Annotated in this window: 58 protein-coding genes and 2 pseudogenes (1 of these 60 cut by a window edge); 50 read left to right on the forward strand and 10 right to left on the reverse strand. The window is 46.5% G+C overall.

Annotation, left to right across the window (positions count from 1 at the left end; translation table 11 throughout):
- The 31 genes and pseudogenes from AC58QD_RS20010 to AC58QD_RS20160 form a co-directional block, all read left to right on the forward strand.
- Window positions 1-195 carry the end of a DinB family protein gene (locus tag AC58QD_RS20010; protein ID WP_497336512.1) on the forward strand. Its footprint begins 294 nt before the window's first position, so only the last 195 of its 489 coding nucleotides appear in the window; the start codon falls outside the window, past its left edge; the stop codon is at window positions 193-195.
- A 130-nt stretch (window positions 196-325) separates the two neighbouring features.
- Window positions 326-625 (forward strand): hypothetical protein, encoded by a 300-nt coding sequence (locus tag AC58QD_RS20015; protein ID WP_497336514.1) that lies wholly within the window; start codon window positions 326-328, stop codon window positions 623-625.
- A gap of 320 nt (window positions 626-945) precedes the next feature.
- A complete protein-coding gene (locus tag AC58QD_RS20020; protein WP_497336516.1) occupies window positions 946-1,725 on the forward strand; it encodes an alpha/beta fold hydrolase in 780 nt (259 codons plus the stop codon).
- 116 nt (window positions 1,726-1,841) lie between these two features.
- Entirely contained in the window at window positions 1,842-2,264 is a 423-nt protein-coding gene (locus AC58QD_RS20025; protein ID WP_497336518.1) for a GNAT family N-acetyltransferase, read from the forward strand.
- A gap of 330 nt (window positions 2,265-2,594) precedes the next feature.
- Complete coding sequence (locus AC58QD_RS20030) at window positions 2,595-3,080, forward strand: GyrI-like domain-containing protein (RefSeq protein ID WP_497336520.1); 486 nt, start codon at window positions 2,595-2,597, stop codon at window positions 3,078-3,080.
- 185 nt (window positions 3,081-3,265) lie between these two features.
- Window positions 3,266-4,339: a phosphotransferase enzyme family protein gene (locus tag AC58QD_RS20035; RefSeq protein WP_497336522.1), complete on the forward strand. Its 1,074-nt coding sequence runs from the start codon at window positions 3,266-3,268 to the stop codon at window positions 4,337-4,339.
- Window positions 4,340-4,510: 171 nt separating this feature from the next.
- Window positions 4,511-6,058 (forward strand): DUF5050 domain-containing protein, encoded by a 1,548-nt coding sequence (locus AC58QD_RS20040; RefSeq protein WP_497336524.1) that lies wholly within the window; start codon window positions 4,511-4,513, stop codon window positions 6,056-6,058.
- Window positions 6,059-6,365: 307 nt separating this feature from the next.
- Entirely contained in the window at window positions 6,366-7,100 is a 735-nt protein-coding gene (locus tag AC58QD_RS20045) for an MBL fold metallo-hydrolase (protein ID WP_497336526.1), read from the forward strand.
- A gap of 52 nt (window positions 7,101-7,152) precedes the next feature.
- Entirely contained in the window at window positions 7,153-8,052 is a 900-nt protein-coding gene (locus AC58QD_RS20050; protein WP_497336528.1) for a GNAT family N-acetyltransferase, read from the forward strand.
- Between the two features lie 378 nt (window positions 8,053-8,430).
- Window positions 8,431-9,021: a hypothetical protein gene (locus AC58QD_RS20055; protein ID WP_497336530.1), complete on the forward strand. Its 591-nt coding sequence runs from the start codon at window positions 8,431-8,433 to the stop codon at window positions 9,019-9,021.
- 298 nt (window positions 9,022-9,319) lie between these two features.
- The gene (locus tag AC58QD_RS20060) at window positions 9,320-9,592 is read left to right on the forward strand and encodes a hypothetical protein (protein ID WP_497336532.1); all 273 of its coding nucleotides are present in this window, start codon (window positions 9,320-9,322) and stop codon (window positions 9,590-9,592) included.
- 322 nt (window positions 9,593-9,914) lie between these two features.
- Window positions 9,915-10,520, forward strand: coding sequence for a histidine phosphatase family protein (locus AC58QD_RS20065; RefSeq protein ID WP_497336534.1), 606 nt, complete (start codon window positions 9,915-9,917; stop codon window positions 10,518-10,520).
- Between the two features lie 399 nt (window positions 10,521-10,919).
- Window positions 10,920-11,372 carry a pentapeptide repeat-containing protein gene (locus AC58QD_RS20070; RefSeq protein ID WP_497336536.1) on the forward strand — a complete coding sequence of 151 codons (453 nt, stop codon included), beginning with the start codon at window positions 10,920-10,922 and terminating at the stop codon, window positions 11,370-11,372.
- Window positions 11,373-11,455: 83 nt separating this feature from the next.
- Window positions 11,456-12,601, forward strand: coding sequence for a serine hydrolase domain-containing protein (locus AC58QD_RS20075; RefSeq protein WP_497336538.1), 1,146 nt, complete (start codon window positions 11,456-11,458; stop codon window positions 12,599-12,601).
- A 326-nt stretch (window positions 12,602-12,927) separates the two neighbouring features.
- The gene (locus AC58QD_RS20080) at window positions 12,928-13,716 is read left to right on the forward strand and encodes an SDR family NAD(P)-dependent oxidoreductase (RefSeq protein WP_497336540.1); all 789 of its coding nucleotides are present in this window, start codon (window positions 12,928-12,930) and stop codon (window positions 13,714-13,716) included.
- A gap of 102 nt (window positions 13,717-13,818) precedes the next feature.
- Window positions 13,819-14,028, forward strand: a pseudogene (locus tag AC58QD_RS20085) (IS3 family transposase); the annotation flags it as partial.
- Between the two features lie 240 nt (window positions 14,029-14,268).
- The gene (locus AC58QD_RS20090) at window positions 14,269-14,490 is read left to right on the forward strand and encodes a helix-hairpin-helix domain-containing protein (protein WP_497336542.1); all 222 of its coding nucleotides are present in this window, start codon (window positions 14,269-14,271) and stop codon (window positions 14,488-14,490) included.
- A gap of 70 nt (window positions 14,491-14,560) precedes the next feature.
- Window positions 14,561-15,094, forward strand: coding sequence for a GNAT family N-acetyltransferase (locus tag AC58QD_RS20095; RefSeq protein ID WP_497336544.1), 534 nt, complete (start codon window positions 14,561-14,563; stop codon window positions 15,092-15,094).
- A 5-nt stretch (window positions 15,095-15,099) separates the two neighbouring features.
- Entirely contained in the window at window positions 15,100-15,522 is a 423-nt protein-coding gene (locus tag AC58QD_RS20100) for a VOC family protein (RefSeq protein WP_497336546.1), read from the forward strand.
- Between the two features lie 28 nt (window positions 15,523-15,550).
- A complete protein-coding gene (locus AC58QD_RS20105) occupies window positions 15,551-16,108 on the forward strand; it encodes an RBBP9/YdeN family alpha/beta hydrolase (protein ID WP_497336548.1) in 558 nt (185 codons plus the stop codon).
- Window positions 16,109-16,318: 210 nt separating this feature from the next.
- Window positions 16,319-17,245 (forward strand): phosphotransferase family protein, encoded by a 927-nt coding sequence (locus tag AC58QD_RS20110; protein WP_497336550.1) that lies wholly within the window; start codon window positions 16,319-16,321, stop codon window positions 17,243-17,245.
- 192 nt (window positions 17,246-17,437) lie between these two features.
- The gene (locus AC58QD_RS20115) at window positions 17,438-18,349 is read left to right on the forward strand and encodes a phosphotransferase family protein (protein ID WP_497336552.1); all 912 of its coding nucleotides are present in this window, start codon (window positions 17,438-17,440) and stop codon (window positions 18,347-18,349) included.
- A gap of 78 nt (window positions 18,350-18,427) precedes the next feature.
- Window positions 18,428-18,892 (forward strand): GNAT family N-acetyltransferase, encoded by a 465-nt coding sequence (locus AC58QD_RS20120; protein WP_497336554.1) that lies wholly within the window; start codon window positions 18,428-18,430, stop codon window positions 18,890-18,892.
- A gap of 84 nt (window positions 18,893-18,976) precedes the next feature.
- Window positions 18,977-19,552, forward strand: coding sequence for a C39 family peptidase (locus AC58QD_RS20125; protein WP_497336736.1), 576 nt, complete (start codon window positions 18,977-18,979; stop codon window positions 19,550-19,552).
- 389 nt (window positions 19,553-19,941) lie between these two features.
- Window positions 19,942-20,589 carry a phytoene desaturase family protein gene (locus tag AC58QD_RS20130; protein WP_497336556.1) on the forward strand — a complete coding sequence of 216 codons (648 nt, stop codon included), beginning with the start codon at window positions 19,942-19,944 and terminating at the stop codon, window positions 20,587-20,589.
- A gap of 76 nt (window positions 20,590-20,665) precedes the next feature.
- Entirely contained in the window at window positions 20,666-21,493 is an 828-nt protein-coding gene (locus AC58QD_RS20135; RefSeq protein WP_497336558.1) for an AraC family transcriptional regulator, read from the forward strand.
- 354 nt (window positions 21,494-21,847) lie between these two features.
- Complete coding sequence (locus AC58QD_RS20140) at window positions 21,848-22,219, forward strand: hypothetical protein (protein ID WP_497336560.1); 372 nt, start codon at window positions 21,848-21,850, stop codon at window positions 22,217-22,219.
- A gap of 14 nt (window positions 22,220-22,233) precedes the next feature.
- Window positions 22,234-22,710, forward strand: a complete 477-nt coding sequence (locus AC58QD_RS20145) for a glycosyl hydrolase family 28-related protein (protein WP_497336562.1) — start codon at window positions 22,234-22,236, stop codon at window positions 22,708-22,710.
- Window positions 22,711-22,739: 29 nt separating this feature from the next.
- Window positions 22,740-24,302, forward strand: a complete 1,563-nt coding sequence (locus AC58QD_RS20150) for a glycosyl hydrolase family 28-related protein (protein ID WP_497336564.1) — start codon at window positions 22,740-22,742, stop codon at window positions 24,300-24,302.
- A gap of 58 nt (window positions 24,303-24,360) precedes the next feature.
- On the forward strand, window positions 24,361-28,947 hold the full coding sequence (locus tag AC58QD_RS20155; RefSeq protein WP_497336566.1) for an S-layer homology domain-containing protein: 4,587 nt from the start codon (window positions 24,361-24,363) through the stop codon (window positions 28,945-28,947).
- Between the two features lie 59 nt (window positions 28,948-29,006).
- Entirely contained in the window at window positions 29,007-30,656 is a 1,650-nt protein-coding gene (locus AC58QD_RS20160; RefSeq protein WP_497336568.1) for a hypothetical protein, read from the forward strand.
- Window positions 30,657-30,808: 152 nt separating this feature from the next.
- On the opposite strand, the gene AC58QD_RS20165 is transcribed toward AC58QD_RS20160, so the two are convergent.
- The 7 genes from AC58QD_RS20165 to AC58QD_RS20195 form a co-directional block, all read right to left on the reverse strand.
- A complete protein-coding gene (locus AC58QD_RS20165; protein ID WP_497336570.1) occupies window positions 30,809-31,693 on the reverse strand; it encodes an AraC family transcriptional regulator in 885 nt (294 codons plus the stop codon).
- 49 nt (window positions 31,694-31,742) lie between these two features.
- On the reverse strand, window positions 31,743-32,609 hold the full coding sequence (locus AC58QD_RS20170; protein ID WP_497336572.1) for an amidohydrolase family protein: 867 nt from the start codon (window positions 32,607-32,609) through the stop codon (window positions 31,743-31,745).
- A gap of 4 nt (window positions 32,610-32,613) precedes the next feature.
- Window positions 32,614-33,453, reverse strand: a complete 840-nt coding sequence (locus AC58QD_RS20175) for a sugar phosphate isomerase/epimerase family protein (RefSeq protein WP_497336574.1) — start codon at window positions 33,451-33,453, stop codon at window positions 32,614-32,616.
- Window positions 33,450-34,433, reverse strand: a complete 984-nt coding sequence (locus AC58QD_RS20180; RefSeq protein WP_497336577.1) for a Gfo/Idh/MocA family protein — start codon at window positions 34,431-34,433, stop codon at window positions 33,450-33,452. Before AC58QD_RS20180 ends, AC58QD_RS20175 begins: the two co-directional genes overlap by 4 nt.
- Before the next feature lie 187 nt (window positions 34,434-34,620).
- Window positions 34,621-35,406, reverse strand: coding sequence for a helix-turn-helix domain-containing protein (locus AC58QD_RS20185; RefSeq protein ID WP_497336579.1), 786 nt, complete (start codon window positions 35,404-35,406; stop codon window positions 34,621-34,623).
- 43 nt (window positions 35,407-35,449) lie between these two features.
- Window positions 35,450-37,546 (reverse strand): hypothetical protein, encoded by a 2,097-nt coding sequence (locus tag AC58QD_RS20190; RefSeq protein WP_497336581.1) that lies wholly within the window; start codon window positions 37,544-37,546, stop codon window positions 35,450-35,452.
- Between the two features lie 162 nt (window positions 37,547-37,708).
- Window positions 37,709-37,936, reverse strand: coding sequence for a hypothetical protein (locus AC58QD_RS20195; RefSeq protein ID WP_497336583.1), 228 nt, complete (start codon window positions 37,934-37,936; stop codon window positions 37,709-37,711).
- Between the two features lie 230 nt (window positions 37,937-38,166).
- Between AC58QD_RS20195 and AC58QD_RS20200 the strand changes: the two genes are divergently transcribed.
- Entirely contained in the window at window positions 38,167-39,474 is a 1,308-nt protein-coding gene (locus AC58QD_RS20200) for an ABC transporter substrate-binding protein (RefSeq protein WP_497336585.1), read from the forward strand.
- A gap of 279 nt (window positions 39,475-39,753) precedes the next feature.
- Window positions 39,754-40,998, forward strand: a complete 1,245-nt coding sequence (locus AC58QD_RS20205) for a Gfo/Idh/MocA family protein (RefSeq protein WP_497336587.1) — start codon at window positions 39,754-39,756, stop codon at window positions 40,996-40,998.
- Between the two features lie 368 nt (window positions 40,999-41,366).
- Here AC58QD_RS20205 and AC58QD_RS20210 read toward each other — a convergent pair whose 3' ends face one another.
- Complete coding sequence (locus AC58QD_RS20210) at window positions 41,367-41,549, reverse strand: hypothetical protein (RefSeq protein WP_497336589.1); 183 nt, start codon at window positions 41,547-41,549, stop codon at window positions 41,367-41,369.
- Window positions 41,550-42,115: 566 nt separating this feature from the next.
- Here AC58QD_RS20210 and AC58QD_RS20215 point away from each other — a divergent pair.
- From AC58QD_RS20215 to AC58QD_RS20225, 3 genes are all read left to right on the forward strand, one after another.
- Window positions 42,116-42,292: a hypothetical protein gene (locus tag AC58QD_RS20215; protein WP_497336591.1), complete on the forward strand. Its 177-nt coding sequence runs from the start codon at window positions 42,116-42,118 to the stop codon at window positions 42,290-42,292.
- A 270-nt stretch (window positions 42,293-42,562) separates the two neighbouring features.
- Complete coding sequence (locus tag AC58QD_RS20220) at window positions 42,563-43,456, forward strand: AraC family transcriptional regulator (protein WP_497336593.1); 894 nt, start codon at window positions 42,563-42,565, stop codon at window positions 43,454-43,456.
- Window positions 43,457-43,638: 182 nt separating this feature from the next.
- Window positions 43,639-44,832, forward strand: a complete 1,194-nt coding sequence (locus tag AC58QD_RS20225; protein ID WP_497336595.1) for a DegT/DnrJ/EryC1/StrS family aminotransferase — start codon at window positions 43,639-43,641, stop codon at window positions 44,830-44,832.
- 87 nt (window positions 44,833-44,919) lie between these two features.
- Here the strand turns inward: AC58QD_RS20225 and AC58QD_RS20230 are convergent, their stop codons facing one another.
- On the reverse strand, window positions 44,920-46,206 hold the full coding sequence (locus tag AC58QD_RS20230; RefSeq protein ID WP_497336597.1) for a neutral/alkaline non-lysosomal ceramidase N-terminal domain-containing protein: 1,287 nt from the start codon (window positions 46,204-46,206) through the stop codon (window positions 44,920-44,922).
- A gap of 330 nt (window positions 46,207-46,536) precedes the next feature.
- On the opposite strand from AC58QD_RS20230, the gene AC58QD_RS20235 reads away from it, so the two are divergent.
- The 9 genes from AC58QD_RS20235 to AC58QD_RS20275 all read left to right on the forward strand — a co-directional run bounded on the left by AC58QD_RS20235 (window position 46,537) and on the right by AC58QD_RS20275 (window position 54,696).
- Entirely contained in the window at window positions 46,537-47,880 is a 1,344-nt protein-coding gene (locus tag AC58QD_RS20235) for an ABC transporter substrate-binding protein (RefSeq protein WP_497336599.1), read from the forward strand.
- A gap of 40 nt (window positions 47,881-47,920) precedes the next feature.
- Window positions 47,921-48,586: a GDSL-type esterase/lipase family protein gene (locus AC58QD_RS20240; protein ID WP_497336601.1), complete on the forward strand. Its 666-nt coding sequence runs from the start codon at window positions 47,921-47,923 to the stop codon at window positions 48,584-48,586.
- A 54-nt stretch (window positions 48,587-48,640) separates the two neighbouring features.
- Entirely contained in the window at window positions 48,641-49,702 is a 1,062-nt protein-coding gene (locus tag AC58QD_RS20245; RefSeq protein ID WP_497336603.1) for a Gfo/Idh/MocA family protein, read from the forward strand.
- A 129-nt stretch (window positions 49,703-49,831) separates the two neighbouring features.
- Window positions 49,832-51,598 (forward strand): glycosyl hydrolase family 28-related protein, encoded by a 1,767-nt coding sequence (locus AC58QD_RS20250; RefSeq protein WP_497336605.1) that lies wholly within the window; start codon window positions 49,832-49,834, stop codon window positions 51,596-51,598.
- 32 nt (window positions 51,599-51,630) lie between these two features.
- The gene (locus AC58QD_RS20255; protein ID WP_497336607.1) at window positions 51,631-52,704 is read left to right on the forward strand and encodes a Gfo/Idh/MocA family protein; all 1,074 of its coding nucleotides are present in this window, start codon (window positions 51,631-51,633) and stop codon (window positions 52,702-52,704) included.
- A gap of 280 nt (window positions 52,705-52,984) precedes the next feature.
- The gene (locus tag AC58QD_RS20260; RefSeq protein ID WP_497336609.1) at window positions 52,985-53,251 is read left to right on the forward strand and encodes a GrpB family protein; all 267 of its coding nucleotides are present in this window, start codon (window positions 52,985-52,987) and stop codon (window positions 53,249-53,251) included.
- 182 nt (window positions 53,252-53,433) lie between these two features.
- Window positions 53,434-53,793, forward strand: coding sequence for a hypothetical protein (locus AC58QD_RS20265; protein WP_497336611.1), 360 nt, complete (start codon window positions 53,434-53,436; stop codon window positions 53,791-53,793).
- A 102-nt stretch (window positions 53,794-53,895) separates the two neighbouring features.
- Complete coding sequence (locus tag AC58QD_RS20270) at window positions 53,896-54,279, forward strand: hypothetical protein (protein ID WP_497336612.1); 384 nt, start codon at window positions 53,896-53,898, stop codon at window positions 54,277-54,279.
- Between the two features lie 225 nt (window positions 54,280-54,504).
- On the forward strand, window positions 54,505-54,696 hold the full coding sequence (locus AC58QD_RS20275; RefSeq protein ID WP_497336738.1) for an HAD family hydrolase: 192 nt from the start codon (window positions 54,505-54,507) through the stop codon (window positions 54,694-54,696).
- A gap of 4 nt (window positions 54,697-54,700) precedes the next feature.
- Here the strand turns inward: AC58QD_RS20275 and AC58QD_RS20280 are convergent, their stop codons facing one another.
- On the reverse strand, window positions 54,701-55,603 hold the full coding sequence (locus tag AC58QD_RS20280) for a helix-turn-helix domain-containing protein (protein ID WP_497336614.1): 903 nt from the start codon (window positions 55,601-55,603) through the stop codon (window positions 54,701-54,703).
- 59 nt (window positions 55,604-55,662) lie between these two features.
- Here AC58QD_RS20280 and AC58QD_RS20285 point away from each other — a divergent pair.
- The 5 genes and pseudogenes from AC58QD_RS20285 to AC58QD_RS20305 form a co-directional block, all read left to right on the forward strand.
- Window positions 55,663-55,845, forward strand: a pseudogene (locus AC58QD_RS20285) (IS3 family transposase); the annotation flags it as partial.
- Window positions 55,846-55,981: 136 nt separating this feature from the next.
- Complete coding sequence (locus AC58QD_RS20290) at window positions 55,982-56,239, forward strand: AAA family ATPase (RefSeq protein WP_497336616.1); 258 nt, start codon at window positions 55,982-55,984, stop codon at window positions 56,237-56,239.
- 6 nt (window positions 56,240-56,245) lie between these two features.
- Window positions 56,246-56,752, forward strand: a complete 507-nt coding sequence (locus AC58QD_RS20295) for a hypothetical protein (RefSeq protein WP_497336618.1) — start codon at window positions 56,246-56,248, stop codon at window positions 56,750-56,752.
- Between the two features lie 148 nt (window positions 56,753-56,900).
- A complete protein-coding gene (locus AC58QD_RS20300) occupies window positions 56,901-57,104 on the forward strand; it encodes a hypothetical protein (protein WP_497336620.1) in 204 nt (67 codons plus the stop codon).
- A gap of 39 nt (window positions 57,105-57,143) precedes the next feature.
- Window positions 57,144-57,644 carry a shikimate kinase gene (locus tag AC58QD_RS20305; protein ID WP_497336622.1) on the forward strand — a complete coding sequence of 167 codons (501 nt, stop codon included), beginning with the start codon at window positions 57,144-57,146 and terminating at the stop codon, window positions 57,642-57,644.
- The last annotated feature ends 27 nt before the right edge of the window (window positions 57,645-57,671 follow it).

Raw genomic sequence — 57,671 nt, forward strand, 5'->3', positions numbered from 1 at the left:
AGGTTTTTGGACAAGTATGCCAGCAGCATGCTGGGGAGCATCGTGAATGATGTGAAGTGGCAGGCAGAGCCGTGGAGCACGACACCGCTGTGGTTGCTCACCCATACCGAGACGCATGAATTTCATCATAAGGGACAAATCGTGGCGATGACCCGGCTGCTCGGCTACGAACCGCCGAATACGGATCTGGATTAAAGTGGGGATAGGCTGCTGCGGCCTCTTTCTTCTCCTGCTTCTCAGGCAGTAATGATGAACAACAGGTTACATTAGAAGTTGCGTACAATAAGGACATAAAAGTTAACCAAAACGAGGGAGGCGGGAGATCGTGTCGAACTTGGACAATGAGAAAAAGGCTCTGGAAAAAGTGGAAACGGAGTTTGAAACGACCGAGGTCATAACGACAAATGTGTACAAGGTCAGCCCAGAGCAGAAAGAGAAGCTCGATCGTCTGGCAGAGGAGAGGCTCGAAAAGGCACGCGAGGAGGCAATACCGAAGATCCGCGAGCGGTACGAGCAGCGACGGGAAGAGATCCGGCAGCTACAGAGCAACCGAAGGCAGACGGCGGGGGAAAGCCCTCGGCGATCAAATGACGAATCAACCACTGAAAAAGAGGCTCCCCGTTAAAAAAGTTGGCGGAGGGGCCTCTTTTTTGTGTGTGAAATGGAGTTTTCGTTCGTAGTAGATTGTGGTATTTGGAAACAGCCTAACGCCATTAATATAACGGGTACCGATACTTGAGGAGTTAGCTGCATCACAGCTTCTCCATTTTTGTTATTGAACACAAAATATCTGACGAAGTTTTGAATATTAAACATAGCAATTCAAAAGAAGTTTCATATACTGAATTCGTTTATGCTTAGTAAGTGCCTAATTGCAGAAACTCCGAGGAAATTGTCGCCGACCTAGGTGTTTACATTACTCGATAAGGAAGAAGGAGGTATCCATTGAAAACGACCCAATCAAAAGACGGCACAACCTTAGCGTACGATGTCTACGATAGTGGGCCAGCGCTGATATACATAACGGGAGCGAGCTGCTTTCGCTCTTTTAAGCCGATCATACAAGATGCTAAAGTTTTTGCCACTGAATTCACTGTTTACAACTACGACCGCCGTGGACGCGGCGATAGTGGAAACACACTGCCATATTCTATGGAACGTGAAATCGAAGATATCGAAGCCATGATTAATGCAGCCGGCGGCACGGCGTATTTGTATGGCCATTCTTCGGGTGCCGTGCTGGCACTTGAGGCCTCACTGCGACTGGGCAGCAAAGTACAAAAGGTAGTTATGTATGATGCGCCATATGTACACGACGAGAAAGAAAAGGCCGAATACAAACAATTAAGCCATACAATACACAAACTTCTCGATAGCGGCAAAAACGCAGAAGCAATGAGCACTTTTTTGAAGGGTATTGGAATGCCAAAAGTATTTGTTTTGTTGTTGCCGTTATTTCCTGGCTGGAGAACTATGAAAGCACTTGCTCCAACCCTTGCTTATGATATTGCTCTAACTGAGGACATGCCACCTGTTGAACGTGCCACTCGAATTTCCGTACCAACGCAAATCATTGTTGGCGAAAAAAGCCCCGCAGCAATACATGATGTCGGCCGCCAACTAACGAGTGCAATTCCAAACGCAAAGTTCGCACAACTTGCAGGCCAGGACCATATGGTTAATGCAAAAAACCTGCTGCCATTGCTTTCGGACTTTTTTAAGTAATATTGTGGTTTCTGTATGCCCCTCAATAAAATCTGGAAGTCAACCATATATTACCCTGGCTGTCTTTGTTTTTGAACGTATTCATACTTATTTGATATTTGAAAGGAGTAACGCAAATGGAAGTATACATCAGACAGGTAGAGTTATCAGAGATCGATGATTTATTCAAGTTAGCAGAGAAGTTTGCAACTTCATTTACACCAAATAAAAAATTATTTACTGAGGCCATTAATAATTTATTATCTGATGAATCGGTTTTCATAAGAGTTGCAGAATGTGATAACGAATTAGTCGGATATTGTTTAGGTTTTGATCATTACACTTTTTATGCGAATGGCAGGGTATCATGGTTAGAAGAAATAATGGTAGATGAAACATACCGAAATCAAGGAATTGGAAAAAAGATTATGGAATATTTCGAAGAATGGACAAAATCAAGGGGATCAAAACTAATTGCACTAGCCACACGAAGAGCAGCGCCGTTTTATAAAGGACTTGGATATGAGGAATCAGCTGTTTATTTTAGGAAGTTATTGTAAGGAAGTAAAAGGATCTGAGGAATATACATATTGCAAGAGTCATATTGATTAAGTCCCTCGATAGTCATGAGAGCGATTCAAAATCATATTAGGATTCCGGAGATACCCTATGAATAAAACTAATGAGACTCGATTGTTAATATTTTGCCAGGACGAGGCTGCTTGCATTGATCGGCAGCCTCGCTGCGAACGGGCAGTTTAATCAAAATAACATTTTACAGGATTTGGTTTTTATTGAAATCGAACGTGCTTTTGCAGGAAAAATCTGGCTAACATCGAAATGTTATTTTATGCCTTTTTATACGATTCAGAAACCGAAGGAGAAACGAAGTGAGCGAACTAGGTGTTAAAGATAACACGTGTAGAGTGGTCAAAAGAGGATTCTCAGCAGTTGGAACAAGGCATGAAGCAAAGTATTCAGAATACCCAACCGTAATTCCGAAATCATTTGACTCTTTACTAAATCGTATGGAGGAAATCCCAAATCGAACTGGTGAAAAATTGGCTCTATACGAACCAGGTAATTATGCACCCGACAACCTTGGAACTTACTATACAACCGCTCAAGTCACAGAGATTGGTTCTATTCCACAAGGAATGGTAAGCCAGATCACTCCTGTATGCACTTATGCTGTCTATACGCACAAAGGTGAGATTTGGAAAATAGGTGATGCTTATGGTTCTCTTAACCGTTGGATTGATGAGAATGGCTACAAACATACTAAAGGTTGGGTAGTAGAGTTAATGGACGTACGATTTAATCCGACTTCACCTGAAAGTGAGCTAGAGATATATACGCCAATCGAAGAGAAATAGTCGATGAAAGAGGAGTGACCCCGCAAACCACCGTTTGTGGGTCTTTCTACGTTCTGGCATGATTCTCAATATCTTTATTTATTCCAACGGGCAAATTTTTTGGTAAAATATAAAGTGGAAAAAGGTGGCAGCTCAGCCGTTAATGAAAATAAATAATAACAGAGTTTTAAGGTATAGGAGATATTATGATTCATAACGAGGTTGTTATAATCGCTGATGCATATTTACTTCCATTAGTATCGGAGTTGTACGGGTTGGAAGGCTATGAAACCAAGCCGGTTAAGGCACATGCCGGAGGGCGGAATGTCGTTTATAACTGTGAGAAAGAGGGCGCTCGTGCAAAAATAATCAGAATCGCCTTCTTAAATGACAGGAGCCGAGAAGAATTGCTGGGCGAAGTTGAATATATCAGGTATTTATTCGAGCATGGCGGCAGTGTCTCGGATGTAGTCAGATCCAGGAAGGGGAATCTGCTGGAAGAGATAACTCATAATAATCTCACCTTTTTTGTCTGCCTGTTTGAAAAGGCCAGAGGAAAAAAGCTTGTGGAAAATAAATATCGGTACCGGGAAGGAGCACCTATTACCGAATATTATTATAACTGCGGTAAAGTCCTGGGGAAACTCCACCAATTGTCAAAAGGATATACTCCTGTCCATCGTCGGTATAGTTTTTTTGATAAATACAATGCCGAATATATCGATGAACTGATACCCGACTCCTTATCTCTGCTTAAGGAGAAGCTGGTTGAGCTCCTTAAAACCTTAGAAGGATTGGACAGGCACCATGAGTCATTCGGTATGATTCATTTTGATTACAACGATGGGAATTATATGATAGATTTTGATACCGGGCAAATAACTGTATATGATTTTGATAATTCATGTTTTGGTTGGTATATGTATGACCTGGCAGATCTCTGGAGAAGCGGAGTGGGTTGGATACTTTCTGAACCAGACGCCGGTAAACGCAAAAAGTTTATGGATGATTATTTTAAAACAGCCCTCGAGGGATACAGAACCGAGACCAGGATCGAAAATTTGATGTTGGATAAATTGCCCTTATTCATCAAAGTAACCCTCATGGAAAATATTGTAGATGAATTCGAGTGTATGCGGAACAATGGTGAAGATCCGAAGTGTGATGAGGAATTGTCATATTGCATAAAATGCCTGGAAGACGATATCCCGTATATGGGATTTTTCCATGAAATTTTCTCATGTGAAGAACCCTTTGAGTATGAGAAACGAAATATTTAGTCGTTTTGTAGCAGTCTATAATTTGATAAGAGGGTTGCATCAGATGGCTGCCGAGTTATGCACGGCGGCCTCGCTGCGTTAACGGGCAGCAGTGCAACCTTTTTTTTGATTGAACGTCAATAGTTCATACAAATATTTCCTCGTTTAATTCAAAAAGGAGAGAATGGGACTATGAGAAAAAGATGGATCGGATGTATGGTTGTATTTTCATTATGCCTAAGCTTGTTGGCACCTGCGGCAAACAGTCGAGCCGCAGCTGAGAGCGTGAGGGTTACGCTGCCGGATTTTACGGTAGAACTGAACGGGCATACTGTGGAAAATCAGTACCGCGAATACCCGCTGCTGGTTTATAACGGCATCACCTATTTTCCGATGACGTGGTACGATAGCAGACTGCTCGGTTTGGAGGCGACTTGGTCGCCGGGTGATGGCTTGAATATTAGGCAAAGCCTGGTGACCTCCTCGTATGTGCCCTACAAATCCGAGCGTCGCAACGCGGCTTTCTACACGGCAGTAGTCCCCGCATCGGGCGTCACAATCAACGGCAAGGAGATCGACAACACCAAGGAAGAATATCCTTTGTTAAGCTTCCGGGATGTGACGTATTTTCCCTTGACCTGGCGGTTCGCGCACGACGAATTCGGATGGAATTACCGGTGGAGCAATACCGATGGTCTTAGCATCACGTCCCATAACCCGCAGGTGCAAACAGTCCAACTTCCTGCATATGCCGGCGAGAACGATGTTGCACTTTTCAAGGGGTATTACTATTTTGCCGAGACGGCGGATATGACGAACCATATATATCGAGCTCCCGTGCAGCAACCGTCCGACATGGAGGAGATTTATTCATATAACTTCCACAATTCAGATTGGAATCGAAAGGTCGTAACTTTTCAAATCCGTAATAATACGCTTTGGTTTACCTATCACCTCGGGCGAGGACTTACGGGTGCCGATCAGTTCGTTAAAATCGGCGACGATGGGAAAGCCGAGCTGCTGCATTCAGGGTATATCGACTTCCTCGACACCCCGTATGGGAGATTAATCCACAATCTCCCCGGTGGCTACATGTATTTATCGCAACCAGGTCAGGATGAGGCGAATCGCAAGATTGTAGGAGGAGACAACCCGAATGTGATGATGTACGCCCAGTCTAGGCGCAGTGTTCCTGCCGCCTCTATGGTCGGGGATGATGTCTTCGTGCTTTGCATATTAGAAGGCGCCAACAACCGGAATTCACTTTGCAAAATCAACCTAAAAACGAATAAAAGCGATACGATCGTCAACTCGGGCATTAGCTCGTTCCGGATTATCAATAACAAGCTATACTATGTGAAAGACGCGGACAACGCGTTATATTCGTCGGCGCTGGACGGGACGGGCGAAAAGAAACTGTCCGACCATGCCGTGTCATGTTTTGACGGCATCGACGGCAACGTATTTTACACAACCGAGACGGAAGCGAACCGATTTGAGCTGTACCGGGCCGATCCGAACGGGGAAGACCTGCTCGTATGGAAAACGCTGGTCGCTGGCGTGCAAGTATTGAACGATCGGCTCGTCTGCCGACTGGGCGACAACGAAGGTGTAGTGATGCTCGACAGTTCAGGCCGCCTGCTGCTGGAAGTGGCGGATCCGATCTCGCGCGTGCTTACATCCGACGAAGGGGTTTTACTCGAATCCGCCCGAGATTCCTCGGTCTTATTCATTCGTTGAAATAATACTGATTTCATGTGAAAGCAACATATTTGGGGGACAAAATGACGAATGTCGAAAACGCAACAAAGGAAGACATAAAGGGATGGCTAAAACTAGCCTCTGAGGTGGAGGGGGGCACTCGGCAAAAATTCATCTTAACGATTCCACATAGTGGACGGATACGATAGCTCAATAACCCACATCAAAGACTGCCGCGAGAACGACCTGCAGCCTTACTCGCTAACGGGTAGATTACTACAAAAACCCATCTATAATTCTATATTATGGTAAAATAACAAAAAACACAGAATGGAGTGGTACTCCTATGAAATTAACCGTTCTTGGAAGATGGGGTGCTTTTCCGAAAGCAGGAGAAGCAACTGCAGGCTATCTATTAGAATCAGGTAACCACAAAATTTTACTCGATTGCGGCAGTGGTGTATTATCTGCCTTACAGAAATTCATTGAGATAAGCGAGATTACATCCGTTTTTCTCTCTCATCGTCATTATGATCATATGGCAGACTTGGGTTGTCTTCAATATGCATGTTTAATTGATATGGATTTGCAGCGTAGGGAAAAGCCGTTGAGGCTCCTAATTTCCGAAGAATTTGAAGGAGATTGGTCTATTCCTGTTATGAAAGGTTCGTATGCAATAGGAGTTAACGAAAGTGCTACCGTTTCATTTGAGGACGGTTTAAAGTTATCTTTTTTCCGAACTAATCACGATGCATATTGCTTAGGAGTGAGGGTAGAGGCTGAAGGCAAGGTATTAGTGTATACAGCTGATACTCGATATGATGAAACACTAGTTGCATACCTTTTAGATGCGGATTTACTTATTGCGGAAGCTTCATTTTATGCAGAATTCAACGCTAGCCAGTATGGTCATATGAATTCACATGAAGCTGGTAAGATAGCGGCAGCAGTAAATGCAAAGAAATTACTGATATCGCACTTACCTCATTTTGGGGATGTTCAGTTGTTAAAGGAAGAAGCAGCATCTGTATTTGACGGAGAGGTATTGTTGGCGGATTTCGGTTTACAAGTTGTAATATAATCTTGTTGTAAGGAAGTCTGATTACGACGCTCAATATTAAAGGGGAATACCGGTGGGAGATCTGATAATTGAACCCTATAAACCCGAAAGGGATAAAGCCTCCATCACAGCCATGTTGTGTGGAAATGAACAGTTTAACGTGTTTCAACAGAGCGACAAAATGCTCTCTGACGGTATATTTGTTGCTCGTTACAACGACTTAACGGTAGCTTTTCTCTCATTTGATGGTTTTAAGAGAAGAGCTTTGACAACGATATTTGTTAACAAAGAATACAGAAGAATGGGCATTGGTGCCGCACTTATGGCAAAGGCGGATAAAATGCTATCCCAAAATGATGCAGTAGAACGTTCGATAGGTGTATGTATAGATGGCGACCGTTGTTCACTGCAATTTTTATATAAGCATGGTTATTACATAAGTTATTCATCCTTTATCATGGAGCGTGAAGGTGTACCTCTTCCTGAAAGTAATATTTCTGTCAGGCAGTACGATGATGATGATTATGTAATATGCCATAATATTTGCGAAATAGCTTTTTACCAAATGCATGAACGCGTGGGGATTCTTCCGTCTTACTATTATCCTCCTAACGAAACGGAGCGGAAGAGATTCGCCGAAGATAGAAACAATAGATTTGTGATGCTTATCGGCGGTGAAATAGTGGCAGTCGGAATTATTGACGGTTGTGAACTGAGTCATGTATCCGTTCGCCCAGATCTTCAATCACGTGGATACGGCAGAGCTTTTATTTCATTTCTTGTAAATGAAATTATACGAAGGGGCAGAAGAATCGTGACGCTCGGGGTTGTAAAAGGCAATCCTGCGACAAAATTGTATAAGAGTCTTGGTTTCAAAGAAAAGTCATTAAACCATTGGGTAACAAAATATTACAAACCGGACACTCGATTGAGCAGACCACCAAGCGATATATATCATAAAATGACTCGTTGAGCTCTAACGGGACACAAGAACTCAATACAATTTTAACGAGGCTATCGGCGTATTGACGGTAGCCCCGCATAACTATCGGGCAGCATTTAATATCCATGTGCTTTTTTGAGTAAGATACTGCATTTTGCTCAAGATCTTTGGAGCATTTCTTTTTATTAGTGTAGTTATATTGGCTCAGTAAGTGTGTTCAGGGTTATTGAAGATAGCTAGAGAAAATCGGATCCGTTTTCTCAATTAACGGGATACGTTACTTAAATAGGGATTCTCCGGCTGCCGAACAGTCAAAGGATCCCTTATTTCTTTGAAGTAAAGGGCAGACTGAACTCGCTATACTGGTGTATACTTAAATGTGTCTTTTCAAGGATAGGAGGATTGATTATGAAGGTGAGCTTGAAAACGAATCTTGTCGCTGCGGGTGTCGCAGTTACACTTATAGGGTCGGCTATTGCTTGGGGTTTTAGCGAAATCACAGCAAAGGCAAATACAGAGCCGAAGACGGCCGAAGTCATCGCTCAAATTGAGCAGCCGAAATATAGCCCAGAAACGCCTGAAAGCCACGCCATCACATTGTTGAAGACATATCACAATCAATTCAATACTTGGATTGGGTATGGCAACGAAAGTTATTTTAAGAATGTGGTGGCATGGGATTCCGCCCTTTCAAACGATGCACTAAACCCGCTATCATATCGTCAAATTGCGGCGAAGCTTGCAAGCATTCAAGCAATCGAGATCGACCTTTACCGCGTTAGCGACCTTGCCGAAATTGCGAATAAAACCCATGACGTTCAAGCCCTTATTTACATGCATCGTATTTTACACGATCTGGACTTAAATTATTTTCATAAAACGCCGGGAAGCGATTATTGGGGCATTACCGAAACGATTCGTCATACTACAGAAGCAAAAGAAGTGATTCCCGATACCCGCTCAGATGTCGCGAAGTACATCGAAAAGAACAAAGTATAATTTCAGGTTCAAAAACGAGTGGATAGAAGCTTCAGAGATGATTTCGCATTTGTTAGGTGGATAGTACATGGAGACTGCTGTGGCAGTTTCTTTTTTTTGGTCAAGATAGATAATGAATGATATAGGTTGCCTTTTGAGAGTAGATGGATGAGGCAAGCTAAGGGCTGAGAGAATATATCTACCATTCCGGCGGAAAAAATGGAACTTATACGAGTGCAGATTTGTCAGTTTCTATAGAGGTGATCATTCTGGACAGTAAGTATATGCAGTACATAACGGAGATAGGGGGAGCACTCCAATGAAACCGTCTAAAACGGAACCACAATGGTACCAGTCACTGAAAGTTGATCCCTTGAAAAAGAAGACATTTACAGAAGAATTAGTAGCGAAAATTAAAACACGTGCCTCGTCTCCTGCAAAGAAACAAACAAAAACCAAAGTCGGTATAGCCTGGCTGGCAATGGGTGTATTGAGTGTAGGACTACTTCTTTTTGCGGGACAACAACATCGACCGAGAGAAACAATTAACTTACTCTTATTTATTCCAGGAGGAAGGGAACTGGTTTATTGAATTCGGAGTGGGAGACGAGTTGCATTGGTTCCTGCAATATCAGAATGGGGTGCTAAAAGAAGTGAAACTAGCGGACAATCGGAGCCGTCTGATGGAGTTGAGAAAACAGCAGAATCATATGCATTGAAGACATGGCGGTTATCTTAACGTTAACGATAAGAGAAGGCAGCTGATGATCTGTCGAGTGACAAGAACATATGCCGATTAAAATCCACTAGACTAAGCTCTATTTAGAGTACTATAATGTCATTAGACGTATATCTAATTAGAATTCTATTGAATTTATTTTATTTTAAAACTATCGGTTAAAGGAGTTTCTTAAATGAGTACAAATTTGTATCTCATAAGGCATGCTATCAAAGAAAAGTCGATTGGAGATGTCCCAATATCCACTGAAGGTATATTGCAAGCACAAGCGACAGCTGAATATTTTCGTAACCTTCCGATAAACACCATATTCTCAAGTCCACTTAGAAGGGCAAAAGAAACCGCCATATATATTGCATTAGAAGCTGAATTAACTATTTCAGAAGATAATCGATTGCGGGAACGTGCTAACTGGGGGGATTTACCTGGGCAAACATTCGATGAATTTGTTGCGATGTGGGAGCGATGTACAGTGGATCCTGACTATATACCACCCGTAGGTTATTCTGCGAAACAGGCAGGTGAACGCTTATCCTCGTTTTTATTAGAATTGGCAAAGAAACATCCGCCTGAAAGTAACATTGTAATTGTTACTCATGGGGGATTAATAACTGATTTCCTGGTCAATACATTTTCCGAGAACCAACTGAATGTTTGGCACCCTAATTTTGTGGAAGTACAAAGCGACCTGATTCCTGAGTGCTCGATCACAAAGCTAATTTATGAAAGTGGGAATTACAAATTAGATTTCTTTGCCTCAGTAGAACATTTACAATCATAAGAATGCTACGAACGTTAAACATTTAGATTTTGTTAGTGAATGACTTTTGTCGTGATTCGATAAGCAAAAATTCGCCCATTCATATGCCGAAGGACAAAACGGCCATAAGTGTAGGAGCCTATTTCAACAAGGCTTCTTTTTGTTTAGTAAGTAACAGGCTGAATAGTTCAATAAGACATTGTTGGAAATATTTAGATACCGTACAATAAGGTCAGGTAATAATCTAAGCACATTAACATTGGACGCACTTGATATATATAGAAAGCTACAAACGAAAAATGTACTCTTAACCAAGCTGCAGCTCGTTAACGATTTCAATTACTTTGAGTTCGTTGACATAGAAGGGAAGCTATATTAAACCATTTGTGAACCTAAAATAATATTAGGAGGAAAGTGAGTATGTCAGAGTGGACGAAAGGAACAGTTAATTTGCAGATGACCGATATATCTGATTCGAAATTTCAAAAAGTGGATGCGAAGAGACTCAAGTTCGATGAAGTGGATCTTGCAGGCACAAATATTAACTGTGCTAATCTAGTAGGGTTAACTTTAAATGATGTGAATCTAACAGGTGCAAAAATAACTATCGCAAATATGAGTGATATGATTTTTGAAAAAGCTCAAATGACCGGCGCGCAGTTTCGCGATATTGACTGGCCAATAGAGGGTGTTGATGCTAATTATGATCCTGAGGAAAAATATAGACCGGTGGTATTTGATAATTGTATTTTAAAAAATACTCTGATTACAAAATGTGATTTATCCAATGTGATTATCACGGATTGTAATATAACGGGGTTAATCATAAATGGGATCTCGATTGATGAATTACTGAGAAAACACAAGGATTAAATGTAAAGTGGGGTAGCAAGTATTTGCTGCTCTTTTTGTGTTTTATTGAACTGACTTAACAGAAATATTGGGAGGAAGTACTTATGGAATTAAAATATGGGAGTGCCAAAGATGCAGGCATGTCGCAAGAACGAATCGATTACTTAGAAAATTTGGTATCGAGCTGGGTGAACGAAGGGATGATGCAGGCAGCATCTATGTGTGTCGTCCGAAGAGGGATCATCGTTTCGCATGCGTCATATGGTCCGCTAACCCTTGATCCTGAGTCACTGAAATTGGACAAGGATTCATTGTTCCCGCTTGCTTCATTAACTAAACCGGTTACAGCCACATGTCTCATGAAGTTGGTGGAAGACGGATTATTGGAACTAGTCGATCCGGTGTCCAAGTATATCCCTGAATTTACTGGGGAAGGTAAGCATGCTGTAAAGATTCATCATTTGCTTACCCATACTTCGGGATTAAGAGATGAGGATGTTCATTACAATTCCTCGAAAAAATTAGATGAAGGGGTGATCGTTCCCGAACCGGAAACATCTCAGCATCCAAATATTCAAAAAAGACTTTATCTTGGATATGATACTCCATTATGGAAGCCTCCCGGTACAGAAATGCGTTACTTCAGCTATGGTTACCTGCTTATTGGGGAAATCGTCAGGAGGGTAAGTAAACAGTCCCTTGAAGATTATGCAAGAAAGCGGATTTTTGCACCTCTAGGCATGAAGGATAGTTATTATATTGTTCCTGATTCCATGTTCAACAAAGTCTATAAAAGAGCAGAACATATTTATGGAAGCTGGTACTCAAGTCCCGAAGCTATGAGGAATCCTTCAGCTTCGGGAGGAATGTATTCTACTGTTAAGGATATGGCAGTATTTGGGCAAATGTTTTTAAACAAAGGAATCTATGGGGAGTCTAGAATTTTGAGTCCAGTAACGGTGAATGAAATGACTTCCAATCAGATACCCGGTGTCTCTGCATTTCATGACGGTGAATTTTTTACGGAAGCCAACTGGGGCTATGGATGGAATATACATGGAAACAAACGTGATGATAGTGGCAGTCTGCGCTCCGCTCAGGCCTTCGACCACGGGGGTGCGGGCGGTGTCAGGCTTCTTGTAGATCCGGTTTACGATGTCGTGTGGGCTTACTTCCCCATAATTACGGACAAGTTATATACTCGAAATTTATTCCATAATGTGGTCATGAGTGCAATAAACGAATTGTAGTTTATAAATGTCGAAGGCTGGGAGTTGAACTATAAGGCCGGAGATTATATGCTGTATCTGGAAGCCGATCAACAGGATGGCACCATTCAACACCTGACGTTCAAGAAGCAGTAAACAGGATTACGGTACAAGGAGCTCCCAGCACATGACAGACAAAAGCCGGATCTTCCTCTTTCGGGGCTGCTTAAGCGGGTTCCTCATCATGATTCCCGTCTGGGCGATTGCGCTCTATCTTCTGCTGCGCTACGTCTTCTAGCGTTTCTCTAGTCCACCAGTCCCTGCGTTCGGGATTATGAAGCCAATACCAAGAAAGGGAGCACAAGCACATGCGCCAAACCGCTTTAATCACGGGAGCCTCCTCAGGCATTGGAGAAGCTTTTGCCAAGGAGCTCGCCAAGCAGGGCAAGGATCTTATCCTTGTAGCCCGCTCGAAGGACAAGCTAGACGTATTGGCTGATGAGCTGTCTCGCCGCCATGGCATTGAAGTTTTTGTCATCCCAGTCGATCTCAGCCAGGAAAACGCCGCTAGGCAGATTTACAACGAAGTGGACCGGTTAGGCAAGGAAGTGGATCTTCTGGTGAATAATGCAGGCTTCGGGTTAAGCGGCGAGTTCTTGAACCATCCGGCCGAAGACTATCGCAAGCAGGTGGCGTTGAACGTGACGGCCCTGATGGAGATGACCCATCTATTCCTGCCCGGCATGGTGGCCAGGCGGGATGGAGCTATCCTTAATATCGCGTCCCTGCTTGCCTTCTTCCCCTTCCCCTACTGCTCCGTCTATAGCGCAACCAAAGCGTTCGTACTGAGCTTTACGGAATCTTTATGGGAGGAATACCGCAGCCAAGGCATTCGCATCTTAGCAGTTTGCCCGGGCCCAACGGAAACGAACTTTTTCAAGACGGCCCGCGAGGTGGAAACCAGAAGCAAACGAACTCCCGAACAAGTGGTGCACACCGCCTTAGGCGCGTTGGGCAAGGGCAGAAGCTTCGTCATAGACGGCACGAACAATTATTTCACCGCTCTCCTCGGTCGAATCATGCCCAGAAGGAACGTTGTGAAGATGTTTGGTTCGGTGCTGCGAAAATCGATTGCCTCTAAACAGGCGGATTCGTAAAAAGGAAAGACAGCCTAAATTTAATCCTTTTCTAAACGGAGCTCCCTTGGTGTGCGTCGATAGGCGCTCGGGGAGCTACCCGTCCATCGTTTGAATTGCTTGAGACGTGGGAACTGCTGGGACAATGCTCCTCAAGAGTCCTTTTTCGGGCACCTAAAGGACCACGTCAAGAGTTGCACCTGCTCGATGCTAAATGATCTTCAAACTGAGATCGATGAGTTCATCCGATATCATAGCCACCACCGCTACCAGTGGGGACTAAAAAAGATGACCCCTGTTCAGTACAGGAATCATCTCCTTAAGGCGTGCTAATTCTTTTTTTTAAGTGTCCTTCTAGAGGGATCACTCACTGCTGTTGCAGTTAGCTAGCTAATCCTTTTTGTTCGTTGAAGTAACGGGCAGCTTGTTAAATATCCTTTACTAGTGCGTGTATATTTAAAAATGAGCAATCGACAAGAAATCATGACATAGTAATCTGCTATGATAGAGAGAAACTTACAATCCATCAAATCAAGAAAGATAACCACAATTCAAGAGAAAGGAGAAATAGCGTTGACCAATATCAATGAACCTAAACCTGAAAGCGACCTTCCAACCGGGATAGGCAAGCCCGCACAACGAGCACTCGCTAGGGCTGGATACTTGCGGCTTGAGCAGTTCACGTTGATCGGCGAGGCCGAGATTCTGAAGTTGCATGGCATGGGACCAAAAGCGTTGGGTATTATCCGTCAAGCACTTGCCGCTAAGGGACTATCGTTCGCTGACAAATCTTAAGCGACGGAAATAGGCACTGTCGTTGTTCAACTACCGAATAACGAGAGTTAAATAGTCTGGAGGAAATAAATTGTCGATTACGACAGAACGATTATCCAATTTTGATCAGGTGAAATTACTTGATTCAGAATTTCCAAAGCACTTTCCGTGGTTTTCAATAAGCGCTTATCATGAGAAATGTTTATTAGAGAATCAAAACGGTTCAAGAATAACATTATTGGCTTATTATAACGATGATCTGGCAGGATGTTGTCATTTGCTTTATAAGTCGAAGTATCCTTACTTTGTTGACCGCAATATACCTGAAATTAACGATTTGAATGTGTTGCCACCTTATAGAAATAAGAGGGTAGCAAGTACATTATTTGACGAGTTAGAGGAAATAGCATCTAGGTCAACACAATTAATTGGCTTAGGTGTAGGGCTTTACAAAGACTATGGAAATGCTCAACGAATGTATTGTAAAAGAGGCTATGTTTTAGATGGAAATGGCATCTCATATCAGAATCTTGAGGTTAAGCCTGGAGAAACAGTTGTTGTAGATGATGAATTGCTTTTGTATCTGGTAAAAGAGCTAACGGCAACAATCCGATTGGAGGCTTGATGTACATGATTCAATCAATAGTCCATATCGCTCTAGTTGTAGAAGATTATGATCAGGCGATAGAGTTTTATACAAAGAAGCTGAATTTTACTCTAGTCGAAGATACGTATCAGCCCGAACAAGACAAGCGGTGGGTAGTTGTATCTCCTCCTGGGTCAGTCGGCACTACTATATTACTTGCAAGAGCATCGAAGCCTGAACAAGAGATGTTTATTGGCAACCAGACGGGCGGAAGAGTTTTTCTGTTTTTAAACACGGATGATTTCTGGAGAGATTATAACGAAATGATCTCAAGGGGAGTAGAATTTGTTAGAGAGCCCAAAGAACAATCATATGGAATGGTGGCAGTATTTAAAGATTTATATGGGAACCTGTGGGATCTGCTGGAACTAAATGAAGACCATCCTATTTCCAAGCGAATAAAGTAGCCGGTATGAAAATGGAAGGAAGTGAACTATGAAAGAACGCGTACTTTTCATCCAAGGTGGCGGACAAGGAGCATACGAAGCAGATGAAAAATTAGCTATGCATCTGCAGGATTCACTAGGTTCGGATTACGATGTATTGTATCCGAGGATGCCTGACGAGGGAAGGCCTGAGTATGAGGCATGGAAAGATCAGATTATCCAAGATCTCACTACACAAGACGGAGAAGTAATAGTTGTCGGACATTCTTTGGGCGCTTCATTTTTACTAAAGTATCTTTCTGAAGAAGAACTCACAAAGCCTATTGCAGGAGTTTTCCTTATCGCGTCTCCCTATTGGGGAGCTGAGGATTGGGAAGTGGGTGAGTATGCACTTTCTGAAGATTTTGCAACGAAGCTCTCCAGGATTCAACGAATATTCTTTTATCATAGTCGCGACGATGTATGGGTGCCATTTGACCACCTGACAATGTACGCAGAAAAGCTTCCCAAGGCAGTCATTCGCGAGTTCGATGGGCGCGGACATCAGTTCAACAACGATATGTCTGAAGTTGCTCAGGATATTAAAAGTCTAGCGTACGTTACTTGAAAGGGATCACTCACTGCTGTCGCAGTTAGCTGATCCCTTTTTGTTCGCTGAAGTAACGGGAGTCTAGTGTGGTAATTACAGGCTTCATAGGATGTACTTAAGGGTAGATTCGCGAATTAACTTCTATAACAGTTTAATACCGACCACTAGTAATATCTGAATGGTAAAATAATGCTATTGTTCATTCTAATGGGATAGGTGTGAGGTTAGATGACTGTGTACGAAAAACCAAAATTAGAAATTCCGGAAGTAGAAGTTGTGTTGAGTAATTATTTTGGTACAGATGTATCTGGAGTAACGCAATTGAAAGGGGGGAATTTATCCTCTGTCTTCTCCTTCTCGTATTCTCAGAAGGAATACGTCATTAAATTCAGCGATTTAAATGGAGTATATGAAACTGAACGCTTTATTGCAACCCTACTATCGTCACAGGGTATCCCATTTCCTTCTTGTCTCGGGCTAGGGAACTTTAAATCATTGAACTATTTGATTTCAGAGAAAATCAGCGGACACAATCTAGCAAGCTGCTCTCCTGAGCAGCAACTCCGCATGCGTCCAGAGCTTGTTCAGATTTTAACACTAATGAACCATGTTGATTTAGGACAAACAAACGGTTATGGAAAGATAGATTCATATGGGAATGGTGCATACAATACTTGGAAGGAACATGTAGTTTCTTCTTTTGCTGAAGATACTGCTGGGTCCTTCTGGGATGGATGGTACAGCTTATTCGAAACCTCCTGTCTAGAGAAAGATGTGTTCGATGAATGTTATAATCGTTTATTGGCTTACTCCAACTATAATGAACCACATCGCTATTTTATCCATGGCGACTTTCATCAATGGAATATTTTATCGGATGGACAATGTATTACCGGCATTATTGACAGCAATGGTAAATATGGAGATTTTCTTGTCGATCTTGCAGTATTAGATTGGCATATGAAGAAACTAGATGTGATCCAAGAATATCAGAAATATCAACAACAAACAGGTACTACCATTCCTGATTTTAAGGAAAGATTAATTGGTGCGAAATATTACAATGGTTTAGTCGGATTACGTTTCTATGCGAAGATGGGGTGGAATGAAACTTATCAGCAACTTCGCGATGAACTTTTAAACTTGACCAGTTAAGCATTGACATGCGTATGGAATATCAATCGCCTCTCGGGATCAGCTATGTGGAATGTAAGGAAGGTGAAACATGGGGCTATCCGAAGAAGTAATGCAGTATTAAAACCTGTGGATTGATCCATTGAACAAACGGGTACGATATCCTATTCAAATAGAAATGTGTAAATATCCTTATCACAAGGAGGAATTACTGTGGAGGATTTCAAGCAAACAGCGAATCGTTTTGTGAAGGCCCACTTCGGTAATCGTGCCCAATATCTTGCGCCCCTCGGATCTGGTGATTGGTCGAGAGCCTACTCATTCATGCTTGATGGGCGTGAGATGGTTATTCGCTTCGGTGCATATCTGGACGACTTCGAGAAGGATCGTGTAATGGGAGCATATTCCATGGCCGCCCTGCCGATTCCAAAGGTTATAGAGGTGGGTGAGACGGAGAGCGGCTTCTTCGCCGTATCCGAGCGAGTTCTAGGAGAAAAGCATCTCGATGAGCTTGACGGGCCGGAGCTGCGGATTGTTCTTCCACAACTGTTCGATGCTCTCTACGAACTTCAGAAGTTCGATCTCACTGACACACAGGAAGTTGGACTTTGGCGTCCGGAAGGGACAGGTCCAAGCTGGGGAGCCGAGCTTCTTTCGGTGGCCGAGCCCAGAGATCGTCTTAAAGGCTGGCGCGAACGGCTTGACGCCTCCCCACGGGAGACAAATATCTTTGACGCCGGAGTAGTGAAGCTTCGCCAGCTGGTACCGCAGCTTCCGGAGTGCCGGGGTATCGTCCATAACGATCTCTTGAACCGAAATGTTCTGGTGGACAATGGGAAGCTAACCGGGGTGTTCGATTGGGGTAATGCGTTCTATGGCGACCCTCTCTACGATCATGCTTGTTTTCTTTATTGGTGGCCTTGGTTTCCGCAATGGCAGGGGATTGACTTGCAGGAAATGCTAGACCGCCACTGGGAAAAGCACGGAGGCTCGCCCGCACAGATGAAGGAACGCCTTCTCTGCTACCTCATCCACATCGGGCTCGACCATATCGCCTACAGCGCTTTTAGGGAACGAACAGAGGATATGAGACGAAACGCTGATCAATTGTTGACTTACATCTGACAGATGTAACCGCAACAGCAGGCTATGGTGAATAATGCAATTATGGATAGTTTGGGAATAAATGGGTGGGGTAACAAGATGGAAATCATACAGACAACCGATCATGAAATCATTAGTCTCTTAAATAAAGAGATACATGATTTGCATGTAACTCTATATCCGGATCACTTTAAAGAGTATAACTATGAAATCATGAATGACTTTTTCAATCAGATCATGAATAAACCAGAACATATATTTCTCTTGTTGACAGAAGAAGATAAATGCCTGGGTTACTCTTGGATTGAGATAAGACAATACTTAAGTAATCCATTCATAAAGCCGTATAAATCCGTATTTGTGCATCATATTTCAATTGTTAAAGAGGCTCAAAATAAAGGCTTAGGGAAAGGGCTTATGAATAAAATTTATGAAATTGCAAAAGAACAGGGCATTGAAAAAATAGAACTCGATTATTGGACAGATAATGAAATTGCCAAACAATTTTATGAAAAGAATGGATTTATAAAGTATAGAGAATTTGTATATAAAGATCTAATCTAATGAGAGTAAACTATTAACCTGGCCCAGGATCACGGAATAAGAAACCAGGACGAGGCTGCCGGCATGGATCGGTAGCCTTATCCTATTCCATTTTACACTCAGCAAGTTGATTTTAATGATGTAACTCTACAAGGATTTAAGAGTAAACAAGAGGCTGAACACTGGCAAGGGCGTGGTTGTGGGATTGCATCCACTAAAATGGTGATTGATGGCTTTCAGATTTATCGTGGTTTTAAACTAAGTGAAGCATATGGAGAATTAGTTAATAAGGGTTTAGAAATGGGAGCATATTGTGATCGAGGATGGATTCATGCAGGCTTAATTAAACTGGCTAAAGATTATTCGATATCTGGTCAGACATTTAGACGTAGCACTGTAATTGATGTTCTATCAGAAATAGAAAGGGATAGACCCTGTATAACATCGGTTACTGTCGGTTTTAATGGCGGGAAAATTAATAGTAAAGGTGAAGTTATTCCAACGGGCGGTCATTTGATAGTTGTTACTGGGGCAGTTAAAGAAAATGGAAAGTTACAAGGAGTTGTTGTAAATCATCCATCATCTGATTCTAAGCTCAATTTGGAAAATCATTTTGTTAATATTGAAGATTTTATACGATCCTTTTCTGGTGCATTTATGTCATTTTGGATTAATAAATAGAACTCCGATGAAGATTTATTGCTCCAATGGGTAAATGATTTAGAAATCAAAAAGAATAATTTCATGAACCAAGATGTTGCTCTTAAGCAATTTTATGAAGTCAACTGAAGCGAAACGGAATAAATCGTAACAAAGCAAAGAAGATGACCGATCTGGCTGCGCTATCGGGACACGTTACTTCAAAAGGGATCAGCTTACTGCCAGGCAGCTAGCTGATCCCTTTTGTTCGCTAAGCTAACGGGCAGGATTCTCAAAATTGCCTTTTCTAAACTGATGTATATCCGAAGTACGAAGGCTTCCCAAAAAATGATTAACGAATCATGTCACAGATCCACAACATTCTCCATCTTAGTTTATGAATGAATAAACAGCGAAGGAAGGTATGTTGCATGAAACAGTTTGATGTGGCAATCATTGGTGGAGGCATTACGGGTTTGGTGGCATCGATTGAGTTGGCTCAGGCAGGTAAGTCCGTTGTCCTTTTCGAGAAGTCCAGCCAGCTTGGCGGTCGGGCAATATCTGTCAAGAGAAACGGGGCTATCTTCGATCTTGGCTCGCATGCAATAATCAAGGGAGGGGCATTGCATGAAATCTTTCAAGATTTAGGTATAAGAATGGAAGGAGGATCTCCCGGGACTAACGTATCCTTTCTATGGAACAATAAGGTATCCCATATGTATAATTTTTTGTTCTCTCGAAAACTGAGCTGGTCAGGTAAGATGGAGTTTATAAAGTTTTTTAAAACGTTGACAAAATTCGATGCCGATTCAGTGCCGGCGATCAGTCTGTGGAGTTGGGTTGAACAAAAATTTAGCGATCCGATGACTCGTCATATCATTTATGCAATGTTAAGGACAAATTCGTACGCACAAGCCATAGATCACCAATTGGCTGGCCCCGCTCTACGTTCTATAGCACGCACGACCAAAAAGAATAGCATTGTCTATATTCAAGATGGCTGGCAAACTTTAGTTGATCAGCTTTACGAAAAAGCAGTTCGGTCAGGCGTCTCCATTTGCAGAACGATTCCGGGTTGACAAAGAACGATCTCCACGAATAAGATCAAACTACCGATAGATGTATAGGATGCTAATAGTATTAGGAGGGAGTTTCGTGCATACGCCCCAATCTATTATCGAATTTTTCGCTTATCGAATGGCGGAGCGCATCGTGCGATTTTTGCACTCGCATCCTGAGTACGAGTTGATCTACATTCACAGCGGCTGGTGCAACTATTTTGTCGGAGTTCACAGTTTTACGTTGACGGAAGGCGATCTAATCATCATGAACGGGTTAAGCCTGCATGGGCCGATGATGAAGGATAGCTGTATCCGAACCGACATACGCTTTAGCGAAGCGGATGTGAAGCCTCTTACAACACTTCCGGATTCCGTCGATGTATTGAAACCGTTCAGGGATTTCCAATATTATCGATGGCATCTTGAACAGAGCCAACGACAGGAGATCGAACTGCTTCTGTTGAATATTAGACGCTTCTATTACGTTGGTTCTCCCGATTTAACCTCCTATAACCGTTTGCGAGCTGTATTCCTGGAGCTCTTGTTGTTTGTTTACGATTGCAGTCTGACACCGATGGAGGAAAAGGGAAGCGTTCCTGTTCATAAAGAAATGCACGTCAGGAAGACGGTTACGTATATTGAAGAGCATTATATGAATGACTTGACGCTGGATGAGCTGGCGGAAGGGGTGCATCTGAGCAAATTTTATTTGACCAGAATTTTCAAGGAACTGACAAGCTTGACCGTTTTTGAGTATATCAATAAGCAGAGGATCAAGGAAGCCAAGCTGCTGTTCATGTCGGACAGAAATCTAACGGTTACGGAAGTTTGCTACAAAGTCGGGTTTAACCATCCTCCCAATTTTTCAACGGCGTTCAAACGGCTGGTTGGCGTAACACCGGAACAGTTTCGCAAATACTAGGAAAGCCAAAACTCGGATAGCGGTTGTCGTGAGCCCCACTAAGGTGGAGAGCACGGCAGCCGCTTTCGCATGTTCCGGAGTATCTCACATTCCTATTCGTTCGAGCAAGTCAATCTGGAATAACAAATGACAGGCAAACACGGCAATATACAAGAAGCAACCATTCCGGTTTGATGTTAACTTTGATGTTGTAAGCGCATTCCATTATTCTGTAAGGGCTTTTTTAGATGAAAGCAGGAAGAAGAGCACTTGTGAACGAAATGGCGTCGTTCGGAGCGACAGGGATATGCCGATCCGAAAACAGGAAAGGTTGCTATCTCTACGGATCAATGGAAGCGCTATTTTGAGACGATCGTGCCTTTGTTTACGGTTCCAGGCTATGACCCTACGAAGGAAATGATGGCAAGCGGCGAACAACTCAAATTGTTCGAGCAAGGGACTGCCGCCATGCTGATTGCCACCAACGCCTATGGCACGTTCAATCTTCCGAAATTGAATCTCAATTGGGACGTAGTAAGCCTTCCGGAAATGAGCGATCTTCGAGGAGTTGGATCACAGCCGGCGCCAGCTATGGATTCCAATCTGAAGAGAATCGCTGAAGGGCAGCTTTTAACGGCTTTCACTTCTGTCGTTACAAGTGAAAAAGATGTGAATACCGCGCTGCGAGAGGCGGAGGAAGCAACTAATCAAGCTTACCAGCAATTTTTGTCTCAAAAATCCAAATAAGGAGGAGAGGTTACATGGAAAACCAAACGCGTATCAGCAGAAGAAAGCTTCTGGCCGCAATTGGAATCGCAGGCACGGTCGTTGCAGTCAAGGGGGTGCTAAATGCCGCCCCTGTTTTAGGCATGGAAGAAACGGTCACGAATCGCGTGTACAACGAAGAGGACAGACTGAAACCCCGGCCGTTTGCCGAGCTGGACTGGCGTCATGTTAAGAGACTGGGGCTGAAGGGAGACGGGGCGGCCGACGATGCGCCGGCACTGCGAGGGTTTTTGCAGCTTGTTTCCCTGGAAGAGGCGACTCTTTACGTACCGAAAGGCATGTATCGGATCGCAAGCGATCTTGCTGTACCGTCGAATGTTCACTTCGTGATGGACAGAGGAGCGAAGTGGGCTCCGGATGCCGGAATTACGCTCACCTTTCATGGTTCGATCACGGCAGGCTCTTATCACATTTTTGCGGGGCAAGGCACCGTTTTGCAAAAATATCGATAAGGCAAACATTAGAAAGGGATGAGAATAAAATGATCTTTGATGTGATGCAATATGGAGCGGTTGGCGACGGAGTAACGGACGACACGGCTACTATTCAGAATGCGATCAATTCGGCTATCGCCGCCGGGGGCGGTATCGTCTATTTCCCGCCGGGAATGACGTATATGGTCTCGATGTTGAACATCCAGCACGGCTTAACCATCGACGGATATGGGGCAACAATCAAACGGCTCCCCAATCAAACCAAATGGACACGGACGTTTACGACTTACTACGGCACGTACCAGGGCTACAGAGGTCCGGAGGATTCGGCTCCTCTAATCATCAGGGGACTCACGCTCGACGGGAACCGGGCAAATCAGGGAAGCTACACCAATTACGAATTGGAGCAAGCGCATCTGGTGTTTCTGAGCGGACATCCTGCGGAAAAGGGAAAGCTGCGCGTCATTATCGAAGATTGTCTCTTCAAAGAATGCGTGGCGGATGCGGTCAGCGTCTGGAAAAATACGTCGGTGAAAATATCCAACTGTACGTCAGAAAACTGCTTTCGCGGCTCTGTGGTCGTTACAGGTGGGTATTCGGATGTCCAGGTGACGAATTTGAAAGCATACGGCGATGTGCACCCAACCGGTATCGACATCGAGGTAGACAGCGTCGGCTACGGATCATCGATGCGGACCGAGATCACGATGGACAATATTTATTTGGCTGGCGATTTCGATATCGCGATTAGAGGCGGCTCAACGTTTATTGGCTCGAAAATCATATGCAACAGCCCGCCGTTTAATTTGTATGCACTCGATTCCATGGTGAAAATATCCGATTCCGTCTTTCATGTCGGCGTCAGAACCGGTACAGCCAACCGGTTGTTTGCTCCGCATGATGTTACGTTTGAAAATTGCACGTTCTACGCGGACGATGCTTCTTCGGACCCTAGCGGGACGTGGGTGGCAGGAGACCACGAAATCGCCTGCATGAATGTTTATCCATACGGCCGTACGAACCAAACGTTAAAATTGCTCAACTGCGACTTTAAAGCGGCTGCCAGTGTGGTTCCAACCGATACGTTGTTCGCCGTTTATATGGAAGCCGATCTGCTTCAATCAAACAACCGGATTATTATGGACGGCTGTTCAGTGTCGAGCGTTTTCGATTTTGGTGTGCATATGAAGCAGGGCGGCAATATTACCGTCAAGAACTCAAGACTGGAAGCCAATACGAGCTTTAATCTCGGGCTTTCCGGGTATGGCTACGACTTCAATGTTGTGCTGGACGGGATTGAGGCGATAAATCCTGCGACTTTGCTCCAAATAGTGAGCAGCCTGCCCACCAGCAAATTGACCACGTCGAATGTAATGATAGATGAATCGTATAATGTGCTGAAGACGACATACGGGCTGAAAAACAACGTTTATGCCGGAGGACGAACGATACTGGGGAACAGTACGCCTATTGGACGCTCGGTTCCAGGGCTCTTGAACGACGTGTTTCGCCTGAAAAATCCGGTTCCCGGACAGCCATTTGAATGGATTTGTACGGACACGCATCATTTGGCTGCTACATGGAAGGTGAAAACAACGATCGGAGCATAATGATGATTGGTCGTATGTAAAGTATGAATTTGAAAATCAGTACGATGGAGGAAATATTATGCCAAAGGCATTTGTTAAAGGATTGTCACGATTTCTGTGCTTAGTGATATTTGTGGCTTGTTTACCGCAAATGGCATTCGCTGCAACAGCGATCGAAGAAGAAAGTGCAATATTCCTGGAGAATGAATATCTAAAACTTAAGATTGTTTCCCATGGCAAAGAGGGTGGGGTAAACAAGGGCGGAGTTATTTCAAGTCTTATCTATAAGCCTACCGGGCTTGACTTAACCGGTATGGTAAATGCGGACCGAGGAGGGTTGTTAAGGGAACGGATACCGCCGATTTCAGATTTATGGGCTGAGTTGACGTACGAAGCGGAAATAGTTGTAAATACTGAGGATAAGGTTACCGCTTTGGTTAAATCGATACCCTCCGAAAAAAGTAAAGGGGTAGAGACAAAGAAATACATCACGCTACGCAAAGGGAGCTCTTCAATAGAGACGAAGTGGGAAATTACTAATAATGGGAGTAAAAATTTCTCTATCACGCCGTGGCTTTGGAATAACGTGATCCCAGGTAAAACAGACGCAGCAAATTATTATTTCCCAACGAATAAGGAAGGCTTATTTAAAAATGCTCCGAGTTTATCTAAGCCGCCCACTCGTAATTGGCTTGGAGCAATAGACGAAAAAAATGGCATAAGTATTTCTTTTATTGCGGATTACAGTAAACTTGCCATGAATTACACGTGGTTGGGTCGTTCTGCCGGATATACGACGCAAGAATGGCTGTATACGACAATTGACTTGGCACCCGGTGAAAGTTGGGATACCACCTTTTATACGAATGTAGTGCCTTTGCAAAAAGAAAATGACCTTGCCTATGCATCGCCGGAAGTTACCGTTGGTATAAAGAAGTGGAAGGAATTGGAGGTAGGGAAAGAAAACACCCTTGACATTGCATTAAGTTCAGTTGAGGCTATAGGCGATGCGGAAATTGGGGTCGAAATAACAGGTCCTGACGGTTATACATTTACCGCGCCTGATAAATTTAACGTGAACCTCAGTAATGAAACCCCGGCTACGATTAATTGGACTTGGACGCCTCCTCAAGATGGGGTTTATCTACTGAAAGCCGGTCTATATAAAGGCGGAATAAAACAACCGTTAGGTCAATCCCTGCAAAATCCATCCCCCGATATTGAAATTCCATTGGTCGTAGGTACATACGCTGAGGATACGATTTTATTCCCTGCATGGCCTCGAAATAGCAGTGGAGGCGGGGAGTCCGAACAAAGGAAAATTTCCGGCGCTATCTTATCGAAAGAAACAGATATGGTTGTTTGGAGTGTACCCAGTTTAGAGAAAATATTTTTGGACGATATCGTGGATTTGGAAAATAGCCCGGTTATAGAACATGTAACGGTTGATTTGGCCAAGAGGGAACGAGAAGCCGTGCAGGTCGTGCTTTCTCCTGAGAAAGGTAAAGATTTTAACGGTTCCTATGTTACTTTTGGTGAATTTAAGAATGAAAAGGGGACTCTTTTACCTGAAGGAAGTCTAACTTATAATCCTGTAGGATATGTTCGCACAGAATTAGGTTCTCGTTTTGACCCTACAATACGTACAGGTTATTGGCCTGATCCCTTATTGGAGACCAAAAATTTTGATGTAAAAGGCGGACAGAATACGCCAATTTGGATTACGGTTTATGCTGCCCCCTATGTTGAAGAAGGTATTTACGAAGGCAATTTGACAATAAAGACTGACGCAGAGACAATCGTTACCCTGCCCATGAGCATCAAGGTGTGGTCTTTCTCGCTGCCTGAAACGCCTAAGCTTAAAACAGCTTTGGATATTAGAAATATACCTGTTGAGCAGATTGATTCATATATAGACAATTTCCTCGAACATAGGATTACTCCCAGAGTAGCATTGCGTTACCCTTCAGTTGCAAGCTTGAAACAGGATACTAATTTTGTTCAGTTCGATGCTAAAATGGGGAGTTTATTAAAAAAAGGCTTGAATACTATTAGTGTTGGCAGAGATCTATACACCGATCCGGAATTAGCCAAAAAGTTTGTTGAACACCTAAAGGCAAAGGGCTGGCTGGATATGGCCTATGTTTATTTGACGGATGAACCTACGGAAGAGACATTTCCCGCAGTGAAAGAGCTGGCAGCCAAATGGAAAGCTGTTGTGCCGGAATTGAAAATAATGATTACCACTTATCCAAAGGAAAAGCTGGTAGGTTCGGTAGACTTATGGACTGTTCCTGGAATGAATGATGACCCTGAAGAGGCAAAAAAGGCTTTGGAACGAGGCGAAGAGCTGTGGTGGTATCATACAGACCCTCTGCATCCGCAGGCTAATTTTTTAATCGATATGCCTGCAGTAGATGCGAGAGCGGCATTTTGGCAAAGTTGGCAAGGATTTTTAAATAAAGGCTATACAGGGTTTCTTTATGCGTGGTCTACGTGGGCTGGTAAGGAAGATCCCTGGAAAGTAACGGGTCCCTTCTTTTATAGAAATGGGCTCGAATCCCAGATTTACCCGAGTCCTAACGGTCCGGTAAATTCGATTCGCTGGGAAGTGATGAGGGATGGTGTAGAAGACTATGATTATTGTTCTCTGCTCTGGGATTTGTTGCAGAGGGTAGAGAAAGAAATGCCGGGAAAGGTAAAGAAAAAGGAAGTTGTAAAGGCAAAAAACCTTCTTGAATTTCCTGTCCCGTTAACCGATTACGTAGGGAAACAAAACATCGTTGAGGAAACGGAGAAGTGGAGAAAAGAGGTTGCGGAGTCTATCATTTCTATAACCGCTTTGTTGGAGACGGACACATACACGGCTATCTTCAACAGTAACGGAGGCAGTGAGGTCGATGATATCGATGTTCCTTCGAGCGGCAGCACAATCACAGCTCCGGCAGCGCCAACAAAAGAAGGGTATATATTTGAAGGTTGGTACAAGGAAGTTGGGTTGGAAAATAAATGGAATTTTGAAGCGGACATGGTGACTTCTGATATAACGTTGTATGCAAAGTGGATGGAAGGAGAAGCTCCTGGCGGTTCCACCATCCGTGCAAGCTATGACGGAAACAATATCGTTAGCGGTACCGTGGTTCTCGCCGGCAAAGAGCTGGTCATCACCGTTGTGGGGAAAGGCTCCGACTCCTATACCTACGCATGGAGCGGTGCGGGTACAAGCGGTCAAACTACGGATTCCATCACAATCAATCCCCTTGACCGCAAGGTGGATGCAACTGTTATGGTAACTGGTTTGAAACCTGAACCAACACCAACACCAACACCAACACCAACACCAACACCAACACCAACACCAACACCAACACCAACACCAACACCAACACCAACACCAACACCAACACCAACACCAACACCAACGCCAACACCAACACCAACACCAACGCCAAACCCGGTGTCTGAAACGAAGGTTGAGGAAGGTCAGGTAACTACAAAGATACCCGTAAAGGTCACAACAGACACAAACGGAAGGGCTGTTGCAGCTATATCCGAAACCCAGCTGGCTGATGCCATCGCAAAGGCAATAGCAGAAGCGGCAAAGCAGGGTGATCATACAGTAACAGCCATCAGAATTGAAGTAAGTGCGACTGCAGACAGCAAGGCAGCAGGTATTAGTTTACCGGCGGAAGCTTTGAAAAAATTCGTAGAAAGTAAAGCAGATACATTAATCATCTCCACATCCTTCGGAATCATGACCTTTGACAAAAAAGCCGTAGAAGGCATTTTCGCACAGGCAGCAGGTATTATTACAATCACAGCGGCAAAGGTCGAAGCATCAGAATTGACGGATGAAATCAGGGAGAAGGTCGGGGACAGACCTGTTGTGAGCTTTGATGTTACCGACAAGGAAAAGGAGATATCACAGCTTGGTGGTAAAGCGGAATTCACTATTCCGTATGTACTCAAAGCGGGTGAAAATCCAAATGCAATTGTAGCTTACAATATCAATGCGGTACGAAAATCAGAGGTTGTAACCAATTGCAAATATGATTCGACAGCCGGAACACTGACATTCAAGACAGTGGATGCCTCAAAGTTTGCAGTAGTATACAACAAGCTTGACTTTGCGGATGTAACAAAGAATGCGTACTACAACGATGCAGTTACGTTTGCTGCTGCAAGAGGAATCACCCTTGGAACAGGCAACGGGAACTTTGGTTCGAACGACAATGTAACCAGAGCACAAGCATTAGTCATGATCATGAGGGCATTTGGCATCAGTCCTAACACAAACGCTGATAACAATTTCAGTGATGCAGGGAATACCTATTACACAGGATACCTTGGGGCGGCAAAGAGGCAGGGAATATCTGTAGGCGTTGGCGATAACAGGTTTGCACCCGACAAAGAGGTGACAAGACAGGAATTGTTCGTATTGGTATACAATACGCTCAAGAGCATGAATGAATTGCCAATCGCTACTACAGCCAAAGACTTGGCGGACTTCAAGGATGCAGGTAATGTTGCCGATTATGCCAATAAAGCTGTTGAATTATTTGTAAAAACCGGAATCATCCTGGGGAGCAACGACACTATCATGCCGGACGATTCGGCAAGCAGGGCGCAGTTTGTGCAGATTCTTTATAACATTATGACTAAGTGATGCTTTTCGGTAAAAGTAGGGCGGGGCGCTGCTCCGCCGACAATGGAGGTAATGAACATATGAAACGAAAACTAACATGGCATATATGGGCGCTGGCACTGTCTATATTTTTGGTGTTGGGCGTGATGCCGGTTTCAGCGGCGGTAAATACGGTTGGACCGCTGGCGGGCGAGTCTCTAGCGACGGCATCTGGCTCTGCAACGGAGAACGATTGGTCTTGGATGACTGTGAACGGTACAAAAAACAACACCACTGTGATCTATTTTGCGGGCAGCGAGTGGTATGTGGTTGGATATAACGGCAGCGGTGTTGCGACTGCTCCCGATGCAATAACGCTTTTTTCAGTCAATGGATTTGGGGAAAACGCTAAATTTAATAATTCGACCGCCGGTGTGCAGAACCAATATATGACCAGCAATTTGAGGACGGAGTTAACAACAAGGACTCGATTCACCGCAATTGATGAACGGGAGAGGTCGGTGATGGCTAGTCGTTTATTGGATGGGCTGGCAGGTACACAGCCCACTGATCAATTATGGGCGTTGAGCACGGATGAAGCCAACTCTTTGAACACTGATTTACGAAAAGACAACACCGGTTGGGGGCTCCGGTCGGCGGGCGCCAACAATTACAGTACGATGATTGTCAACAAATTGAATCAAATTACCTCTACCTTTGTGACTTCCGCATTTGCGGTTCGCCCTGCTTTCCATTTGAATCTGGCGTCCGTCCTCTTCACATCTGCCGCTGAAGGTGGTAAACCAGCAACCGCAGGGCAGGAGCTGTCGGTTGCGGCTGCATCGGTTGGTAAGGCTAAATTGACGATGGTGGATCGTAATACAGACAATCTGAGCCTTACAGTGACACAGGAGGTCTACAATGGAATCGAGAGGAATACCTATGCCCCCGGTAATACAGTGGAAATTGCCTACAGCGATGCAAAAACCGCCGCAAACAAATATGTTTCTTGTGTGATTATGGACAGCAACGGCAGGATTACCCATTACGGTAAGTTGTCCGACCAAGCAAGCGGCACAGCCGCGTTTACTGTACCCGCCCTTGCGGACGGCAGTTACACCATCAAGCTGTTCAATGAGGAGTATAACGGCGATAAGAAAACGGACTATGCCAGTGAACCTGTCGAAATGATCATGAACGTAGAAAAGCCTATAGAAACAAGCTTCAACGTAACCTTGCCTACCGGTACGGGATACACGGCCGCTGTACAGAGCGGCAGCAGCAGTCCGGTGGACCGAGACGGCAGCTACAGCTTCAAGGTGGAGCTGGCTCCGGAATACAACCAGTCCGTTATTACTGTAAAAGCAAACAACAAGACCCTTACACTTGATGGCAACGGAGTGTTTACCATCAGCAATATTACGGAACACCAGATCGTCACAGTGACAGGCGTTAAGCAGAACACCACCGTCACGGCCACTGCCAAACTGAATATCCAAAAAGATGATGCAGGTTGGAGCGGTCATGGAAAGAGCTTCACGCTGAAACTGAGTACAGACGAAACGATAACAGCAAGAATGACCGGCACAGACGGAACGGTAAAGGCATCTGTCCCTAAAGGTACATGGAAGATATATGAAGGTTCAGCCTACACCGGCACGACAATCACAGTTGACAACACAGGCGGGACAGCGACGCTGAACTACTATACCGTCAAGTTCTCTGTTATTGATGCGGACAAATCAAAGTAAGGAAAAAAACTGAGGTTACTATTCCTAGCCGATTTGACCGGTCGATAGCCGGAATCGGCTAGGAATTAGGGCAAGTGAACCAGCTCGCCGAGCAAGCCTTGCTTCACCATTGTCGGTGAGAATTACGCCGTCATTTTACGAGAGCGGCAACACTATTCGTCCACATGTGTGTGCTGTTTGCGGTAGTCTGTTGCGCTCAAACCGGTTGTTTCTTTGAAGACACGGATAAACGAGCGCAAGGAGGAGAAGCCGACTTCGTAGGCAATTTCCACCACCGACATATCTGTGGCGCTGAGCAGGCCGGCTGCGCGGCGTACGCGCAACTGGTGCAAATATTCTAGAAAGTTTTTGCCAACGAGACGTTTGAACGCGTGGCGAAACGCATTCACACTGACGTCGAAATGCTGTGTAACGACTTCCAACGACAACTGTTCCTCCAGGAAATGCGTATTGACGTATTTGACATAATCCCATTCAGTCGGCTGCGCGGGAGAATGCTGCTCCATCGAGGTGAAGCCGGGATGGTGGCGAAAGTACAAGTAGATCGCTTCCAACAGTTTGAGACGCATAAACCCCTGCTTGCCCATCGGCTCGAGATCGGCGTTGTACTCGTTGTTCAATGCAGTCAACGCAGCGGCAATCGTTTCATAGGCGGCGGGTGCCAGCTCATAAAACGGAGTCATGTTGTCCGACAACTGGACAATCCATCTGCTGACTTCAGCGAAATCAGACTGGAACAGCAGCTGCATATCGAACATGACGCTAAACTTATGCAGACCGGGTTGGTTCTCATCGAATTCCAGCGCGTGCACATGATACGGGAGTAGCAAACAGATGCTGCCCGGCTGCAGGGGGTGCTTGACCCCATTGATGATCTCGGTTCCATGTCCGCAGGTAATCAGCGAAATTTCAACAAATTCATGATGAGTGTTTGGGTAGCCTATGGAGTTACGATAGTGCCGGATAAATAACGGCAGTTCGCCCTTGCGAAAAGTGTTCAGGCGCAAGTTGTCCAGAAAAACCGGAAACGTGGTCATACACATTCCTCCGCATCTTCCGATGAGATAATCCTTTGACCATATTGTATCAGGATAACGGAGCGAGCTTCAAGGCGTTGCCCGAGTATATTTTCGCAAGAACGTCGTCCGGCAGATTAAGCGACCCCAGCACTTCCTGGTGAACGTTATCGAAATAGTCGCGGCCGTACAAAATGCGGTCTTGGAATTCGAGTATAAACTCTCTAGCGAATTCCGGATCGCGGCTGAATGCTTTCGCTCCCGAGCCTGCGGATATATCGCAATACAGGTTCGGGTATTTGCGCAGCATTTCGCCAACTTTGCCGCCCGACTGGACTTTTCCTGTCGGATAGGCGACTTTGTCGTACTTGTCGTCGCCGGATATATGGGCCCAGAAACCGGGAGCATGACCGAGGAAATACGTGTCCGGACAAGCCTTGACAACACGCTCGAAGGCGTCGATGCCGCCGCCGTACCACCAGTTCGGGCGAGGATACGTCGAACCTGTAGCGAACTCGTAGTCGATATGTACCGTAACCGGCAGCCCTTTCTCCCCGCAGAAACGGAATAGCCGGATCGCGTCCGGATTGTCGTACATCATGCGCAGCTTGATCTCGCCATACACGCGGACGCCGTACAGCCGGATCGCATGATCGAGTTTGTCGATCGCATCAGGACGGCGCGGATCGGGCGCGTAGCCCAAAATGAATTTGTCCGGATACCGCTCCGCATACCGGACGCAGCGGCGGAACGATATCGGGCCGTCCGGCAGCGATGCGTCGGGGACGAGTTTTTTGTACGCTGGGCTGTATTCGTCATCCGGGCATTCCCAGCTAAGCAGCCAGGTTTTGTCGATGTTGTATTGCTTCATGTTGTCCAAATACTGTTCGATATTGTACCCATACCAGTCCGGATGATTATGGCAGTCGATAATCATGGAGCTAATCCACCGCCAATCCGGCGTCGGCCAGCAGCTTCAAGAGCTCGCTGCGCGCCTCGGCGATGCGGCGATCTTGCTCGTCGGCCGGCAGCGTGCCGGCGACGAGCTCGACGACGACCGGGCCGGCGAACCCGTTCGCGCCCAGAGTGCGGAAAATCGCGGCAAAATCGACGTTTCCCTTGCCCGGGATCGGGAAGTCGACGTTTCCACGCGCGCCGCGATGATCTTTGGCGACGATCGACACGGTCTGATCCGCAATCGCCAAAAAGTCTTCAGCCGAGTTAATGCCCTCGTAATAGCTCACATTGCCCGGATCGTAAGACACGCGAACCGCAGGCGAACTGATCGACGCTAGCGTACGCCTCAGCACGTCGGCCGTGGCCGTGTTGCCAGTATGCGGCTTCAGCGTTACGGTTACGCCTGCACGCTCCGCTTCAGCGCCCACTAGCCGCAGCTGCGCCGCAAATTCCTCGTCGTCGGCCCTACGCTTTTCCTCGTTATGCAGTTCATCCGGAAATTGGTGATAGCCCCATGTGCCGAGGCTGATTACCTCGTTCGCACCGACCAGCCGCGCGAACGCGAACAGGCGTGCCGCGCGTTCGATCGGCTGCCCTGGAGCGATCCAGGACGTGCCGACGAGCATCGCCGCTTTCAGCCCGAACCGCTCCAACTGACGGACGATCGCCTCGGCTTCCGCTTCGTCTCCACGCTCCGGCACTAGCTTGCCTTCATGCGGCAGGCCGAAGGCTACGTAGCGGTAGCCCGCGCCGGCTATCCCTTGCAGCGCGCGCTCGAAGGAGTATTCTTTGTAAGGCCATGTCATGCAAGCGAGCTTGATCATACCTCTACCTTCACGCCTTCGGCCGCATAAGCCGCCCAGATCGTCCGATGCGATTGCAACGCGTTCTGGCCGCTCGTCAGCGGCTCGCGGTCTTCGGCGATGCTCGCGAGGAAATGCTCGATCTCGTATTTTACGTTGCCGGACTTCGTCGGATTCGCTTCTCCCTTATACACAATCTCCGTACCTTTTCCCGTCACCGCCGTAATCTGCAGACAATCCCGTGAAATCGCCAGCAGCCCCTCGGTCGTATGGATATGGAACAGTGCGGGCGGCGCGGCATGGCGGATTCCCCAACTGCAGCTTACATGGCCGAGCGTTCCGTTCTCGAACAAAATCGTCGCATGCGACGTTCCTTCGCCCTCCATCCACTCTGTCCCTGCGTGCGTGCCAAGCGAGGTAACCCGATCCGGCTTGCCGAAAAACCAAAGCATCAGATCGACGTAATGGCAGCCGTGGCTAAACAGAACACCGCCGCCCAGCGTGTCTTTCCGCGAAAACCAGCTGCCTGGGCTCGGTGGCAAATACGCTTCGATCCAGCAATTCGCATTGATCGGCTTGCCGTATGCTCCACTGTCCAGCACTTCCTTCAGACGGACGATCCCCGGCACATAGCGCATGACATAGGCGACCATCAGCTTCACATTGTTCTCCTCGGCGGCACGAATAAGCTGGAGGCATTCCTCCTCCGAGTTCGCGAGCGGCTTTTCGACAAGCACATGCTTGCCTGCCGCAATCGCTTGCATCGCTTGCGGCGCATGAAGATGATGGGGCGTACACAAGCTCACCGCATCAATGTCATCGATGATCGTCGTCCAATCCGTCGTATACCCGCAGCCAAGCTCCGAGGCAATCGCTTTCGCCTTCGCTTCGTCAAGATCGACAACCCAGCGCAAATCCGCCTGCTCCGACTCGTGAAATGCATGAGCATGCCCTGATCCCATTCTTAACCCGACAACCGCTGTTCGTATTTTCTTCGTCATTTGTATTTCCTCCTCCTGTTTGGGTGTGGTGCGCACCTGACCTCATCATAGCCGGAAACGGTTCAAACCACTCAACCTTCGATAATAAGATAGAAAGTGTTTACGCTCGTACTTTCCCATTTTAGAAGATGACGGTCGTCCCTATCTATGAAATGTGAATCACAAAGTTGTATATTCGGCTCATCTGCTACATCTGTTTCGTCTGTCTGAATCGTTTGGGAGTCATATGCATTCTGTTTTTGAAAAAAGACTGAAAGTGGGATTGATCGCTAAAGCCGAGAGATTCGGCAATCCAACCGATATTCAGATCCGAGTAGAGCAGCCATTCACAAGCTTTTTGCAGCCGAATGCGGCGGTAACATTCCATAACGCTGCATCCTAGTTGCTGTTGGGTGAGTCGTTGAACTTGCGCGCGGCTGTACGACATCCGATCGGCGATTTCCTGCAGCGTCAAAGGCGTGGCAAGGTGATTTTCCAATAAAGCTCTCAATTGCTGTTGAAAGACGGAAGAATGATCCTTCTGTCTCATGAAAGCCAGGACGATCGCGTCCAGTCGTTGAGCGGCATACAACTGATCCTGAAGGGTGAGCAAATCTCCCATGTCTGCGAATTCCGCAGCCGCTTGCAGCATGTTACATTGATGCCAGATGGAAATGGATTTTGCCTGCTTTCCCAGGAGGGTAACTAATCCTCGCTCGTCTTGCTGAGTTCGGAAGTTGATCGCCATTTGGCTAAAGCCCGTCTCCGTATAAGCACTGCGGGGATGATAAGCCGGGATCAGATACATATCGGACGATTTAAACGTATATTCTTTATTCTGATGAATGACATTGATACTGCCTTTCGTCACTATAAATAATTCGAATTGAGGGTTCAGACTTGGCTCGCTACTCCATCCGGGCTTTCTGTTCCGCAGACTGACTACTTCATACGGCGGCAGCAAGTTGATCAGAAATAAATCGTTCACGTTCATTTTGCTCTCCCTGGCTGCGGTCGGTGCTCTGCTTATGGCTTTATCAAAGAGACAGCAAATCAATTACTTCCGATGTTGGCTTTAACTTTAGATTTACATCCAAGTTAGTATAATGCGGCAAATCAACAAGAGTCCCGGCAGCATTCCTCGTCTCAAACTGCATGTTTGTTGTTCCTTTTCTAGTTACTACGTTGTACACATTTGTATCAGAGTTTTCTTGTTGTATCGAGAACTGCATGGAGTATAAGTTACGTATTTCAGATGTAGAAAAGGCATCAAACTTATAAACACCTGTTGATGGTTTAGAGAAAGCAAAAGGTCTACCAAACAGTTCTGTAGTTGTTATGGCAAGCGCTGAGCCAGACACGTAGTATTTAGCAACAGCATCCAGAGGGAAGCTCACATCCGTTCTGTTAAAAGTGCCAAGTATGGAGTCCATATAGAAAACCTTCACATTACTTGCATCAGCTGTCACAGGCAAAGTTAGTGAACCTGTTGAATTTACACCATCTAATAACATCATTAGGTTAGATGTAGTAGCATTATGATATTCAAGTAGTTTATTTGCGACAGGCTTCAACCCCTTTAACTTCATACACGTTGGTGATCCAGTTGAAAAAATAAAGGTGTTTATAGTATTTAACTCAGAATAGTCCTCATGTTCGATACAAATTGATCGTAATCTAGGATAATTTCCAACATTCAAGAATTGTCGGTACATGTAAATGATACCGTTTGTAATATACTTGTTATTGTAGAATCGATACTGACCCTTATCGTTGTACGTGTAATTCTGAAGTACAAACATAACCGTTCGCCCGTTGATATTGAACACGTTGTCGTGAATTTTTGCAGAATGACACGCAATACGTAATGTTCCATTAGACAAGCTTTGAGTAACACCTGCGGCGCAAGTTACATGAAACTCGTTGTCATGTACGTGATGATTACCACCCCACATCCACAACGTGATATGCTCTACGGTTGTGATGTCGTGATAAATCTTATTTGCAAAGAACTCAATTACAGTATTCTTGTCACCCACATAGCCTGCTGCGTGCACAGGATTTGAAATATTGACAAAGCCGTAAATTAGATTTGAGTGTACTACTAATTTTTCAACGCCGTAACGAGCACTTTGATCAGACTCAACATGCAATGGAGCGCCTGGAACAGCACTCCCGCTTGTTACAGTTGACATATCCGCACGGTTCTTGCCAATATGATTTAGGTAAATGTTACCAACAACTGCACCAGTCACAGTCAAACCGCCACGACCTGTGTAGTCAAAGAAATTTGTGTGTACATTCACTGCGCACGGGTTTTCATCACTGTTAGTAGTCTGATTGCTGTGCAATGTAAACCCATCGCCGATAAACCCTACAAAACTATTCCCGTACACATCAGCTCGCTTACAACCGTAAACAGTAACACCGAAATTAAATTCTGTTGTTGTGGTGGTAGATTTCTTTATACCTTCGAATGTAATACCGCTAATTTTAATGTAGTCCATATTCTGAATAGCAAAGTTTCCTGAAACTTTGTTTCGACAGTAGACTTTCGCCCCAAATCCTACCCACATCAATGATTTAGACCAATATCCATTGATAAACCACGGAGCGCTGACGTTATAAATGTAATTACCTGCGGACCAATTGAGTTCTCGATTATTATTCAAAGCATAAAGAATCGCGTTTTTTAAACCCGCTGTATCGTCATTTGCAAGTACGGTCTTGTCAGCATCAGCATAGTATGTGTCCGTTGCTTCATCGTAATAATTAGCGTTCCCAACAACACCCTCAAAATCTTTTACATGAATGCAGTCATGAAATAACTTGTCTGTGAGTGATCTGTCAGCAGCATCAGATATCGGTGCCTTGTAGGAAATAGAACTCGCTGAATGCGGATTCCCAGTCACACCAAGACCTGCTGGCCCTTTGCGGCCATATACTTCCCCGGTCACCGATTCTCCGGCCGCAAACGACGTGCCTATCGTTCCTCCGATCACGCTGCCCGCGGCTAAAAATGCCCCAGCCAGACCTAGCGACGACAACATCGCCCTTCTCGTGAGCAACGGCGGGTTGCCACCGGTATCCAAACCCTTATCTTCCAGTATTTCATCCATTTTTCGCCGTTCCATCAAGTATGCTGCCTCCCGCTTCAATTTGATTTTTCAAGTTGGTAATCGCTTTTATACCGGCATGCGATATGTAAGCGATTACAGGCATTATAGACGGTTCTTTTCAGAAAAACTCGCCAAAATCGATCGTTTGATGAGACAGAAAATGTATTTTCGCCGCCGCTAAACGGGCATCGCGTGCAACCTGCGGAACTTCGAGGGATTCATCCGCGCATATTTCGTAAACATGCGGCTGAACTGGACGGGATGCATGTTTAACAGCTTGGCGACGCCGCGCATTAGAATATTATGCTTGCTTATACTGGATAGGTACATGTAATCCAGGTAAGGCTGCATGCTGACATTGTCCCGTTCGGTCAATAGCGGAACGGGTGCCAACTCCCATTCCATTCCGTATACCGTTCCGGTGTGTTGTACGCAGAGCCCAATCCCATCCGCATCGCCAATGTTGGTTCTTCAACGAAAACATTTTTTTGTCTCATCAAATGATCGATTTTGGCGAGTTTTTCCGAAAAGAACCGTCTACAATGGCCGTAATCGCTTAAATTTCAAATACCGGTATAGAAGCGATTACCAACTTGAAAGGTGTTTTTAAACCAAAAAACGAAAGGGTGTCATTCATGCTGAAGAGATTGATTGCGCTCGGAGTGGCGGGACTGCTGCTCATACTCGCCGCCTGCTCCGTATCGGGCACGCCGGATGCTGGCAAAGTGGCTGAGGGGACTCCTGCCCAGCAAGAGAAAAAAGAACCGATCACGCTTTACTTTTACAACGTTGGCAACAACTTCAACGCCGAAGGCTACTTCGAAGAAAAGTTCGGCAAAGCGATCAAGGAGAAATTCCCTCACATTACTCCAGTGCTGATCCCTACCACGAGCGGAGCGCTCGATAAGCTGATCGTGTCGAACCAGCCGATCGACGTCATTTTCGCCTCGTCCGGCCTCGTCTACAACACGGTCTTTCAGAACAACATGCAGTACGATATCGAACCGCTCGTCAAAAAATACAAGACGGATTTAAGCCGCTTCGATCCGCCGACGCTCGAGATGATCCGGCAAATGAGCGGCGGCAAGCTGTACGCGCTGCCGTTCGACAACGCAGCTTCCGTCATTTACTACAACAAAGACTTGTTCGACAAGTTCGGCATCCCCTACCCGAAGGATGGCATGACCTGGGACGAGCTATACAACTTGTCGGTCAGGCTGACGCGCAACGAAGGCGGCGTCCAATATTACGGCTTCACGACTTCGCCGAATCATTACTTTTTGCGCAACCAAATGTCGCTCAACCTCGTCGATCCGCAAACGCTGCAAGTGTCGCTGACGAACGACAACGTCAAAAGCCTCATGAACAACATCGCCCGCTTTTATCAAATTCCCGGCTTCAATCCGGATGCGTTAAAGATGGACGGCCAGACCAAAATGTTTTTCCAGGATCAAGTGTCGGCGATGTGGACGCCGGTGGCCGGTCTGCACGTCGAGAAACAACTGGAACCGCTTAATTGGGATATCGTCTCATACCCGACGATGAACGGTTTCGGACCACAGCCTTATCCGGTCTCCATGTACCTGAGCGTCGGCAGCAAATACAAGGACGACGCGTACCAGGTGATGGACTTCTTGTCCACCGAGGCTTTTCTGACGGAAAAGGCGAAGACGGCGACGTTCATCCCGTCGTTGAACAGCGCTAACATTGCGAAAGTATTCGGCCAGGACTCCCCGCTGTACAAAGGGCGCAATGTCGCCGCGATCCCATTGAAAAATATGGCAAAGGCGTCTCCCCAGAGCAAATATTACTCGGCGGCGACGACGCAGCTTGGCACTAACGCTCTGCGTGGCATCCTGTTCGGGGGCAAGGATATCAACACCGCGCTGCGCGAGGCAGAGGAAGCAGTGAAGAAAACGATCGAGGAGGATAAGAACAAGTAAGCTTCGGAGGCCGATGATCGGCGGAAGCGGTTTGAACGGAAAGCGAAAACAAACATACCGGAATGGTACCCGGAAACGGGCTCCGGCCGGTATGTTTGTTCTTTCGGGCGGAAGGGCTTATTCCTAGCCGATTTGACCGGTCGATAGCCGGAATTGGCTAGGAATTAGGGCAACACCCATGGCAATCGCTTACGAAACTGAACCCAAGCAGAATAAAGACAGGGGAGAGCGAATATGTAACTTGGTCAATTTGGTCAAAACAGGAGATGAAACAGGAAAATGAGTAGCGGTTTGAAAACGGTTAAAATCGGTTTTATCGGGCTTGGCGGACGCGGAAGAGGGCTGCTTGGCAATCTTCTCGACATGGAGGACGTGGAAGTAACCGCCGTCTGCGATTTGTACGAGGAGCGGCTGCAGCTTGCGCTGGGGCAATTCGAGCGCGCGGGTCGGCCGAAAGCGGATGTTTACGCCGACTATAAGGAACTGCTTGCCCGCGAAGACATCGAGGGCGTGATTATCGCGACGACGTGGATTACGCATGCCGAGATTGCGATTGCGGCGATGAAGGCGGGCAAATACGCCGGTATCGAAGTGGGCGGAGCCGCTTCCTTGGAAGAATGCTGGGAGCTCGTCCGCACCTCGGAGCAGACCGGGATGCCGTGCATGCTGCTGGAAAACTGCTGCTACGGCCGCGACGAGCTTGCGGTATTCCATATGGTGAAGCAGGGCTTGCTCGGCGAGCTGATTCACTGCGCATGCGGCTATGAGCATGACTTGCGCGACGAAGTCGTTTTGGGCCTGCAAACGAAGCATAACCGCTACCACAATTATTTGCACCGCAACGGTGAGCTTTATCCGATTCACGGGCTCGGCCCGGTTTCGAAGACGCTCGGCGTCAACCGGGGCAATCGGCTCGTATCGCTGACATCGATGGCGTCCAAAGCCCGCGGGATCAAGCAGTGGGCTGCGGCGCAATTCGGAGAAAATGATCCGCTGGCCAAGACGGAATTCGCCCAAGGCGATATCGTGACGACGATGATCAAATGTGCCGGTGGCGAAACGATCCAGATTACCCACGACACGACGCTGCCGCGTCCGTACTCGAGAGCGGGGCGGGTGCAGGGCACCAAAGGAATCTGGATGGAGGACAATAACTCGATCCATATCGAGGGCAGAAGCCCGGCGCATACGTGGGAGTCGTTCAACGCCTACCGCGAGCAATACGAGCATCCGATTTGGAAAGAATATTTGCAAATGGGCGTTCGCGGCGGGCATGGCGGGATGGACTATTTGGTGCTTCGCGCCTTCCTGGAAAGTGTGATGAATCGGACGCATACGCCGATCGACGTGTACGATACGGCGGTATGGATGGCGATCACCGTATTGTCCGAGGAGTCGATCGCGCTCGGCAGCGCGCCGGTCAGCATCCCGGATTTCACCAAAGGCAAATGGATCAAGCGGGAAGCGGCGCCTGCAAGCCGTTATTCGCTTGATTCGATTGAAAAAGAGATGTTTGCTCTATAGTTTTGCCGCCCTTCGCTTTATGAGCGGAGGGCTTTTTTTGCCACAAGTATATTCTCCGCTGAGCGTTCCACTTCCCGGTAAATGCGCCTGCCGTAAGGACAGCGTAACCGTTTATCCTCAGTCTATCGGAAAGAATATTGTGAAACACCGTAGGCGCTTATCGTTGCGCTTTTTTTTGCCGTTCCATTCCTTCAAGAAAAAAACGTGGAAAAGATTCTAATTTTAAGATACATTTTGTGTCATAATAACCGTAAATCGGAGATGTTAACATGAGATATTGGAAAAAGATGTTGCATATTGCCGCTGTTATCACGGTTTTCGCTATTGCTGCAGCTGCGTAAGGGCGTATGGGAGCTTCATCCGTCACATCATTCTTGATACAAAATGTATCCATTCTTGGCGATGCCGAACGAATTGGATGCCGATTCGCTTACAGGCGGCGAGTTTGCTTCTGCATCTGTTTCCGCTTCAATCGCCGGCTCCGCATTTGCTTCGGCACGGTTAGATGAAGCCCAGCCGCGGCCTTCGGTTAGCGCTTCGAACGAAAGCATGGCAGTGCAGCCCGATGAAAATATTGAGCCTGTCGAAAAGGATGCGAAAAGTTCTGGAATAACAAACACAGGAAGCGCAAGCAGAATTGGTCAGAGATGCATGTTCTGCTTCAACGTACAGGTCTGAAAACATTTGCACATGGAAAAAACCGTACTGCCCTGGATGAAGAACGTCGGAAAGCCGTATGCGGGAAAACTGCACGTACGGTTTGATAAGGAGGGGGTGGGATTCCCAGCCCTTTACTCTACTTAGCGCAATAAAAATTCTAAAATCCCATACTGGGTATTTCCGATTCAAAACCAACTTCAAGTTATGGATAGGACGACTCATTTTTAGATATCAACTGCAATCTTGATTCAGCATAAGGAACTGGTTATAGGATGTAGTTGAAGGATAGCACGATTCGATTGTCCCGAAGCTTGGTGGACCACCTTTCAACTATGGTCGATGCTGATGATCTGACGCAGCAATAGACCAACTCGACAATTGTAGATGGTGAAAAATACGAGATCTCTTAATACCCTATTTCCAATAGCACGACCCTTCATAAACGAGGACGAGAAAAATGAAACTAACGAAACTAATGAATCGCATAGTGGTGCCAGGACTGTTTGCCTTGTATTTGTTTACCTTATTTAGAATCATTTTATTTAAGTACGGCTCGATTGATATGGACTTTCTGTGGTATCGACTGCAGAAAAATCTAGAGAAACCATCGGAAATTTCGATGTGGATGATCTGATCCTGAATACCTCTGGAGGCCTGCTGGGGTACGGTATTTTCTGTATTTTCAGGTTGTATGGCAAGTATGTAGGCGTATTTTTGCGAGCGAGCCAGCCCCCCATGATGCGCAAAAACGCCTCCCAAACCACAGATCAGTTGTCGGGGCGGCGGTTTTGGCCCAAATACATGTTTCCCCAAACATGGAACGCATTTTGCTTGCGGTGCGGAAATTGGTAGTGATATGATGAGGGGAAAAGGCGCCTTTTTGTTTAGGGAGGGTAGGGTTCAGATGAACAAGAATCTAGAGCTTCATGAATACATGGTAGGAAGCAACCCGGGGACAGGTCAGCTGCCATTTTATATCGGAATTCATGAATTTCCCATAACTGTTTTAAACTACCATTCTTTTGTTGAGTTAACTTATATCATAGAGGGAAGCGGTTACCAGAGCATCAATGGCACTCTGCATCGTATGGAGCCGGGCACGATTTCATTTCTGCCTCCTTATCACATTCATCAAACAACGAGCGACAACGGATGTGTGATTCGAAAATATTGTTGCCTGTTCGATATGAACATGTTATTTGGTTCGCCATATGCTTCGGAATGGTCTGAACAATTGTATCAGATCGGCGCCGTATTTCCGTCATCTGTTGCGTTTCGTGGAGAAGAAGCGACTCTGATGGAAGCTCTGTTCGCACGCCTTTTGATGGAATACTGCAATCCGGATCTGCGCGGGCGAAATCACATGATTTGCAGTAAACTGTCCGAGGCATTGCTTCTGTTTCTGAGAGCTGTCGCCGCTGCCGGCGATCAGGAGGCAAAGCCGAGTGAACAGGAGGAAGGGAAACCGTTGTTCTGGTCTGCTCTTCATTATGTCCATGCGCATTATACGGAGCGATTAACGTTGGATATGGTAGCGAAGCATCTTCTTATCAGCGAAACGTATGTAAGTCGGATGTTCAGAGAAAGAACGGGGCGAAGCTTCCTTGAATACGTGCACCAGCTTCGTATAGATAGCGCGGCCAGTATGCTGGTTACGACGGACAGAACGATTATGGATATTGCATTCGATACAGGATTTGAATCTCCCCGTACCTTTTATCGAGTGTTCAAAGAGGTTAGGGGCCAATCGCCAAAAGAATATCGGAATGCCAACTTGTGCAGGTCTGGACTAAGCTAAGTTCAGCCTGTTTTTCATTTTCGTCGCCTGTTAGTGGTAAGGATATGACCTATTGTTATTGGAATTTGTCACGAATATTTTCCTGAACGAAGTTACAATTTGATTAGATCAGAAATTAGCTTTAAAGCTGTAGATGATCCAAATCGGAGCAATGGAACTATCGCACAAGGGAGATGTGTAACATGGACAAATTGGCAATTGACGGGGGTCTTCCAATCAGAACGAAACCGTTTCCGGCATGGCCTATATACGATGAGTTGGAGGAGCGGCTCATTCTCGAAGTCGTTCGCTCCGGCAAATGGGGAGGCGGCGGTCATGTCAAGCTGACCGAGCTGGAGGAGAAATTTGCTGCTATCCATGATGCGAAGTACGCGGTATCGATCGCCAACGGTACGGTTGCGATCACAATAGCTTTGCAAGCGGCCGGCGTACAGCCGGGCGACGAAGTGATCATGCCTCCGTATACGTTCATCGCCACGGCCAGCTCCGCGCTCTTGTTTGGCGCGATTCCGGTATTCGTCGATGTCGAGCCGGATACGCTGCTGATCGACCCGGAGAAGGTGGAGGCGGCGATCACGTCGAAGACGAAGGCGATTATCGCTGTGCATATTGCCGGCTCCCCTGCCAACCTGACCCGCTTGAGGGCCATTGCCAATAAGCACGGACTTCGCCTGATCGAAGATTCGGCGCAAGCGGTCGGCGCGAGATGGGACGGCGTCGGCGTTGGCGCCCAGGGTGATCTCGGCACGTTCAGCTTTCAATCGAGCAAAAATATTAACGCCGGGGAAGGCGGCATGATTCTGACCAACGATCAGGAGTTGGCTGACCTTGCCTGGTCTTTGGCTAATGTAGGGCGCATTCGGAGAGGGGATTGGTATCAGCATGAGCGGATTGGCTGGAATTTGCGCCTGTCCGAGCTGCAGGCCGCGATTGCGCTCGGCCAACTGTCTCGTCTGGACGACCAAATGGAGCGGCGCGAGCGGAACGCCAAGCTGCTCACCGAGCTGCTGGACGACACACCTGGGGTCCGCACCCTCCGTCGCGATCCGAAGATTACCCGGCACGCGCTGCACATATTCATGTTCCGCATCGATCCGGATCTGACAGACCGCGTTAATAAAGCTGATGTGATCCGCAGGCTGAATGCGGAAGGCATACCCGTTGGCTCCGGCTATATCTCGCTCAACCAAAACAAGGCGGTCATCAACGAGACGAAGAAATGGACCGGAGAAGAACGCGTGTATTCGTGTCCGAACAGCGAGCGGGCATGCGACAAAGAAATTTTGTGGCTGCATCAGAACATCTTGCTGGCGGGCGAGCCGGATATGTGCGATATCGCGGCAGGGGTACGCAAGGTGATGGCTTCCTTCCAGTAAAGGTAAGCCAGAGGCACTGGCAAACAAGTAGCAAGCAGACGCGGACCGCAAGAGCCGTGCCTGCTTGTTTTTTTCAAAATATAAGCGTTATATGTCGACAAGCTCGGCCAGCGTTTGGCGGATCTCGGGCTCCGCTGCCTCTGTGAACGGCGAACAAAGACCGAAGATGGGCCAGGAGTCGACCGACTCATAGCCGCCTTCCCGAAGCTGCCGGGCTGTGGACACATAACCGATCATCCCGTTGCTGTAAGCGACGGGGAGTGTGCGTTTGTCTGACCGATCTTTAATAAACAGACCGTACTCAACGACCATTTCCGCGTTCATGGCGAGCAGCGACAGCCCGTCCGCAATATCCATACGTACCAGGTCAAGCTCTGCCGTAGGTCGTACCAGCTTCGGATGGTCCAGCAGCAGCTTCGCCCAGTCACGTATGATCGGTCCCGCCGATTGGTTGTATGCGGTAAGCTCCGACGTGGTCGGGACAGAAGAGAAGGCCAATGGCAGTTTGACGTGCGTTCCTGTTGGTGAGCATGGTTGTAATTCATGCATAGGACCGTTCAACACATTCCTAACCGATTCGTATAACCGCGCTCCAAGCTGCTGCACATCTGTATCGGTTCCGCTGTAGAATTTACCGTCGCGGTACAAGGGCGGGCGCACATCGCCGCAGCAACCCTGGAAAAACAAGGAGATCGCGCCGTTGTTCACTTCGCGTTCCAGTTGTTCCATGGCCAGGCCGCAATACTCGGATGATACGAAGTTGGCGTTCGTCGTGGTCGGGTGGCACGTATAGTGGACGATCCATGCTTTTGCTTCTCCCGCGGCGTTGACGAAACGGATCACCGTGACCTCGGAGTCCTTCGCGCCCTGCTCATTCGGGGCGGTAACGATTTTGCCGTCAACGAGTTTCCTGCGATGGATGCCCAGGTCGCAAACACCGGACCCGCGCTGTATCGTAACAGGCTCCAAATTGGCCTCGGCGAGCTCCATGCCGGTGAGCAGCTTGTGTTCCAGCTCCTGAAGATAGCTGTCATCCGCTGCGCCCAGCGACGGCATCAAGGTACTTGTTTGCGGACCGGAATGGCTGTGAGAGGCGTTGAGCAGGATGTCCTCCGCCCTCATGCCCCAGCGCACAGCCAGTTCCCGACGCAGCTTCTCCGTCTGTTCGGTTGACCACCAGATGAGATCGCCGGCGACAAGCAGACGGTTGCGCACTGTTCCCGTTTCCTCGTCTTGCTGCTTAAGGAACAGGGCTTTCGCATAAATCGGGTGGCGCACCCCTTCGAAGGCGCCCTTACGCCCGCTGTAACCGGCTAACATGACGGGGTGGCTTGGCGTGATGTCGATTTTACAGGCTCCTAACCAAATGCTCATGTTCGTTTCAACTCCCTTGTAATATCGTTCAGGGACGGGTGCTCGATTCCCTTAATAGGCAACGCAAGTCTATGATAAACGAACCCCGATTGGAAACGCGTGCCATTTTCGTGATTTGTTGCGCCAATATTTATGACAGGATCGTCGCTTGTCAGTAAGGATATGACCCATTGTTTTTGAATTTTGACACGCGCATTTTTCGTAACCCGGATACAATTGGTGCAGATAAGAAAAATCAGTTGTCACCTCTGCGTGTTTGTAAAGGCAACTTTTTCGATTATCTAAAAAATGATGAAGGGGTGTTCTGTTCTGAAAAAGAGGAAGAGTTTCATGGAAGCAACGAAAAAGTTTATGTTGCCGCTCAGCGTTCTGCTGCTTGCAGCCTGCTCGAATGGAGCGGTAGGAGGCGAGGTATCAACGAGCCCAGGCGAGTCAGCGAAGCCTGTTGAGTCAAAGTCTCCTGATAAGCCAAAGGAACCTGTCGAACTGGTTTTTTACGCGTTGTCCGCGTTGTCGGGAACGGACGAGTCAAAGGCGGCACAATGGACCGCTTACATCCAAAAGAAACATCCGCATATTTCTTTGAAATTCATTAATGCTACGGATCAAAACAGCGTCGACCACGTGATTGCCTCGGGACAACCCGTCGATATTATGTTCGGTTCATTTGCCAACTTCTTGAGGTTCAAGGATAGGGGAATGACAGGTGATATGACGGAACTGGTCAAGAAGTACAACTTTGATCTGGCGTCGGTAGAAAAGCAGTATGTCGACTTGGTACAACAATATCATGACGGGAAATTGCCTTTATTGCCCGTATATGATCTCAGGCTAGGAGTTTACTACAATAAAGATGTATTTGACAAATTTAGCGTCCCTTATCCAAAAGACGGAGCAACTTGGGAAGAACTGCTCGAAACGGCCAAGAAGTTAACAAGGGAGGAGGGCGGCGTAACTTACCGCGGTTTTGCAACAGGTCAAGCAGGAGCAGGATTGTCAATCAACCAATCTTCATTGGGATATACCGATCCGAAAACAGGGAAGCTCGCTATCAATACGGAGCAATGGAAGCGCTATTTTGGCCCGATTGTTCCGATGTTTACGGTCCCGGGCTATAACCCTACAAAAGAAATTGTAGAAGATGGACTCAAATTGTTCGAGAATGGGACTGCCGCTATGGTAATTGCCTTCAACTCCTATGGCTCGTTCACTCTTCCGAGTAAGAATCTTAATTGGGACGTAACAACCCTTCCTGAAGTGAGCGGCCTGCGAGGAATCGGATCGCAACCGTATCCGGTATACTTGGGCGTCTCTTCCATCAGCAAACATAAGGACGAAGCGTTTCAAGCGATCAGCGATTTGCTCTCCCTCGAAACGCAGATCGATCGGTCATCGAAGTTTGGAGTGTTCAGCCCATTGAAGGATCAGAAAGCGAAAGTTGCCTTCGGAGAGTCTTCCATGTGGAAGGGGAAAAATTTTCAAGCTTTCGCTAGCCAAAAGCCTGCAGCCCCGGCACCGGCTGTTGATGCCAATCTGAAGAATATCGCTGAAACTGAGCTTAACAAAGTTTTCACTTCTATCATCACGGGTGAAAAAGATATTAACACTGCGCTGCGAGAGGCGGAAGAAGCGGCCAACAGAGCTTACCAAGAAATTTTGTCGAAACAATCCTAATAAATGTAAACAAATGCCGATAGAAACAAGAGGTTAGCTTATGAAGGTAAGAGTCAATTTAAAGCGGCTTGAACAATCGATTGTCAATTTCGAAAGCGTACCTGTCGTCAAAGGGCAGATCTTATTTTATGGGGATTCCTTTTTCACGAGATGGAAACAAGAACTTTGGGGTCATTCGGCTCTTGAATCCGTCGTGGTCGGCGAAAGCGGTACGGAGTGCGCATTGAATCATGGGTTCGGCTCCAGTACGGCCGAGGAGCTTTTGTATTATTATCCGCGCGCCGTCAAGCCGTACGAACCTCGGGCCATTGTCTATAAAACGTTCGGCAACGATATGTTGTTTGGTTATAGTCCGAGCGAAGTTCTGGAAATAAGTGCCCGGCTATTTGAATACGCGCGAACCGATTTCCCCGAAATACGATTGTACTTGTTCGGTCCGGAAGGTAATCGTAAACCAACTACCGATCACTACATCCGGAAACGCGAATACGATTCGTTGTTGCGTCAGTATGCTAGCCAGCATGAAGATTGCACCTATCTAAGCATCATGGAGTCCCCATTGTTCTTCTATGATCATGCCGATATGGGCGATTTCTCAAAGGTACGCGATGATATATTCGTTGAAGATGGCGTGCATTTTAATAAGAAAGGTTATGAACTGTTCGCTGAGTTTTTTAAAAAAGAGTTGGCTTCGATTTTAGTATAGCGCACCGGGTGGCGCCGATTTGATCAACCATAGTTAGGAAGGAAGTAGAAGCATATGAGCAAAATACGTCTTGGAATAATCGGGTGCGGGGGAATGTCGCACGCCCACGCGGGAGACTTTCACCATCTGTCGGATCACATGGAAGTTACGGCCACGTGTGATATTGTTCCGGAGCGTGCCCGGAATGTGGCCGAGCTGACTGGGGCGAAGTTGACGGTAACAGATTACAGGGAATTGCTGGATCACGTCGACGCCGTTCTCGTCGTGCTGCCGCACGATCTGCATTTCGAGGTCGGAATGACCTGCCTGACGGCGGGCAAACACGTGCTGATGGAGAAGCCGATGTGCAATACCGAGGAACAGTGCATCGAGATGACCCGTAAATCGGAGGAGGTCGGCAAAGTACTGATGACCGCTTATCCGGTGCGCTTTTGGCCGATCGTTCTGAAGCTCAAGGAATTGATCGATTCGAAGGCATACGGAGAATGTTTCCAGATGTCCATATGGACAGAGCAGTTTACCCGCTACTTTGAAGGACACTGGGCGCTTAACGCAGAGCGTCTGGGCGGCGGGCAGTTTTTCAGCCACGGCTGCCACTATGTGGATCTGCTTCTCTGGTTCATGGGCCGACCGGTTCGGGGCACCCACCTGGGCACCAATTTCGGTACTCCGTGGATGGAGAAGGAAGGAACGAGCAATGTCACGATCGAGTTTGAAAACGGCGCGCTCGGCTATCATTTCGGCACTTGGGGTGCGAGGGGAACCCGGCTTGGCTGGAGCCTCCACGCCCACTGTACGGAAGGCATGCTCGAGATCAATTTGGCGGATAAGAAGCTCTATGCGCATACGCACATCAAAGAAGAGAAAGCGAACCTGGATACCGAATCCCGTACGAAGGTCATCTATGAAGCCGACGCATCCGGCAAGTTTACGCACCATGAGCTGGAGCATTTCCTCGACTGCATCCGCGACGGGAAGAATCCGATATCGGACGGCCCGACGAGCCTTCAAGGGTTGCGCGTCATCTGGCGGCTGTACGAGGCGGAGAGGAATAATTCGGTTGCGGACTTGCGCGGTCTGGGGTTCGAGGATGACTGGAAAAGCGTGAGGGCTTGAAGTTTGCCTACAACGCAAGAGGAAGCAGCGAAGGTGATTGCTGAAATCAAAAAATAGTGGAAAGCGGCAAACCCCTGACATCCTAAGGACTGTCAGGGGGATACGCTTACCAAATGAGGAGATGAAGGAATGATGCGGGAGAAGGAAAACAAGAACGAGAACGGAACCCTGGACGACGGCATGTCGAGCGTAACGCCGGATCACCGAAGCATGAGCAGAAGAAAGGTGTTGACGTATTTGGGGGCGGCAGGCGCAGCCACGGTGGCGGGAGCTTTGCTGAACAGTCGTACGGGATTCGCTCAACCGGAAAACAGCGTAACAGGCAGCGTCTATGGCAAGGGGAACGCCGAGGGCATTCGCCGAGTGGCAGAGGAAGTCGTTCAGGAATATGCCCAGGAGCATGAACTGAAGCACCAGATTCTGGAGACAAGCTTGGCAAGTCTTGAGACATCTGTGGCGGATATTGCGATTTCGGTCAAATCGGTCGGCGCGACAGGCGACGGTGTGACGGACGATACGCAGGCTTTCCAGGATGCGATCAATTTGGCGGTCTCCAGCGGGATCTTACGAGTCGTGGTGCCTGCGGGCAAATATGTGCTGACGTCAAGTATCGTGATCGATGACAACGTTTGCTTAATCGGAAACCGAACATCGTCTATTCTGGATTTTACGCAGCTTGCCAGCGGTTTTGCCTTGGTGGTCGGTCAAACAAAGGCGATAACCGGTATTCGAATTGAAGGATTGACCCTTCGCGGCAATCGAAACTGCGGCGGTATCATCTTGAACAGTTCCAAAAACATAGGCAGAGCGGTTGTCGACTCTTCTTTTGTTGATATGTTGGTGTATAACTTCAAAACCGGAATTGAGACGATGTTTGTATGGAGCAACTATTTTGAGAGCATACGATTTCAGAGCTGCACGACTTCCGCGAATTTGTACAGTCAAACGAACAACTCGCTATTCTCGAGAGTATCGTTTGTTACGGCTGAAAAAGTGCTAACCCTGATCAATTGTGAAGGGCTGCATTTTGACAGTTGCGATATGTCGAATGTGACCGGCACGATCGCCATCACTTTATACCAATCCCAGGTTGTCATCACAAATCCGTATTTCGAAAATGTTCGGGATGTTTTGATCTTTCTCGGTTCTATCAACGAGGTTACGAAGTCTGCCTGTATGATTAGAGGGGGGATTGTGAGCGGACATATCCAAATAGCTAATAGTCAAAACCTCATTAAGATGGACGATGTCAGAAATACAGCGGTCAACCTGTTCAGGAACGAAGCTAGCAGCCCCAGACTTTTTATCCCGGAAGGGAAACTATCCTTTCTAGGAACCCGTGCTTCCATGCCGAAGAAAGTGATCGATTGGTTTGGCAACACACCGATTCCTTTTTCCGCATCATTCACAGGACAGACCGTCACCTCCCATCCGACCAATCAAAATTACTCCATCGTTAGCGCAACGATGGGCATCAGAATCGCTTCGACGCTCGGGATCGGCAAACAGTATGTCCTGTCCCTGCAGATCAGGAAAAACACCAATGCGAGTTTGGGGATTCGCCACGTCGCTTCGCTGGGTACAGCAGTTGCAACAGAACCGAATGAAGGCTTTGAACTGCGGCATATTCCGTTCGTTGCGGAGGCCGCCCTTTTAAACCTGGAATGGCAGGGTGACCTGGATATAGCGATGATCTCCTTGTATGAAGGATTTTATCTTCCGCAATCCTCGCCCGGATCGAAAATGCTATTCGCGACAACGCCACCGGTAAAAGCGAACTGGAAACAGGGGGATATCATCTATAATTCGAATGTCGCGTCAGGAGGAACGGTCGGCTGGGCATGCACAGCATCCGGCACGCCCGGTACCTGGAAGTCATTTGGCACCGTTAGTTGACGTTAATTTTTGCAGGATAGGAGTGGAGTACGTTGACCACAAGCTACACATTTGGCATTATCGGCTGCCAGCACGGGCATATCGCCACGTTCCTCCAAGAGATGCTGGCGCTCGGCGCCCGCTGCGCCGGCATTTACGAGCCGGATGAACCTGCGCTCGCGGAGCGGCTGTCCCGCCAGTACGGCATCCCGCTTGTCCGCTCCGCAGAGGAGCTGCTCGGGCCGGAAGTCGCGTTGATCGGCTCCTCCGCGGTTAACGACCGCAAGCTCGACGTGATCGAGCTGTGCGAATCGCACGGCAAGCACGTCATGCTCGACAAGCCGATCGTCACGAACCGGGACCAGTTGAACCGGCTGGCCGACGTCATCGCCCGCGGACGCATCCAGGTCGGGTTGCTGCTCACCGAGCGGTTCCGGCCGGCGGCGGTGGCGCTCAAGCGCATGATCGAGCAGGGCGAGCTCGGGAGGGTCGTCTCTGTCACGATGCGCAAGCCGCATCGGCTGAATCCCGAGCAGCGGCATCGCTGGCATTTCTCGAAGGAACAGAACGGGGGGCTCATCCAGGACTTGTTCATCCACGATTTCGATCTGCTGCGCTGGTGGACCGGCCAGGAGATCGAGCGGGTGGACAGCGTGATGAGCAAGACGATACTCCCGGAATATCCTGACTTCTACGACACCGCCTGCGCCCAGGTGCTCATGGCGGGAGGGGTGCTCGCGCAGTTGTACGCCGACTGGCATACGCCGGGCCAGAGCTGGGCATGGGGTGATTGCCGCGTGTTCGTGTCCGGCACGGCCGGCTGCGCCGAGCTGCGGCTCAGCGGCGACCCGTCGGTCGAAGGCGGCGCGGCCGAAGAGCTGCTGTTCCGCGTCACGAACGCCAGCGCCTTTGAATGCATAGCGCTGTCGGCGACCCCGACGACGATCACGGAGGATTTCCTGAGCCGGGTCGAAGGCCGGGTCTCCATCCTTCAGCATCCCGATATTCTCGAGGCTTGCCGCGCAGCAGTCGCCGCCGATGAGAAGGCTGTCGTCGTGAACGCCCTGCAACCCAAGCGAAACGAGGTTGCATCCGGGTTATCAGAAGCAGAGATTCGGGTGGTGTAGCCGGCATAACGATTATCAAAAGCGGTTAGAGCCAGCCTCATAAACAAGGGGCTGGTTTTGTTTACATTAAGCTAATCCCCGGTTTCCTCACAAAATCTTCACAACATAATCATTGGAAAAGGAAATAAAGAGAGAAAATTGGTCTTTACACCGAAAATTATACGGGCTTTGGAAAACTATAAACCAGCTCACAAAAGCGTAAGCGGTTGGATGAACCGGCATTATTCATTTCGGAAAATCTAGGAAAACAGTTAACAAGAAGATCGGTGGAATTGATAATGTGTTTGCTAAGGGATATTCTCCAACTGGATTAGAAAAAATATCATTCCATATTCATATGGGGACAAAAGAACAGGATTTTTTATGGGATAGAATATATTTTAGAGATTATCTTCGCTTAAATCCTTTGGTTGCCAACGAATATGAACAATTGAAGTTAAAGCTAGCAAAAACCTATATACATGATAGGGAAGCATATACTAAAAGTAAAACTGAATTTATTCGCAAAATAACAAATCTGGCGAAAGAAAAAATAATAAAAGCATAGTCATTATCTTATTTAATTAACGGGTACGAGCGCGTGGCGATGGAACCGATCCATCGCTTATTTTGCATTACGGCGCGCCGCGCTCAACTAAATGGCAGAATGCGGAGCATTAGTGTGTGGTGATAACGTAACGGAACTATTTATTATTGTTGTGAACTTTATGATGTAGAGGAGAGAAAGTTATGCAAAAATTTTCAGAACTCAAATATATCAGCCCGGATTATGAGAAAGAAAAAGCTGCCTTGTTGAAATCTAAGGAGGATATGGCAACTGCATCTTCCTATGAGAAACTCCGTAATCTGTGGCTATCACGAAAAAACATGGATCAATATTTGGATATGTTAACAGATCTCGCATACATACGATTTCTGACCGATACTTCGGATACATTTTACAAGAATACAGTGCACACAGATAGTATTGAAGAGCCGCAGATTAGATTGCTTCGAAAAGAATGTGACGATGTGCTTCTAGATTCCCTTTATCTTGAGGGGATTAAAGTTGAATCCGGAGATAAGATTATCCAAGATATGAGAATTTGAAGGAGCCTATCCGGAGAAAAAGCCGTTCCGCTGCAACTTGAAGAAAACCGATTAAGTATAGAGTATAACAAGTTGGTTTCTTCAAGGAAATCAAAAGAAGCGATGTCCAGTGAACTCGATGATTTATATAACAGCATGATCAATGTGCGGACGAATCTGGCTAAAAGTCTCGGTTTCGATAGTTTTATCGAGATGGCGTATCGAATCCAGGGACGCATCGATTACGGGAAGGAAGATATCTCCTCTTTTCGTTCTCAGGTACTTGACGTCATTAAGCCTGCCTGTACCATATTTGAAAAGGAAAGACCACATGATGATTCTGTGCCAATTGGTTCAGTTGGGAATACTATCCATAATGTCAGAAATATATTTCACGAAATTTCGCAGGAAAGCTGTGATTTCATTGATTTTATTTATGATTATGAATTGTTTGATGTTGAGCCTAAACCCAACATTTTTACTCTGTTGTATGCTCTCACACAATAAAGCACCGTTCATTATTAGCGATTTAAAAGGTAAAGGCAATGACGCGTTAATGTTTATCATGAGTTAGGACATGGCTTTGAATTTTATACCGCAGCACGCAGCAAGCGACTAATTTTCGCAGCATCGTACTTACTATGCAACACCTTACATTCCCAAATACACTTGAAGGTTTCGAAAAAGTGGGGATTAGGAAGCCGAAGAAAGAGATATTTAATTTAGCCTTGAATTGATCTTAAGGTCAGTCATAAAGAAGTTCTGTTTGTAGGAGATTCGTTGCAGGATGATTATCAGGGCTCTATTAATGTGGGTATTGATTTCTGTTACTACAATCGGCACAATGCAAGGTTATCCAAGGATGATAGGCCAAAGTACATGGTGAACAATCTATTAGAGCTCGTTCATGTTATAGATTTGTAATTATCTATCCTTTGGAATCCAATCGAATGGGAAGGTGCCTGCTCCGATATTCACTCGCCGTTATACCTATTACATCCTTGAACACGCGTGACATTGAACGTACTTGATTGAAGCCAACCTCTACCGAAATATCCATGATGCTCATTGTGGTGCTGGCTAGAAGACTGGTTGCCCTAGCTATTCTCAATGAGTGCAAGTAATCGATAAATGACAGCCCGACATATTTCTTGAACACGCGGCTAATGTAGGATGCATTCAAATTGAAGTGGCTTGCCACAATCACAAGCGTAATATCACTCTGAAAATGCGTATGTAGGTACTGTAATATTTTTTGAACTACTTGTTTACCTTCTCCTACCTCAGAATCGATAATAGCATCCGTTTTTGGGGGCACTATTCGCATTAGGAAGACTAGCGCCTCCAGAAGCTTAGATCGAAGCGCTGTATCTTTGGCAAAATCATCGCTCTCAAACTCCTGCTTCATCGACTTGAACAAACTAATCATATGCTCTGCTTGACCTTCGTCCAAATCGTATTGAGCTGGCAACTCACTTCCGGTTTTGAGTAGTCTGTTCGTTAATTCATGATCTGAAGGATCCTTGAACAGCAGGCTCAATTCAAACATGCAGTTGTACTTATGCACATCCGGGTGATCCAATACAATCTCGTGAACATGGTGAGGGAGCAAAAAGGTAACGGTCCCCTTACGGAATCGATGCGGCTTTCCGTTCAATATTTCAGTGCCTGTCCCCTCCACGACGAGACTAAGCTCTGCAAAATTGTGGTGATGCAAGGGGAAGCTATAATCCATCAGTTTTTCAACGACAAAGATTGGAAGCCTGCTTTTGCCTAAATTAGTATTAGTTAAGGAATCTTGATACATCGGATAAATAGCTATGGAAATCACCCCTGTGACACTTTATTTTCTATTGTAACATAACTGTAATCCTCGGGGAGATGTATGGTAATGGTCCAATGGAAGCATTCTGGGGAACCCTTAAATGTGAGAAGTATTATTTGAATAAATACAGTACCTTTGAAGAACTAAAGAAAGACATTGATGCCTACATCTACTTTTACAATAATGAAAGATTACAGGCGAAATTAAACGGCCTCAGTCCGATGGAATATAGGACCAAGGCCGCTTAAGGCTTTAATTATTTGTACTGTCTACTTGACGGGGTGCAGTTCATAGAGAAATTTTTTATTAAACCAAACTCGTTCTTTAATAATTATTTTATTGCATTTATGATAATAGGAAAAAGAAGAGAGAAGTGACGACTCAATGATTACAGAACATCCTAGTATTATTCTAGTTACAGGAATAATGGCAAGCGGAAAATCTACAGTTGCGCAGTTACTTTCTGAACGGTTTGAGAAATCAGTGCATTTACGGGGGGATATCTTTCGGAGAATGATCGTTAAAAACCGCAAAGAGGTACAACCAAACGCGGGAAACGACGAGATGGATCAATTACTGCTCCGGTATCGACTGGCCGCACAGTCTGCGGATGCCTATTTTCAAGCCGGATTTGTAGTTTAGGATGTTGTGATTGGTCCCAATGCTGAACGATTTTATTTCTTTCATCCAAAGCCGCCCCTTCTGGAACCGCAAGTCGAAGCCGTATTTGGCACCTGTCATATTGGTCCGTCCTTAACGGCCGTTACCGCTTCTGGACAACATATTTGGATGGCTTGGGGAAATGAGGTCGGCCGAACGGACCGACGCAGCCCATGGCGGTTTGTTCGTGATGCGAAGGGAGCCTGGCCATCTGAGAAGCTGCATTTGAAATGCGAGGTTACCGCGATGTGCGCCCATCCAGATGGTGGAGTTTGGGTGGCGGAGGGATTGAATTTATGGAAGATCGGTACTTCGTCGGAGCACGAGAGAATGTGGGCTCAGACCGTTACATCACTCCCTGAACCGACTCGGGCATTGGTTTCAGATGGATCATCATTATGGTGCCATGGCGAGTCTGGGACTGTGTACTTCTTGAACACGCAAATTGGGATATTCGAACCGATCAAGGAAAAGGCATCTGCTTGGGATACATAGCGGGGTTATTCTGCATCGATCTCCGTGGGAAAGGATCAGCTGATCTTCTCGTCCGAAGACGGGCTAAACCAATTTATGCTGTCGATTCCGGCAAAACCGAAGGAAGTCCAAGAGGATCATCCTCAACTCGTCTGCTTAGGTGCCCATCGTGTTGGGAATTGCTGGCGGTGAGACCTTTATCGCTCTAGTCAACGAACAAACGGTGAAAAAACTGGATACAAGGAACGGTGTGGTAACGTCAATAGCCCGTTCCTATCCGATTGACGAGGCGGAACTTTGTTCCTCTTTCTATCTCAGCTTGCGTCCAGAAAACGAAGGCAGCCAGCCGAAGCTTCCATTGTGGAAGGCCTGATAATAAAACGGTAAAGGAAAAAATGGAGGCATTACAAAAGTGAGGAAGAATATGAATATAGTTCTTATAGGTATGTCTGGAGCTGGTAAAAGCACTTTAGGTGTGTTGCTTGCAAAAGCTTTAGGAATGGATTACGTGGATACAGATATTGTTATACAACAACATGAAGGTAGGTTGTTACAAGATATAATTGATAATGATGGTATCGAAAAATTCATGGAAGTCGAAGAAAAAATTGTGTCCGAATTGCAATTGAAAAATTGCATTATATCTACAGGTGGAAGTGTTATATATTCAGAAAAAGCTATGAATATCCTTAAACAGGGTGGACAGATTATTTATTTACATGTCCCATATGAAGAAATTAAAAGGAGACTAATAAACATAACAACTAGAGGCATTGTAATAAAGAAAGGTAATAGTCTTAAGGACGTTTACGAGGAAAGAGTACCTCTATACATTAAGTATAGTGATAAAACTCTTGATTGCTCAAATAAGGATATAGAACATTGTGTCAGTGAAATTATAGAGAAAATATAAGAAAGTGAATGAAACTATATTGGTCCC

It is taken from the genome of Paenibacillus sp. J2R1T-4 (genome assembly GCF_059692235.1).

Coding starts and splice junctions, on each gene's coding strand:
- AC58QD_RS20235 (WP_497336599.1), top strand. CDS start 46,537: ATGGAAGCAACGAAAAAGTTTATGTTGCCGCTCAGCGTTCTGCTGCTT.
- AC58QD_RS20145 (WP_497336562.1), top strand. CDS start 22,234: ATGGAAAACCAAACGCGTATCAGCAGAAGAAAGCTTCTGGCCGCAATT.
- AC58QD_RS20245 (WP_497336603.1), top strand. CDS start 48,641: ATGAGCAAAATACGTCTTGGAATAATCGGGTGCGGGGGAATGTCGCAC.
- AC58QD_RS20105 (WP_497336548.1), top strand. CDS start 15,551: ATGAAAGAACGCGTACTTTTCATCCAAGGTGGCGGACAAGGAGCATAC.
- AC58QD_RS20210 (WP_497336589.1), bottom strand. CDS start 41,549: ATGCTTTCGTTCGAAGCGCTAACCGAAGGCCGCGGCTGGGCTTCATCT.
- AC58QD_RS20040 (WP_497336524.1), top strand. CDS start 4,511: ATGAGAAAAAGATGGATCGGATGTATGGTTGTATTTTCATTATGCCTA.
- AC58QD_RS20150 (WP_497336564.1), top strand. CDS start 22,740: ATGATCTTTGATGTGATGCAATATGGAGCGGTTGGCGACGGAGTAACG.
- AC58QD_RS20025 (WP_497336518.1), top strand. CDS start 1,842: ATGGAAGTATACATCAGACAGGTAGAGTTATCAGAGATCGATGATTTA.
- AC58QD_RS20220 (WP_497336593.1), top strand. CDS start 42,563: ATGAACAAGAATCTAGAGCTTCATGAATACATGGTAGGAAGCAACCCG.
- AC58QD_RS20120 (WP_497336554.1), top strand. CDS start 18,428: ATGGAAATCATACAGACAACCGATCATGAAATCATTAGTCTCTTAAAT.
- AC58QD_RS20130 (WP_497336556.1), top strand. CDS start 19,942: ATGAAACAGTTTGATGTGGCAATCATTGGTGGAGGCATTACGGGTTTG.
- AC58QD_RS20185 (WP_497336579.1), bottom strand. CDS start 35,406: ATGAACGTGAACGATTTATTTCTGATCAACTTGCTGCCGCCGTATGAA.
- AC58QD_RS20175 (WP_497336574.1), bottom strand. CDS start 33,453: ATGATCAAGCTCGCTTGCATGACATGGCCTTACAAAGAATACTCCTTC.
- AC58QD_RS20250 (WP_497336605.1), top strand. CDS start 49,832: ATGATGCGGGAGAAGGAAAACAAGAACGAGAACGGAACCCTGGACGAC.
- AC58QD_RS20180 (WP_497336577.1), bottom strand. CDS start 34,433: ATGACGAAGAAAATACGAACAGCGGTTGTCGGGTTAAGAATGGGATCA.
- AC58QD_RS20240 (WP_497336601.1), top strand. CDS start 47,921: ATGAAGGTAAGAGTCAATTTAAAGCGGCTTGAACAATCGATTGTCAAT.
- AC58QD_RS20100 (WP_497336546.1), top strand. CDS start 15,100: ATGATTCAATCAATAGTCCATATCGCTCTAGTTGTAGAAGATTATGAT.
- AC58QD_RS20160 (WP_497336568.1), top strand. CDS start 29,007: ATGAAACGAAAACTAACATGGCATATATGGGCGCTGGCACTGTCTATA.
- AC58QD_RS20270 (WP_497336612.1), top strand. CDS start 53,896: ATGTCCAGTGAACTCGATGATTTATATAACAGCATGATCAATGTGCGG.
- AC58QD_RS20080 (WP_497336540.1), top strand. CDS start 12,928: ATGCGCCAAACCGCTTTAATCACGGGAGCCTCCTCAGGCATTGGAGAA.
- AC58QD_RS20045 (WP_497336526.1), top strand. CDS start 6,366: ATGAAATTAACCGTTCTTGGAAGATGGGGTGCTTTTCCGAAAGCAGGA.
- AC58QD_RS20215 (WP_497336591.1), top strand. CDS start 42,116: ATGAAACTAACGAAACTAATGAATCGCATAGTGGTGCCAGGACTGTTT.
- AC58QD_RS20200 (WP_497336585.1), top strand. CDS start 38,167: ATGCTGAAGAGATTGATTGCGCTCGGAGTGGCGGGACTGCTGCTCATA.
- AC58QD_RS20290 (WP_497336616.1), top strand. CDS start 55,982: ATGATTACAGAACATCCTAGTATTATTCTAGTTACAGGAATAATGGCA.
- AC58QD_RS20230 (WP_497336597.1), bottom strand. CDS start 46,206: ATGAGCATTTGGTTAGGAGCCTGTAAAATCGACATCACGCCAAGCCAC.
- AC58QD_RS20205 (WP_497336587.1), top strand. CDS start 39,754: ATGAGTAGCGGTTTGAAAACGGTTAAAATCGGTTTTATCGGGCTTGGC.
- AC58QD_RS20195 (WP_497336583.1), bottom strand. CDS start 37,936: ATGGAATGGGAGTTGGCACCCGTTCCGCTATTGACCGAACGGGACAAT.
- AC58QD_RS20075 (WP_497336538.1), top strand. CDS start 11,456: ATGGAATTAAAATATGGGAGTGCCAAAGATGCAGGCATGTCGCAAGAA.
- AC58QD_RS20190 (WP_497336581.1), bottom strand. CDS start 37,546: ATGGAACGGCGAAAAATGGATGAAATACTGGAAGATAAGGGTTTGGAT.
- AC58QD_RS20035 (WP_497336522.1), top strand. CDS start 3,266: ATGATTCATAACGAGGTTGTTATAATCGCTGATGCATATTTACTTCCA.
- AC58QD_RS20155 (WP_497336566.1), top strand. CDS start 24,361: ATGCCAAAGGCATTTGTTAAAGGATTGTCACGATTTCTGTGCTTAGTG.
- AC58QD_RS20225 (WP_497336595.1), top strand. CDS start 43,639: ATGGACAAATTGGCAATTGACGGGGGTCTTCCAATCAGAACGAAACCG.
- AC58QD_RS20070 (WP_497336536.1), top strand. CDS start 10,920: ATGTCAGAGTGGACGAAAGGAACAGTTAATTTGCAGATGACCGATATA.
- AC58QD_RS20060 (WP_497336532.1), top strand. CDS start 9,320: ATGAAACCGTCTAAAACGGAACCACAATGGTACCAGTCACTGAAAGTT.
- AC58QD_RS20065 (WP_497336534.1), top strand. CDS start 9,915: ATGAGTACAAATTTGTATCTCATAAGGCATGCTATCAAAGAAAAGTCG.
- AC58QD_RS20110 (WP_497336550.1), top strand. CDS start 16,319: ATGACTGTGTACGAAAAACCAAAATTAGAAATTCCGGAAGTAGAAGTT.
- AC58QD_RS20165 (WP_497336570.1), bottom strand. CDS start 31,693: ATGACCACGTTTCCGGTTTTTCTGGACAACTTGCGCCTGAACACTTTT.
- AC58QD_RS20265 (WP_497336611.1), top strand. CDS start 53,434: ATGCAAAAATTTTCAGAACTCAAATATATCAGCCCGGATTATGAGAAA.
- AC58QD_RS20055 (WP_497336530.1), top strand. CDS start 8,431: ATGAAGGTGAGCTTGAAAACGAATCTTGTCGCTGCGGGTGTCGCAGTT.
- AC58QD_RS20170 (WP_497336572.1), bottom strand. CDS start 32,609: ATGATTATCGACTGCCATAATCATCCGGACTGGTATGGGTACAATATC.